This is a genomic window from Pseudomonas sp. PB105 (assembly GCF_009764655.1).
GTDB lineage: Bacteria > Pseudomonadota > Gammaproteobacteria > Pseudomonadales > Pseudomonadaceae > Aquipseudomonas > Aquipseudomonas cyclaminis.
On sequence record NZ_RWIO01000008.1, the window covers coordinates 1 to 45,239 of the forward strand.

The window sequence follows — 45,239 nt, forward strand, 5'->3', positions numbered from 1 at the left end:
GCTGTTGCTGTTGCTGTTGCTGTTGCTGTTGCTGTTGCTGTTGCTGTTGCTGTTGCTGTTGCTGTTGCTGTTGCTGTTGCTGTTGCTGTTGCTGTTGCTGTTGCTGTTGCTGTTGCTGTTGCTGTTGTTGTTGCTGTTGCTGTTGCTGTTGCTGTTGTGGTGAGCGGGCTTGCCCCGCGCTGGGCTGCGAAGCAGCCCTGAAGTCAGGCACCTCGGTGTTTCAGGTAAAATTGTGTCGTCTGGTTTGGGGCTGCTTCGCAGCCCAGCGCGGGGCAAGCCCGCTCACCACAATCCCAATCCCAGCCACAATCCCAACCATAACCACAATCCCAACTGCAGCCACAGGCAAAAGTGCACAGGATCACTCAGGTGTAGATAAACCGGTTCACAACCCCTTCAAGCATCTCCTGCCGCCCACTCACTGCCTGCGGGTTGAGCTCCTGGGCAAATGCATGCTCGGCCAGCGATTGCAGGCTGAACTCACCCGCCAGCACCGCCTGGCCCAGTGGCTGTTGCCAGCCGGCATAGCGCTGGTCCTTGAACTGTTGCAACCGGTCGTTCTGCACCATGGCTGCCGCACGTTCCAGGGCCAGCGCCAATACGTCCATGGCCGCGACGTGGCCGTGGAACAGATCCACGTCATCCAGGCTCTGGCGCCGCACCTTGGAATCAAAGTTATAGCCGCCGTTCTGGAACCCGCCAGCCTTGAGGATTTCATAAGTGGCCAGGGTCATTTCCTCGACGCTGTTGGGGAACTGGTCGGTGTCCCAGCCGTTCTGCGGGTCGCCACGGTTGGCGTCGATGCTGCCGAAGATGCCGAGGGACACGGCCGTGGCAATCTCGTGATGGAAACTGTGCCCGGCCAGGGTCGCGTGGTTGGCCTCGATATTCACCTTGATCTCATGTTCCAGGCCGTACTCATGCAAAAAGCCGAACACCGTGGCGCTGTCGTAATCGTATTGGTGCTTGGTCGGCTCCTGAGGCTTGGGCTCGATCAGCAGGTCGCCCTTGAAGCCGATCTTGTGCTTGTGTTCCACCACCATGCGCATAAAGCGCCCGAGCTGTTCGCGCTCACGCTTGAGGTCGGTATTGAGCAGGGTTTCATAGCCTTCACGGCCGCCCCACAGCACATAGTTGGAACCCTTGAGTCGCAGGGTGGCGTTCATCGCGCTGTACACCTGGGCGGCGGCATAGGCGAACACTTCCGGGTCCGGGTTACTGGCCGCGCCGGCGGCAAAGCGCGGGTTGCTGAAGCAGTTGGCGGTGCCCCACAGCAGTTTGATACCGCTCTGTTCCTGGTGGCGCTCCAGGTGGTCGACCATCTGCGCGAAGTGCTGGCGATATTCCTTGAGCGAACTGCCTTCGGGCGCCACGTCGGTGTCGTGAAAACTGTAGTAGTCGATACCCAGCTTGGAGAAAAACTCAAAGGCCGCATCCGCCTTGCCCATGGCCAGCTCCATCGGCTCGCCGCTGCGCTGCCACGGGCGCTTGAAAGTACCCACGCCGAACATATCCGCACCGGGCCAGACGAACGTGTGCCAATAACAGGCCGCCATGCGCAGGTGTTCACGCATGGGTTTGCCGAGGATCAGCTTGTTGGCGTCGTAGTGGCGAAAGGCGAGGGGGGAGTCGCTGCTGGGGCCTTCGAAGCGAACCTTCTCGACACCGGGGAAGTACAGCATGGCGTTTTCCTTATTGTTCTTGGCGGTGTCTGGATACTAGCAACGGCGGTGGGGCGGTTGATTATGAAAATCACCAAGGCGTAGTGCGATTTTGTGCAGTGAGGGCTAGTCTGTCGAAACAGGCCCCAGGACAAAAACAATGAAAACCCTACCGCCCGTGCACCGCATTGCGCTGTTGTTCAACGGCAGCAAAATCTACGACCGCGGCATCATCGCCGGCATCGGCAATTACCTGAGCAGTACGCGGGTCTCCTGGGACTTGTTCCTGGAAGAAGACTTTCTGTGCCGCCTCAAAGGCATCGAGCGCTTTCAAGGCGATGGGATCATTGCCGACTTCGACGACCCGCTGATCGGCGAGGCGCTGGCTGGCAGCCAGTTGCCGGTGGTGGCGGTGGGCGGTTCCTATGAGGATACGCGCGCCTATCCCCAGGGCATTCCCTATGTGGCCACCGACAATTACGCCTTGATGAAGCTGGCCTACGAGCACCTGATCGAGGCCGGGCTGACGCGCTTTGCCTGTTTCAGCCTGCCTGAAGCCCAGGCCAATCGCTGGGCCCAGGAGCGCGAAAAAGCCTTTCGCCGCCTGATGCTGCGCGATGGTTTGCACGTTGAGGTGTATCGCGGCCTGGGCACCAGCGCGCCGTTGTGGGACAGCGCCGTGGAGCAGCAGATCGCCTGGCTGCACAGCTTGCCCAAGCCCATCGGCATCATCGCCGTCACCGATGCCCGTGCCCGGCAATTGCTGCAAGCCTGCCTCACCGCCGGCATCGCCGTGCCGGAGCAAGTCGCGCTGATCGGCATCGACAACGACCCGCTGACCCGCACCCTCACGCGGGTGCCGCTGAGTTCGGTGGTCCAGGGCACCGAAACCATGGGCCGTACTGCCGCTGCGCTGTTGCACCAGATGCTGCATGGCAAGCCGTGCGTGGGCACGCGGATCCTGGTACCGCCGGAGGCGATCAATGTGCAGGCCTCCAGCTTGCATCAACCCTTGGGTAATCCGTACGTGATGCAGGCGCTGCTGTTTATCCGCCAGTACGCCTGCCAGGGCATCAAGACCGCGCAGGTGGCGGCCTATGTCGGCGTGTCGCGCTCATCCCTGGAAGCGCACTTTCGCAAGGTGCGCGGCTGCAGCGTGCATGACGAGATCCTGCGCTTCAAACTCGCCGCCGCCGCCAAGGGCCTGGAGAGCCACGAACTGGCGATTGCCGATATTGCGGCCAGGTGCGGCTTCAAGTCGGCGCAGTACCTGCATACGGTGTTTCGTCGTGAATTGGGTTGTACGCCGAGGGAGTACCAGCAGGGTGCGGAGTTTGAGTTGCCCGTGCCTGAGTAAGGCCTTACATACACTGCTGGACCCAATGTGGGAGGGGCGGTGCGACGCTTCGACTTGCCCCCTCCCACCTTTTTAACGTGTTCAGGCAGTTGCTTTAGCGGGCTTCAGGCATTCGATGGAGCGATCCACGGTGGTCTTTGCAATTTCCAGCAAATGCCACACGGCCAGAATCTTCGCCCGTTCGGGGCTTGGTAGCAGGTCACCGCAATCCAGCGCCGTGGCGGAAGCGCTGTCGAGCAAGCTGGCGGTGTAAAGCAGGGCATCTTCGAAACTCAGGTCTTCGTTGACCGAGTGGAGGCCTTGAGTGGGCAGGTAGTGGTCGATGGCGCGGTTGAAGGCGGCGCGGTCTTTGGCGGGATCAAAGGGTGGATCGGGGATGACTTTATTCATGGTGTACCTTCGCGTTGGATGCGGGGCCGACACCCTTCGCGACTAAACGAGGGTGGCGGCTGTACGCAGGTTAGTCGACCGGCTCCAACGCGAAAATACCGGCGCACCCGAAGGTGCCCTGCGCACAGCCACCATAAAACTGATGAAGGACCATGCACGCGTTGGAAGATCAGGCGACTAAACCCGATCACTGATTTGGCAGTGACGGACGGCGGACTAGCCAGCGATTCCAACAGGCACAAGGCGGCAGGAATTGTCTAGGAAACGTCCTGCAATTAAAAGCGGCCCGACTTGCTGGCCCTTTACAAACCATGACCAAATGCCACTAACGATACCGCTCACCTATTGAAATGCAGGCGATGTAGAAGGGGCTTGTTGCCGATGCCGGAGCGCGCGGTGCAAGGGCACCGCGCGGACAGAGGGGTTATGGCAGGGCGTAGGCGATCACGTAGTCGCCACGGTCAGTGGATTGGCGTGCACCGCCAGCGGTGATGACTACGTACTGCTTGCCGGTTTTCGGCGACACGTAGGTCATCGGGCCGCCTTGGCTGCCGACGGGCAGGCGGGCCTTCCAGACTTCATCACCATTGCCGCTGTTGAAGGCGCGCAGGTAGAAGTCCTGGGTACCGGCGATAAAGATCAAACCGCCCTGGGTCGACAGGGTGCCGCCGAGGGTCGGCAGGCCGATCTTGATCGGCAGGTGCATGCGGATGCCCAGCGGGCCGGTGTCTTCAACGGTGCCGACCGGTACTTGCCACGCGACTTTCTGGGTCTTCATGTCGATAGCGGTCAGGGTGCCGAACGGCGGCGCCTGGCACGGAATGCCGGCCACCGACAGGAAGCGGTTTTTGTTCACGGCATACGGCGTGCCCTTGAGCGGGACGGCGCCCATGCCGGTGTTCAGCGCTTCGCCACCGGAGGAGGTTTGGGCGTTTTTCTGCGCCGGCACCATCTGGATCCACAGGCCCAGGCGCATGTCGTTGACGAAGATAAAACCGTGCACCGGGTCGGTGGAAATACTGCCCCAGTTCATGCCGCCCAGGGAGCCGGGAAAGCTCAGGGATTTATCGGTGCCTGGCGCGGTGTACAGACCGTCGTAGCGCATGCCTTTGAAGTCGATGCGGCACAGCAACTGGTCGTACGGCGTTGCGCCCCACATGTCCGATTCAGTCAGGGTTTGCGCGCCGATCTGCGGCATGCCCACCGATTTAGGCTGGGTTGGAGAGTAGGGCTCATTGGGGATGTTGGCGGCCTTGACCGGTACGTCTTTGACCTCGGTCAGCGGCTTGCCGGTGGCGCGATCCAGCACGTAGATCTGCCCGGCCTTGGTGCCAATCACCACCGCCGGTACAGCTTTGTCGCTGCCCGGTGGGGTGAAGTCGATCAGGCTTGGCTGCATCGGCAGGTCGAAGTCCCACAGGTCGTTGTGGACGGTCTGGTACACCCATTTTTCCGCACCGCTGGAGGCATCCAGGGCCAGCACCGAAGCGCCGTATTTATGGTTGAGCTGGGTGCGCTCAACGCCGTAGATATCGGTGGACGAACTGCCCATCGGCAGGAAAATCGTGTTCATCAGCGGGTCGTAGGACATCGGCGCCCAGCTGTTTGGCGTGCTGCGCACGTAGGTGCTGTCGCCGGTCGGGGCTTGTTTGTCTTCTGGGTTGCCGGGGTCGAAGGCCCAGCGCATCTGGCCGCTGATTACATCAAAACCACGGATCACGCCGCCTGGCATGTCGGTCTGCACGTTATCCGCCACGCGGCCGCCCACCACAACGGTGGTGCCGGCGATCAATGGGGCGGAGGAGAGCTGGTAGTAGCTGTCCGGGACGTTGCCCAGGCCGGCTTTCAAATCCACCTGGCCGTGGATGCCGAAGTCTTCGCAGAATTTGCCGGTGTCGGCATCGACCGCGATCAGGCGTGCGTCGATGGTGTTGGTCAGCAAACGGCGCTGGCACTGCGCGCCGGGCGCAACCGTGGCGGCGATGATCGGCGAGCTGTTGGGCTGGGTCGGCTGGGCAATCGGCGCGGTGGCGTCGAAATACGCCATGCCACGGCAACGCTGCCACACCGCCGACTTGGCGTTGACTTCGTTCTTCCACAGCTCTTTGCCGGTGTCGGCGTCGAGGGCGATCAGGTTGTTGTGCGGGGTGCAGATGAAGACTTTGTTGCCGATCTGCAGCGGGGTCAGTTGGTCTTCGGCACCGTTGCCGTCGCTGATCGCTACGTCGCCGGTGTGGTAGGTCCAGGCGACTTTGAGCTTGTTGACGTTGTCGCGGTTGATCTGGTCCAGCGCGGCGAAACGGCTGCCGCCTTCGGTGTTGCCGTAGTGCGCCCAATCTTTCTGCGCATCGGTCGGGGCCACGGGCGTGACGCCTGGGCCCGCACCGGTCGGCGCGACGCTGGGATGGGCGACGAACATATTGCCCGCCGCCACCGCCACGCCCACCGCCAACACGGCGGCAACGCCATAGGCACCGCGCGCGGGCCGGCCGGCCAGCAGCGGATACACCAGCGCTACGACCATGCCGATGGCGGCGAACATGAACACGCGCGAGAACAGCGGCCAGAACACCAGGCCCACATCCGCCACGGCCCAGATCGCTGTGCCGACCAGGAATGCGGCGAACAACCACGCGCCCGCCGGGTTACGCCGGGCAATCAACAGGCCGGCAATCGCCATGGCCACGCCGCCGATCAGGAAGTACCAGGAGCCACCCAGACTGACCAGTTTGGCGCCGCCGACGGCGAGGGCAAGGCCGAGCAGGGCGATGACAACGCCCAGGCCCAGGAGTAGGAATCTAGAGACGCCGGTGGCGCGCGATGCTCGTTTCATGTCGAAAGGACTCGAATGTGAGAGGGCAAAGACGCGATTTTAGCAAGATAAGTAACCAGATAGTACATTTTGCAACGCGTCTTAGGCCATAGCGGACGCCCTGGTTGGCACGAAACATTTATTAATACTTAACTCACTATCATGGTTGTACGACGTCATATCAATTGTGTTCGACTACCCAGGCTCTCACAAAAAAAATAACGGAGACTCTCCTATGACCGGTTTTCCTTCTGTCGAAGGCAAGGCTGTGGCCTCTGCGCCCGGCCATGTTGTACGACTTCTCAAGTTGCTTGGCCCCGGCGTCATTGCGGTACTGTCCTGGCTGGGCGCAGGCGATTTGATTACGTCCTCCGTGGCCGGCGCCAACTATGGTTATGCGATGATGTGGGTGCTGGCAGTGTCCCTGCTGCTCAGGTACCTGATCGTCAACATCATTGCGCGGTTTCAGCTGTGCAATAACCAAGGCATGACGATCCTCCAGGGTTACGCTCAGTTGAACCCGTTTTTCGCCTGGTTCCTGCTGGTGTATGCGCTGCTGATGGGGCATTTGATGAATGCCTACATGATCAAGGGCGCGGGGGAAGCCCTGGCCATGTTGTTCAAGACCGACTATGCATTGCTGTGCTCGGTGGCGGTGGTATTGGCCGTATGGCTGCTGGTCGGGCGCAATATCTATTCGATGATCGAAGGTGTGATGAAAGGCCTGCTGGCAATCATGACCCTCGCATTCATTGCGCTGGCGGTGATGTCCGGGCCGGATATGGCGGGCATTGTCAAAGGGACGATTGGTTTCAGCATTCCGCCGGATGAGGGCGTACACGGGGCATTGCTGGTGGCGGTCTCGGTGATCGGCGCGGTGGCGGGCTCGATTGCCAACTTCGTGCACCCCTATGTCATGCGTCAAAAAGGCTGGGTTGGCCCACAGCACAAGCGCATCCAACGCAACGACCTGTTATTTGCCGTGTTCGTCGGCATTGTGATCAACCTGGCGATCTGGATTGTAGGCGCCGAGATCCTGCGGCCCAACGGCATTGAAGTGAAGACCCTGAGCGACCTGGGTAAGGCACTCGAAATCTTCTTCGGCCCTATTGGCTGGTACATCTTCTTTATTGGCGTGTTCGCAACGTTGTTTGCCAGCATCTCCGGTAAAACCACGGCGTTTCCCATGCTGATCACCGATGCCTTCCAGCATGTGCGGCCCGGACGCCGCGAGCGTTACGGCAAAGAATTCCACCATGACCCGCTGCACAAGTGGTTCATGTTGTTCATCCTGGTGACCCCACTGATCTGGTCGCTGCCGGGCATGCCGGACTTTGTCACGCTGACCATCGGCGTCAGCGCGTTGAACATCATTGGCTTGCCGGTGATTTCCCTCGGCTTGCTGATCATGTCCAACCAGAAGTCGCTGTTGAGCAAGGAATACCGCAACAACCTGTTCGAAAATATCGCGCTGCTCTTTGCCACGGGGCTGGCGCTGTGGGTTGCGTTCCAGTTGGGTGTCGAACTGTTCAGCTGATTGCCGGACTTGCAGGCTCCGCATCTGCTTGATGCGAAGCCTGCAAGCAGTCAACGAAACGCCGGCACCACCTGCTCGATAAACAGCGCCAGCGACTTCTTCTTCTCTGCATGAGACAAGCTGTTATCGCACCAGAAGCTGAACTCATCCACGCCCAGTTCCTGGTAGTACTGGATGCGCGGGATGATCTCGGCGGCGGTGCCGATCATCGCGGTCTTGTGCAGGCTTTCCAGTTCGAACTCAGGGCGGGCGGCGAATTTTTCTTCCGGGCTTGGCGCCAGGAAGCCATTCACCGGGACTTCTTTATTGCCGAACCAGGCATCGAAGGTGCGATAGAACTTCGAGATTGCCTTGGCCCCGACTTTCCAACCTTCCGGATCATCGGCCGCGTGCACATGGGTGTGGCGCAGTACCATCAATTGCGGGCGCGGTACGTCGGGGTTGTTGTCGAGGGCCGCCTGGAATTTGTTTTTCAGGTCGAGGACTTCTTCGTCGCCCTTCATCAGCGGCGTCACCATCACATTGCAGCCGTTGGCCACCGCGAAGTTGTGTGAGTCCGGGTCGCGGGCGGCGATCCACATCGGCGGGTTGGGCTGCTGGATCGGCTTGGGCACGCTGGTGGAGGTGGGGAATTTCCAGATCTCGCCGTCGTGGGCGTAGTCGCCTTTCCACAGTGCACGCACCACCGGCACCATTTCACGCAGGGCCTGGCCGCCGCTGGAGGCGGGCATGCCGCCGGCCATGCGGTCAAACTCCACCTGGTACGCGCCGCGAGCCAGGCCGACTTCCATGCGCCCGTTGCTGATCACGTCTAGCAAGGCGCATTCGCCCGCCACCCGCAGCGGGTGCCAGAACGGCGCGATGATGGTGCCGGCGCCCAGATGAATCGTGGTGGTCTTGGCCGCGAGGTAAGCCAGCAGCGGCATCGGGCTTGGCGAAATGGTGTATTCCATGGCGTGGTGTTCGCCAATCCACACGGTGCTGAAACCGCCGGCCTCGGCCATCAGGGTCAGTTCGGTCAAGTCTTCGAACAACTGACGATGGCTGACACTTTCGTCCCAACGTTCCATGTGTACGAACAGCGAAAACTTCATGGTGCTTACCTCTAATCTGTTGTTGTTTTGCGCAAATACCGGGTTTGCTGGGAGGTCAGGCAGGCACGGGCAGGGCGCCCATTTTGCCGTGGCAATAGACCAAGGGCCCGTTGGCCTGTTCCGGCACGATCAGGTTCTTGACCGAGCCGACCATGATCGCGTGGTCGCCGCCTTCATATTCACGCCACAGCTCGCACTCGATCACCGCCGTGGCATTCGCCAGGATCGGGTTGCCCAGCGCGCTGAGCGTCCATTCGATGCCTTGGGCCTTGTCTTTGCCCTTGCGCGCAAACGCATAGGCTTCGCTTTGCTGGCCGCCCGACAGGACGTGGATGGCAAAGCGCTTGTTCTTGATCAGAATGGGGTAGGAGTCGGAGCTGTAATTGGGGCAGAACAGCACCAGGGCCGGTTCCATGGACAAGGAGCTGAAGGCGCTGGCGGTGAGGCCGACGATCTGGCCGTCGTCATCAAGCGTGGTAATCACGGTGACCCCGGACGGAAATGAACCCATCACTTGTTTGTAGATGGCGGCATCGATCATGTGACGGTCCTCTGGCGGTGGAGCGGTTTTTATTAACTTGTAGGTATGATGGTATACCGTAATACACAGCTTGCAAGCGCTTTTTTAAACCCCCGATAAACGTCTTGTTCTGGCGAAATATCCAATGAATGCTGGGGTTCAGGCTGAAATTTAAAGGATTCAAGGCGACAGGGAACCGGATCAGTTGCAGGTACAAACAGCGGATCAGTCTTGTGGAAATGTTGGAATACCATAATATGGTGTTCATCCGAGAGGGCCGAAGAGCTCCCCCCGGTATGGCGTCAAACAACTATAAGATCAGACAAACGCGAGTTCATTTCCATGCCCCAGATGTCCCGGCAAGACCCCCTGATCGAGCATCACACGGTCGATTACGTCCCTCTCGCAGAGCGCCACGGAAAGGCCCGCGACCTGTTCACTTTATGGTTCAGCACCAACATCGCGCCGCTGCCCATCGTCACCGGCGCCATGGTCGCCCAGGTATTCCACCTCAATCTGGCCTGGGGACTGTTGGCAATTGCCCTCGGGCACCTGCTCGGCGGTATCGTGATAGCCCTTGCCTCGGCCCAGGGCCCGCGCATGGGCATTCCGCAGATGGTGCAGAGCCGTGGCCAGTTCGGCCGCTACGGCGCCTTGCTGATTGTGTTCTTCGCCGCACTGATCTACATCGGCTTCTTTATTTCCAACATCGTGCTGGCTGGCAAATCCATCGTCGGCATCGTGCCGTCGGTGCCGGTGCCGGCAAGCATCCTGATCGGCGCCCTCAGCGCCACCGCCATCGGTGTGATCGGCTACCGCTTTATCCACACCTTGAACCGTATCGGCACCTGGGTGATGGGCAGCGCATTGCTCGCCGGGTTTGCCTACATCTTTGCCCATGACCTACCGGCGGATTTCCTGAGCCGTGGCGGCTTCAACGCAGCTGGCTGGTTGGCCACCGTGTCGCTGGGGGTGATCTGGCAGATCAGCTTTTCGCCCTATACCAGCGACTACTCGCGTTACCTGCCGGCGGACATCGGAATTACCCGGCCTTTCATTGCGACCTACCTGGGCGCCACCCTCGGCACGATCCTGTCCTTCGCCTTTGGCCTGGTTGCCGCACTCGCCACGCCCGAGGGCACCGAAGCCATGGTAGCGGTCAAGCAGGCCACCGGTTGGCTGGGGCCGATCCTGATGGTGCTGTTTTTGCTCAATATCATCAGCCACAACGCCTTGAATCTGTACGGCGCGGTGCTGTCGATCGTCACTTCGATCCAGACCTTCGCCAGCCACTGGACTCCCAGTATCAAAGTGCGCGTGGTGCTGTCGGGCGTGATCCTCGCCGGCTGTTGCGTGGTGGCGTTGGGCGCGTCGGCGGATTTCATCTCGCAGTTCATCGGCCTGATCCTCGCGCTGTTGCTGGTACTGGTGCCGTGGGCGTCGATCAACCTGATCGACTTCTACGTCATCAAGCGCGGCGTCTATGACATCGCTTCGATCTTCCAGGCAGATGGCGGCGTGTATGGGCGCTTTAACCTGCATGCGATCGTGGCGTACTTCATCGGCATCATCGTGCAGTTGCCGTTTGCCAATACGTCGCTGTACGTGGGGCCGTGGGCCAACCTGGTGGAAGGCGCGGACCTGTCGTGGCTGGTGGGTTTGGTGGTGACGTGTCCGTTGTATTACTGCCTGGCGACACGTCAACACACCCGCAAGGCCAAGGCGGTCTACCGACTGTCATAACCCTGTGGCGAGGGACGCCAGCGCCGGGATTCTCGTCTGGATGTGGGAGGGGGCTTGCCCCCTCCCACATTTGATTTGCGTTGTTTTTGAGCAGATAGGCAATCGTCATTGGCCCCACAACCGTGACTCAATGCGCGCCAGCGGCCTTGTTCAGGTCGCTTTCGGCCCACTCGGTATACACACACGCATCCGCCGTCGCCCAGCGCACACGCACCGGGTCGCCGGCCTTGAGCGGCATACCCGCAGCCGATAGCGCCTTGACCGTCATCGACGTGCCGCCCAGGGTGCGCACGGTGCAGGTCTGGCTTTCGCCGAGAAACAACACTTCCCCTACGATGGCCGACACTTCATTCCAGCCCGCCGCCAGCAGTTGCTCGGCGGCCTGTTCGACACTCAGCGCCAGGGCTTTTTCCGGGCGTACCATCAGCAGCACGTCCTGTTCGGTGCGCAACCCGGTGGTCAGGCGGATCGACAGGGATTGGCCTTCGAACGACGCCACTGCGTTGCCCTGGGCCTTGAGCTTGAGGAAGTTGGAGTTGCCGAGGAACGACGCCACGAACGCGTTCGGCGGGTTCTGGTACAGGTCGAAGCCGCTGCCCAGGCCGACGATCTTGCCGTGGCTGAAAATCGCGATGCGCTGGGACAGGCGCATGGCTTCTTCCTGGTCGTGGGTCACGTAGACGATGGTGATGCCCAGGCGCCGGTGCAGCTGGCGCAGTTCGTCCTGCAGGTCTTCACGCAGCTTTTTGTCGAGGGCGCCGAGGGGTTCGTCCATCAGCAGGATGCGCGGTTCGTACACCAGGGCGCGGGCGATGGCGACTCGTTGCTGTTGGCCACCGGACAGTTGCGAAGGGCGGCGATGTGCGAACTGCTCAAGCTGCACCAGCTTGAGCATGGCGTCGACACGCTTTTCGCGCTCGGCGCTGGCCAGTTTGCGGATCGCCAGGGGGAAGGCGATGTTGTCGCGCACCGACAAATGCGGGAACAGCGAGTAGCGCTGGAACACCATGCCGATGTCGCGCTTGTGCGGCGGCACGTTGACCAGCGATTGGCCGCTGACCAGGATCTCGCCGCTGCTCGGCGTTTCGAAACCGGCGAGCATCGACAGGGTGGTGCTTTTGCCAGAGCCGCTGGAGCCGAGGAAGGTGAGGAATTCGCCGTCCTGGATGTCCAGCGAGATGTTGTCCACGGCAGCAAATTCGCCGTAGAACTTGTTCAGGTTGCGCAGGCTCACCAGGCTTTGGCCAGGTGTTTGCACGGGGTCTTTGATCACTGCACTCATGTCTTAATCCTCGGCGCTCAAGCGCGGGTTTCGGTGCGCCGGCGGACGGCGGCGGCAATCACCATGACCAGCACCGAGAGGCCGATCAGCAGCGTCGAGGCGACGGCGATCACAGGCGTCAGGTCCTGGCGCAGGGTGGTCCACATTTTTACGGGAAGGGTTTGCAGGGTCGGGCTGGCCATCATCACGCTGAGCACCACTTCGTCCCATGAGACCAGGAACGCGAACAGTGCACCGGCGACCATCCCAGGGCGAATCGCCGGGAACGTCACCTTGAACACGGCCTGCAAGCGCGAGGCGCCGCAGATCACCGCCGCGTCTTCAATCGACTGGTCGAACAGCTTCAGCGAGTTGATGATCGAGATGATGGTAAACGGCAGCGCAACGATCACATGGCTGACCACAAAGGCGAACATCGTGCCGGTGTAGCCCAGCTTGAGGAACAGCGCATACACCGCCACGGCGATAATCACCAGCGGCACGATCATCGGCAGGGTGAACAGGCCGTAAAGCAACTCGCGGCCGGGGAAGCGCCCGCGCACCAGGGCAAACGCGGTGGGCAGGCCCAGGGCGACGGCGAACACCGTGGTCAACACCGCGACCTTGAGGCTGGCCATGGCGGCGTTCATCCAATCGGGGTTGGAAAAGAATTGGCCGTACCATTTGAGCGTCCAGCCGGGCGGCGGGAACACCAGCCATTGCGACGAGCCGAACGACAGCAGCACGATAAACACGATCGGCAGCAGCAGGAACAGGCCGATCAACCCGGTGGTGGTGTAGAGGCCCAAGCGCATCCTGCGGCTCATGGCGTTGGGGGTCAGGAGCATGACGGCTTACCTCGCGTTGCTGGCGCCAACCGGGGATTCCGGCTGAAGCTTCAGGTAGAAGTAGAACAACACCAGCGTGATGAAGATCAGCAACGCGGCGCCGGCACTGGCCAGGCCCCAATTGAGGAACGACTGCACCTGCTGGATGATGAACTCGGGCAGCATCATGTTCTGCGCACCGCCGAGCAGCGCCGGGGTGACGTAGTAACCGAGAGACATCACGAACACCATCAGCCCGCCGGAGAACAACCCCGGCCGGCACAGCGGCAGGAAGACACGGAAGAAGTTGGTCCACGGGCTCGCGCCGCAGATCGAGCCGGCCTGCAGGATCATCGGGTCGATGGCCTGCATGGTCGCCTGCAACGGCAGCACGATGAATGGGATCATGATGTAGCTCATGCCGATCACCACGCCGGTGAGGTTATGCACCATCTCCAATGGCTGATCGATGATGCCCATGGCCATCAACGCCTTGTTGATAACCCCGGAGGCTTGCAGCAACACCAGCCAGGAATAGGTGCGGGCCAGCAGGCTGGTCCACATCGACAGCAGCACAATGCTCAGCATCCAGCGCCCCCAACCACGCGGCACGAGAGTGATTGCCCAGGCCAGCGGAAAGCCCAGTAGCAGGCTGAACAAGGTCACCAGTCCCGCCACCGAAAAGGTATTGAGCAACACCCGGGCATAGGCCGAGTTGGCGAACAGCTGTTCATAGTTGCCCAGGCCCGGCACCGGCTCCAGCACGCCGCGCAGCAGCAGGCCGATCAGCGGCGCGAGGAAGAACAGGCCGAGAAACAGCAGGGCCGGGATCAGGTTGCTCGATCCGCGCCAGCGCTGTGCCAGGGACGGCGAGGGTGTCTTGGCCGGTACCGCACCGGCAGCGCCGAGGGCGCTCCCGGTCGGTGTGGTTGCCGTCATTTTCATTTGACTAGCCATTCATTCCACCGTGTCGCAATGGCCGGGCCGTTCTTGGCCCAGTAGGCGAAATCGAGGGTGATCTGGTCCTTGGCATACGCCGTCGGCAGGTTGGGTGCGAGGACTGAATCCAGGCGCTGCACGCTGTCGATGTTCACCGGCGCATAGGCGGTCAGGTTGGAAAAATCCGCCTGGCCCTTGGCGCTGCTGGCATTGGCCAGGAATTTCATCGCTGCCGCTTTGTTTTTCGAACCTTTAGGCACAACGAGAATGTCGGCCATCACCAGGTTTTGCTTCCAGCTCACGCCGACCGGTGCACCGTCTTCCTGCAGGGCGTGGATACGGCCGTTCCAGAACTGCCCCATGCTGACTTCGCCGGAGGCCAGCAGTTGTTGCGACTGCGCGCCGCCGCCCCACCAGACGATGTCTTTCTTGATGGTGTCGAGTTTCTTGAAGGCGCGGTCCAGGTCCAGAGGGTAGAGCTTGTCGGCGGGTACACCGTCGGCCAGCAGCGCCAGTTCGAGCACGCCAGGGCTTGGCCATTTGTAGAGGGCGCGTTTGCCGGGGTAGGTCTTGGTGTCGAACAGCGCGGTCCAATCCTGGGGTTTGCCCGCGCCGAGCTTGCCTTCGTTGTAGCCAAGCACGAAGGAGAAGAAGAACGAACCGACGCCGTGGTCGGAGACGAAGCGCGGGTCGATCTTGTCGCGCTGGATCACCGAAAAGTCCAGCGGTTCGAGCAGGCCTTCGGCGGCGGCGCGCAAGGCGAAGTCGGCCTCCACATCCACCACGTCCCACTGCACGTTGCCGCTCTCGACCATGGCTTTGAGTTTGCCGTAGTCGGTGGGGCCATCCTGTACGACGGTGATACCGCTGGCCTTGCTGAACGGGTCAGCCCACGCCTGCTTCTGCGCATCCTGGGTGCTACCGCCCCAGCTCACGAAATTGACGCTTTCGGCCGCCAGCGCGACGTGGCTGGTCACGCTCAGTAGTCCCGCAAACAGCGCTGCGGTTGCACCTTTGTTCAACACCATTTTTACGCCCTCATTGTTGTGTTTATGAGCGGGGCTTTGGATGCCCGCCTATCGGGAGCAGTCGGTGTGGATGACGTTATAAAGGTCATCCAACCTATGGAATATCATATTATGGTATTCCAAACTTTGCGCAAGCACTTTGCCATACCGGCTATCTGGCCGGGTCATGAAACGAAGGGAATACTTTCCACTACTTCGAGGTCGTAACCGGTCAAGCCTGCGTATTTCAAAGGTGGGCCCAGGTGGCGCAACTTGCCCACCCCGAGGTCCTGCAAAATTTGCGCTCCGGTGCCGACTTCCGAGTAAATGCGCGACTGCGACCGGCTGAACTGGCGCGGCGCCTGAGTCAGTTGCGGTACGCGTTCCAACAGGGCCTGGGACGACTCATGATTGGCCAGCACCACCACCACGCCGCTGCCTTCGGCCGCTACGCGTTGCAAGGCAGCCCACAGCGTCCAGTTTGACGGGCCGCTGTAGTCGGCACCGACCAGGTCGCGCAGCGGGTCGATCACATGTACGCGCACCAGTGCAGGTGTATCGCGGTGCAACTGGCCCATGACCATCGCCATGTGCACGCCGCCGTCGATACGGTCTTCAAAGGTGATCAAGCGGAAGGTGCCGTGCACCGTGGGCAGGTCGCGCTCACCGATGCGCACCACGGTGCGTTCGGTGCTGAGGCGGTAGTGGATCAGGTCGGCGATGGTGCCGATCTTGATGCCATGTTTGCGTGCGAAGACTTCCAGCTCCGGACGGCGGGCCATGGTGCCGTCGTCGTTCATTACTTCGACGATCACCGAGGCCGGCGCGTGCCCAGCCAGGCGCGCCAGGTCGCAACCGGCTTCGGTATGCCCGGCGCGAGTCAGCACGCCGCCATCCTTGGCGCGCAACGGGAAGATATGCCCCGGCTGCACGATGTCGGTCGGTCCGGCATTGATGTCCACGGCCGCTGCCACGGTGCGTGCGCGGTCGGCGGCGGAGATGCCGGTGGTCACGCCCGTGGCGGCTTCGATGGACACGGTAAACGCGGTGCTGAACACGCTGCCATTGCTCGGCACCATTTGCTCAAGGCCCAGGCGCTGACAGTGCTCGTCGGTGAGTGTCAGGCAGATCAGGCCGCGGGCTTCACGGGCCATGAAGCTGATAGTCTCGGCGGTGCAGCAGGCGGCGGGCAGCAACAGGTCACCCTCGTTTTCCCGGTCTTCGTCGTCCACCAGAAGCACCATCTTGCCTTGGCGGTAGTCTTCGATGATGTCTGCAATGCTGTTGAAGGCCATGTGAAATGCTCGACTTGTTGGTTGTATGTATTATGGTATACCACAAATTCTAAACAAGAGGATGTCACGATGAAGGCCTATTGGATTGCCCATGTGGATGTGTCTGATGCAGAGCAGTACACGCAATACACCCAGCGCGCGCCGGCGGCGTTTGCGAAGTTCGGCGGGCGGTTTCTGGCCAGGGGCGGGCGCAGTGAGGCGCTGGAAGGCGCGCCGGCACGGCAGCGTAATGTGGTGATCGAGTTTGATAGCTACGAGCAGGCGGTGGCGTGTTATGAGTCTGCCGAGTATCAGCAAGCCAAGGCGCACCGTGAGGGGGCGGGGGTGGCGCAGATCATTATTGTGGAAGGCTTGGCACCCTAGTTATCAAGCCAAATAGTGGTCCAAATGTGGGAGGGGGCTTGCCCCCGATAGCAGTGTGTCAGCCACTGAATAAGGTAGCTGAACCACCGCCATCGGGGGGCAAGCCCCCTCCCACATTTTGATTCGTGTTTGGCCTTGAGGTCAGCGAATGAAGTGAATCTTGCCGCTGTCGTCGTTGCCGATATAAATGCCATACACCCCAGCCTGCCTTTCCTCGATATAACGCTCGAGGATCTGCCGGATCGCCGGGTAGTAGATGCTGTCCCAGGGAATGTCCTCGGGTGCGAAGAATTTGTAATCCAGCGTCTCTGGCCCGAACTGCCCGGTGATCTCCAGCGCAATCGCACGGAAGATGATGTACACCTCGCTGATCTTCGGCACGCTGAAGATGGAGTAGGGCGAGACGATCTCGGCGCGTACGCCGCTTTCTTCCCACACCTCGCGCAATGCCGCCTGCTCGGTGGTTTCGCCACCTTCCATGAAGCCTGCGGGCAAGGTCCAGGTGCCGGGGCGCGGGGGAATAGCCCGTTGGCACAGCAGGTACTTGCCGTCCTGCTCGATGATGCAGCCGGCGATGATCTTGGGATTGATGTAATGGATATAGCCGCAGCCCCGGCACATCAGGCGCTCATGGGTATCGCCCGGTGGCAGTTGGTGACCGAGGTCACTGCCGCCGCAGGTCGGGCAAAAGCGCGGGCTGGGCACGGTCAGCGGCCTATGCGCGGTTCTTTGAGCGCGATCGGCAGGGTGATTTCCGGCGTCTTGCCGGTCTCTTCCTGTTTGCGCTTGAGGTAATCCAGAGCCACGGCGGCGGCGGCGCGCACGTGATCGACACACGCTTGGTGGGCCGCGAGCGGGTCGCCGCTCTTGATCGCCTGAACCATGCGTTCCATTTCCTGGTTGCTGGTGCCGCGACGGTTTTCCTGGGACACGGAGGTGGCACGCAGGTAGCTGATGCGGGCCTGCAACTGGCGCAATTGGGTAGCGGCCACGTGGTTGCCGGAGCCTTCGAGCAGCACGTCATAGAAGCCCTGGACCGAGTCGATGACCTGTTGCAGTTCACCGTCCTTGAGGGCCTTGCGGTTTTCTTCCAGGGCTTTTTCCAGGGCCTTGATGTCCTTGGCCTTGGCGCGCAGGGTGAACAGCTGCACGATCAAGCCTTCGAGCACGCAACGCAGTTCATAGATGTCGACGGCGTCGGCCAGGGTGATGATTGCCACTTGCGGGCCCTTGGCATCGGCGAACTCCACCAGGCCTTCGGACTCCAGGTGACGCAAGGCTTCGCGTACCGAGGTACGGCTGACGCCGAGGCGGTCGCACAGGTCGCGCTCCACCAGGCGGTCACCGGGCAGCAACTGGAAGTTCATGATGGCGCTGCGCAGTTTTTCCAACACGATTTCGCGCAGGGTGACCGGGTTGTGATTGACCTTGAAGCTGTCGTCGAGGGGCGCGCGTTTCATGGGGTTAGCTCTGAATGTGGCGGTTGACTGGAGGCCTCGGCCGGCCGGGGGCCGATTGAGGGCCGAAAATCGTGCCCAAGTTTATCATGCTGCGTTCTTTAAGCGACAAACCCTCACGGCCCCCTGGGCGCCTCACGCCAGCGTCGGCAATGGGCCCAGCTTGCCCTTGTGGTAGATCATCGGCGTGACCGGTTCGGCGGGCAGGATCAGGTTCTTCACCGCGCCGACGATGATCGCGTGGTCACCGCCATCGTATTCGCGCCACAACTCGCACTCGATGATCGCCGTGGCCTTGGCCAGCAGCGGGTTGCCCAGTTCGCTCAGGTGCCACTCGATGCCCTTGGCTTTTTCCTTGCCCTTGCTGGCAAAGGCGTAGGCTTCGGCGGTCTGGTCGGCAGACAAAAGGTGGATCGCAAACCGCTTGCTGTCGCGCAGGATCGGGTAGGTGTCCGACGCATAGTTGGGGCAGAACAGCACCAGCGCCGGGTCAATCGACAGCGCGCTGAACGCGCTGGCGGTAATGCCGACGATACCGCCGTCCGGGTCGAGGGTGGTGACCACCGTGACGCCGGAGGGGAAGGAACTCATCACGTCTTTATAAATGCCGGGTTCGATCATGGTCGTGGACTCTTAACGCATCACAAAAGGATCAGGCATGGGCGCCTGGGAGAGGTTGATCCACACCGTCTTCAGCTCGGTGTAGGCCAGTACCGAATCAATGCCGCTTTCGCGCCCGTAGCCGCTGTTCTTGAAACCGCCGATGGGCGCCATCGCCGACACCGCACGGTAGGTGTTGACCCAGATGATCCCCGAACGCACGTCCCGCGCCAGGCGATGGGCGCGGCCCAGGTCACGGGTCCAGATACCGGCGGCGAGGCCGAACTGCGAGTCGTTGGCGATGGCCAGAGCTTCGGCTTCATCCTTGAAACGGATGACTGAGGCCACCGGGCCGAACACTTCTTCCTGCATGATTTTCATCGAATTGCGGTCGCACTCGAACAGCGTCGGCTCGTAGAACCAACCCTCGCCGAGGTTCTGTGGGCGCTTGCCGCCGGTACGCAGGCGCGCGCCTTCGGCGATGGCATCGGCGACGAGGCCTTCGACCACGGCCAGTTGCTGCGCGGTGGCCATGGGGCCCATTTCGCTGGCGTCGTCCTGGGGGTTGCCGATGCGGATGCGCTGGGCGCGTTCCACCAGGCGGTCGACGAATTCGTCGTAGATTTCAGCCTGCACCAGCAGGCGCGAGCCGGACACGCAGCTTTGCCCGGACGCCGCGTAGATGCCAGCAATCGCGCCATTGATGGCGCTGTCCAGATCAGCATCGGCAAAGATGATGTTCGGTGACTTGCCGCCCAATTCCAGGGACAGCTTGGCGAAGTTCTCGGCGCTGCTGCGCACCACATGCCGCGCCGTGGCAGCGCCGCCGGTAAAGGCGATCTTGCGCACCAGCGGATGGCGGGTGAGGGCGGCGCCGGTGCTCGGGCCGTAACCGGTGACCACGTTGACCACACCCGGTGGGATCCCGGCTTCCAGCGCCAGGCGTGCCAGTTCGAGAATGGTCGCCGAGGCATGTTCCGACGGTTTGATCACAATGGTGTTGCCCGCCGCCAGGGCCGGTGCGAGCTTGATCGCGGTGAGGTACAGCGGGCTGTTCCACGGAATGATCGCGGCAACCACGCCCATGGCTTCGTGCACGGTGTAGGCGAACAGGTCGGGTTTATCCAGCGGCAGGGTGCCGCCTTCAAGCTTGTCGGCCAGGCCTGCGGTGTAGTGGAAAAACTCTGGCAGGTAGCTGACCTGGCCACGGGTCTCGCGGATCAGCTTGCCGTTGTCGCGGCTTTCCAGCTGGGCCAGTCGCTCTGTGTTTGCGGCGATCAGGTCACCCAGGCGACGCAGCAGTTTGCCCCGTGCGGTGGCGGTGAGGCCGCGCCAGGCCGGGCTGTCGAAAGCGGTTTGGGCGGCCTGTACGGCGCGCTCCACATCCGCTTCGTCGGCGTCGGGCAATTGCGCCCAAGGCTCGGCCAGCGCCGGATTGAGGCTGTCAAAGGTCTTGCCGGACAGGGCATCGACCCATTCACCGCCGATGCACATCTGGAAGCGTTCAAGCGTCATGCCACGATCCCCTTTATCGGGTGTTGTTGGGAGTGTGCCGTTTCAAGAAACCCCAGCAGCAGCTGGTTGACCAGGCGCGGCGATTCTACCGGCATCATATGCCGTTGCTCGGGCAGTACCGCAACGGTCGCGCCGGGAATGCGCTCGGCCAGTTGCCGGGCCATCTGCGGCGTGGAGCCGGGGTCCAGCTCACCGGTGGCGACCAGGGTCGGCGCCTGGATGCTGCCCAGGTCGTCGGCGCGGTACATGTCCTGGGTCGCAAACAGTTCATAGGTGGTGAGGTAGCCCTGGGGATCGTTGCCCGCCAGGGTTTCGCGCAGCGCAGCAATCTGCGCCGGGTTGGCCGCCTGGTATTCGCGGCTGAACCAGCGCGACAGCGCCGCTTCGGCATTCGCATCCGGGCCATGTTCGGCGGCCTGGGCGGTGCGGGCGATCACGCCTTCGCGCTGTTCGGGGCTGCGGTTGAACACACTGTTGAGCACCACCAGGCCTTGCAGGCGTTGCGGGTAATGCAGCGCAAAGGCACGCGCTACCAGGCCGCCCATGGAAAAGCCGATCACCGTTGCCTTGGGCAGTTGCAGGTGGTCGAGCAGTTCCAGCAACTGGTCGGCATAACCGAGCAGCGGCGTGCCGGCGGCCGGGCGGGGGCTGGCGCCGTGGCCGAGCATGTCGTAGCTGATCACGCGGTAATTCGTGGCCAGGCCAACCACCTGGCCGCCCCACATTTCTTTATTCAGGCCCACGCCGTGGATCAAAACCACAGGCTGGCCTTGGCCGGTCGCCAGGTAACTGGTGCCAGCCGGTGTGTGTTCAGCGGTGAGCCGAATCATGGAGCGCTCCTGCATGCTTTTTGTTGTGGTGGCCGGCCGTGCTTACTGGGCGTTTTCCGCCGCCAGTTCTTCCAGGTCGATGTAGCGATTGCCGATGCGCGGGTGCAGACGGCCGCCGTCGGCGCAACCCAGTACCACGACGATTTCGTCAGCACGCGGTGAGTCTTCGATCTGCATTTCCAGGGTGATGTAGTGCGAACGCAGGCCTTCGTCGTCCTTGTGCATCATTGGCACCTGGATCGAGGTGCCTGGGCCGCCGCGCTTGTTGGTGAAGCTCAGGTAGCTCTTGGCCTTGACCGCTTCACGGTAGTGGTTGCCAAAGCGCAGGGTGTGGATGATCGCGCTGGCGTGTTCGATCTCGCCGTCGGCACCGACCACGGCGGCCTTGCCATAGGCTTCGATCTTTTCAGCGCCGCCGATGATGCTCACCAGGCGCTCGACCATCTGGGCACCGAGGTCGGAGCAGTTGGCGCGGATCTCAGGCTTGAGGTCTTCCACGAAACCGCGACCGAGCCAGGGGTTTTTCAGTACGACGGCAAGGCCGACCATTTTTACCGGAGTGTCGGAGGCTTTGCCGCCCTCGATAAAGGTCTCTTCTACATAGCTGACGATCTTGCGGATTTCGAAACTCATGAGCGGCTCCATCAGGTGTGGGGGAGGATTTCGTATGATGGTATACCATAATACGCAAAGCACAAGTGGCGAAAATGAGGTGAGGCGATAAAGGGCGGGTGTGAGATTTAATCGAGTCGATGTTAAAAAATGTTAGATGGAAAAAATACTTCACATAATCCGTTCATTGGTGGATGATCGATCTCAATTCCAACGCGGCTCGCCGGTGTGGTGTCAGCCGCCGTTTTCCCCTGGAGTACCCATGAATAATAAGAATGTCGGTGTGATCGGTTTGGGCGCGATGGGGCTGGGCATTGCCCGCTCGCTGCTGCGCGCCGGGTTCAATGTGCATGCGTGTGATGTGCGTGAGGCAGTCACCCAACAGTTCGCCGGCGAAGGCGGAGTGGCGTGCACATCGCCCGCACACATGGCGGACACGTGCGATGTGATCATCACGGTGGTGGTCAACGCCGAACAGTCCGAGACCGTGTTGTTTGGTGAAGGCGGTGCCGTGGCGGCGTTGCGGCCAGACAGCCTGTTGATCGGCTGTGCCACCGTGGCGCCGACCTACGCCGTAGAACTGGGCCAGCGCCTGGGCGAACACGGCCTGCTGTACCTGGATGCGCCGATTTCCGGCGGTGCGGCCAAAGCCGCCGCCGGCGAAATGACCATGATGACGTCCGGCCCGCAGGCCGCCTATGCCAAGGCCGAAGCGGTACTCGCGGGCATGGCCGGCAAGGTCTATCGCCTGGGCGATGTCCACGGGCTGGGCTCCAAGGTCAAGATCATCAACCAATTGCTCGCCGGGGTGCACATCGCCGCATCCGCCGAAGCCATGGCCCTGGGCCTGCGCGAAGGGGTCGACGCCGATGCCTTGTATGAGGTGATCACCCACAGCGCCGGCAATTCGTGGATGTTCGAGAACCGCGTGCCGCACATTCTCAAGGCCGACTACACGCCGCTGTCGGCCGTGGACATTTTCGTCAAGGACCTGGGCCTGGTGCTGGATACCGCCCGTGCGAGCAAGTTTCCACTGCCGCTGTCGGCCACGGCGCACCAGATGTTCATGCAGGCCTCCAGCGCCGGTTTCGGCCGCGAGGACGATTCGGCGGTGATCAAGATTTTCCCTGGCATCGATCTGCCGACCGCCAAGCCCGAATCTGTGTGAGGACCGCTCCATGACTAACCCCACCGCACGCCCGTTGCTGGGCTGCATTGCCGACGGTTTCACCGGCGCCACCGACCTTGCCAACATGCTGGTGCGCGGCGGTATGCGTACGGTGCAGAGCATTGGCATTCCCAGCCGCGAAGTCGCCGATGGGCTGGATGCCGATGCCATCGTCATCGCGCTCAAGTCGCGCACCACGCCTGCTGTCGAGGCCGTCGAAGAATCACTGGCCGCGTTGGAGTGGCTGCGCGAGCAGGGCTGTGAGCAGATTTTCTTCAAGTACTGCTCCACCTTCGATTCCACCGCCGCCGGCAATATCGGCCAGGTCAGCGAGGCGTTGCTCAAGGCGCTGGGCAGTGACTTCACGCTGGCCTGCCCGGCCTTCCCGGAAAACGGCCGGACGATTTTCCGTGGCCACTTGTTTGTGCAGGACCAGTTGCTCAGCGAATCGGGCATGCAGCACCACCCGTTGACCCCCATGGGCGACGCGAACCTGGTGCGGGTGCTGCAACAGCAGACGCAATTACCGGTGGGGTTGCTGCGCTACGACGCGGTCGCTGCGGGTGTCGAGGCTACACGCCAGAAGATTGCCGAGCTGCGCGAGCAAGGGGTGGGCATCGCCATCGCTGACGCGCTGTCGGACCAGGATCTCTACACATTGGGCAGTGCCTGCGCCGACTTGCCGTTGCTGACGGGCGGCTCGGGCCTGGCGTTGGGCCTGCCGGGCAATTTTCGACGCGCCGGTAAACTGCGTGATTTGGATGTCAGCGCATTGCCCACGGTCGGCGGCGGCGAAGTGGTGCTGGCAGGCAGTGCGTCGGTAGCGACCCTCGGCCAGGTGGCCGCGTGGTGCGAAGCCGGTCGCCCGGCGTTGCGCATTGACCCCGTCGCCCTGGCCGCGGGTGAGCCTGTGGTCGCACAGGCGCTGGCCTTTGCCCGTGACAGTTCACAAACCGTGTTGATTTACGCCACCAGCACCCCGGCCGAGGTTAAGGCGGTGCAGCAACAACTCGGCGTCGAACGCGCCGGGGCGCTGGTGGAGGAGGCGTTGGGCAAGATTGCTGCCGGCCTGCGCGAGCAAGGTGTGCGGCGCTTCGTGGTGGCGGGCGGCGAGACCTCCGGCGCCGTGGTCAAGGCGCTTGGCGTCAACCTGTTGCAGATCGGTGCGCAGATCGACCCCGGCGTGCCGGCCACGCTCAGCAGCTCCGCCGAACCGCTGGCGCTGGCGCTGAAGTCGGGCAACTTCGGTGGCCGCGACTTCTTTGCCAAAGCCCTCGCGCACCTGGCCGGAGATGCCCAATGAGCGGCATCGACGAGCAGGCCCAGCGCGAAGAAATCTGCGACGTCGGCCGCAGCCTTTATCAGCGCGGCTACACCGTCGGCAGCGCCGGCAATATCAGCGCGCGCCTCGACGATGGTTGGCTGATTACCCCTACCGACGTCTGCCTCGGCCGTCTTGAGCCGGCGGCGATTGCCAAGGTCAACCTGCAAGGCGAGTGGGTGTCCGGGGATAAACCTTCGAAGACCCTGGCCCTGCATCGGCAGGTGTATGACCGCAATCCTTCGGTGGGCGGCGTGGTGCATACCCATTCCACCCATCTGGTGGCGCTGACCCTCGCCGGTGTCTGGCGCGACGACGATATCCTGCCACCGCTCACGCCCTACCAAGTGATGAAGGTCGGGCACATTCCATTGATCGGCTATCAACGCCCTGGCTCGCCCAAGGTCGCCGAGCAAGTGGCGCAACTGGCCAACAGTGTGCGCGGAGTGATGCTCGAACGCCTCGGACCGGTGGTCTGGGAAAGCTCAGTGGCCAGGGCCAGCTATGCCCTGGAAGAGTTGGAAGAAACCGCCAGGCTCTGGTTGATGAGCAACCCTCGGCCCGCGCCGATGGATCAAGCGGCATTGGATGAACTGCGCGAGACGTTCGGCGCGCACTGGTAACCCGTAGACCGACACTGCAAGCCTCCAGCGAGACCCGCCTGCGGATTTCGACGGGGCCGGCTTGCGCCAAAAAACAATAACAACAGGACATTTTCGAATGAGCCCACTGATTTTGATGTTGACTGCCGGCGCGGGTATTGCGCTGCTGCTATTCCTGGTCCTCAAGTACAAATTCCAGCCGTTTGTCGCGCTGATGCTGGTGAGTATCGTGGTGGCGCTGGTGGCCGGGGTGAAACCGGCCGACCTGGTGGCGACCATCGAAGGCGGCATGGGCAAGACCCTCGGTCATATCGCGATCATCATCGCCCTGGGCGCGATGATCGGGCGGATCATCGAGCTTTCCGGTGGCGCCGAGGCCCTGGCCAAGTCGCTGATCGAGCGATTCGGCAACAGCCGCACGCCATTGGCGTTGACCATCGCCGGGTTCATCATCGGCGTGCCGGTGTTCTTTGAGGTCGGGGTGATTATCCTGATGCCGCTGGCCTACGGCGTGGCGCGCCGGGCGCGCAAACCGCTGCTGATGTTCGCCTTGCCGATGTGTGCGGCGCTGCTGACGGTGCATGCATTCCTGCCGCCCCATCCAGGCGCCGTGGCGGCGGCCAGTCAGTTGGGGGCGGATTTGGGTCGGGTGCTGATGTTCGGCCTGCCGATCACTGCATTGCTCTGCTACGTCGGCTATCGCGTGGCGGGGCGCATGACCCGCCGCTTTTACCCGATGACCGACGACATTCGTGCCGAAGTCTATGGCCCCCACGTCACCAATGACGATTTGAAAGCCTGGACCCACGGCAACGACAAAGCGGTGCAGCAGGCTGGCGTTGCCGAGTCCCACATGGGCCTGGAAGAGTCCACCAGCGCCATCGTCGCCAAGTTGCCAGCGGCCCCGGCGCCGGGTTTCGGCCTGATCGTGAGCCTGATTCTGCTGCCGATCGTCCTGATCCTGTTGGGCACCCTGGCCACCTCGCTGCTGCCGGTTGAATCGGTGCTGCGTGGGGTGATGACCGTGCTTGGTGCGCCGTTGGTGGCGCTGTTGATTGATACCTTGCTGTGCGCCTGGCTGCTGGGCTCTCGTCGGGGCTGGAGCCGCACCCAGGTCTCGGACGTGATCGGCTCGGCGCTGCCGGGCGTGGCCATGGTGATCCTGATCGCCGGTGCCGGCGGGGTGTTCGGCAAAGTGCTGGTGGACACCGGGATCGGCGCCGTGGTCTCCGACATGCTGCGCACCACCGGCCTGCCGGTGCTGGCCCTGGGCTTTTTGCTGACCATGCTGCTGCGGGCGGTGCAAGGTTCCACCACCGTTGCCCTGGTGACCACGGCCGGTATCATCAGCCCGCTGATCGCCACCCTCAACCTCACGCCCAACCACCTGGCGCTGCTGTGCCTGGCGATGGGTGGTGGCGGGCTGGCCATGTCCCATATCAACGATGCCGGCTACTGGATCTTCACCAAGCTTGCCGGGCTTAATGTGGCCGACGGGTTGCGCACATGGACGGTGATCACGACGTTGCTCGGCACCTTGGGTTTCCTGATTACCCTGCTGATCTGGCCTTTTGTCTGACTCCTGGGAGTTTTTATGCCTCGTTTTGCCGCCAACCTGAGCATGCTGTATCCGCAACACGACTTTCTTGAGCGCTTCGCCGCGGCCAAGGCCGATGGTTTTGATGCGGTGGAATACCTGTTCCCCTACGACTACGACGCGCAGGTGCTCAGGCAGCGCCTGAGCGATAACGGACTGGAACAGGCCTTGTTCAACGCGCCACCGGGCGACTGGGCCGCAGGGGAGCGGGGCATTGCCAGCCTGCCGGGGCGCGAAGCCGAGTTTCGCAGCGGCTTCGACCGCGCCCTGGCGTACGCCGACGTGCTCGGTAACAGCCGCGTGCATGTCATGGCGGGGTTGCTGCCGTCGGAAAACCTGCGCCAGCGCCATCACGCCGTGTACCTGGAAAACCTTGCCTACGCCAGCGCCGCGGCGGCGCAGGTTGGCGTAACGGTATTGCTGGAGCCGATCAACACCCGCGACATGCCGGGGTTCTTCCTCAACCGCCAGGACCAGGCCCACGCCATCTGCCGGGAAGTCGGTGCGAGCAACCTCAAGGTGCAGTTCGACTGCTACCACTGCCAGATCGTCGAAGGTGATATAGCCACCAAACTGCGCCGCGACTTCGCCGGCATTGGCCATATCCAGATTGCCGGCGTGCCGTACCGCCACGAGCCGGACCTGGGCGAGCTGAACTACCCGTACTTGTTCGACCTGATGGACCAGTTGGGTTACGACGGCTGGGTCGGTTGCGAATACCGGCCAAAGGGCGACACCTCGGCAGGCTTGCAATGGTTGCGGGACTGGAAAACTGCTCAATAGTCGACGAGCCTTTCTGCCTGCCAACAGCGCTCAAATGTGGGAGGGGGCTAGGGCATCACTCCGGCAACGGATCACCCGGCAGCATCAGTTCAATCCCGCGCTTGCGGATGCCGTCTGCCGCAGCCGGGGCCAGGTCGTCGTCGCTGATGATTACGTCGAACGGTTCCAGCCCGGCGATGCGGTACATGCTGAACGTGCCGTACTTGGAACTGCTCGCCACCAGCACCACCTGAGCCGCTGACTGCATTGCCACTTGCTTGACCTCGACCTTCAGCGCCGAGGGGGTGGTGATGCCTCGGTGCAGGTCCCACGAACTGGTGGACACAAACGCGATATCCGTCACCACCTGGCGCAACGTCGCCACGGCCAGCCCACCGACGGAGGAGTGGTTATCGTGGTCCAGTTGGCCGCCAGTGTGGATCACGGTCACCTGTGTCGCATCCATCAGCGCCTGCACGATTCCGAAGTCGTTGGTCACCACCGTCATGCCCGACAGCGCCTTGATATACGGCACAATTTCCAGGGTGCTGGTGCCGGCGTCCAGGTACACGGTCATGTCCGCGTGCAGCAACCGCGCCGCCGACCTTGCCATCGCCTGCTTTTGCGGTAATTCCACCACGGCTTTGGATTGATGGCTTGGTTCGCTGTGCAACTGGCTGGCGATCCTGACCCCGCCGGTAACGGAATACGCCCGACCTTCCTGCTCCAACAGCGCGATGTCACGGCGCACGGTCATGTGCGAGCAGTCGAACATTTCCATCAACTGGTGCACGCTCATGACCTGATGCTTGCGCAATTGCCGCAGGATTTGCTCGCGGCGCTGCTCGGGAATCATCGGTGGGCTGCTGTCGGGGGCAGTGTCCTTGGGGGTGGGCATTGAGGCTCCGGAGTGGCTGGGCAAAGGGCGGGTAATACGTGGCTATAGTAGCCAATACACGCCCACCCAAGCGACCCCGGGCTGAGAAAGCTTAAAACTTGAAGCGCCCCACAAGGCCTTTGAGCTGACCGGAAATATCCGTCAAACGACCTGACCCGGTCTGCGCCGAATGGGCGAAGCCTTCAACCAACTGCGCATCGGCATGGATCTGCGCGATGTGTCGGTTGATCTCTTCGGCCACCTGGTGCTGTTCTTCGGCGGCCGTGGCGATCTGGGTGTTCTGGTCGCGGATCGAGTCCACCGAGCCACGGATCTTGTCGAAGCTGTCGCGGGCTTGCTGGATGCGTTCCACGCTGGTGTGGGACACCAGCAGGCTGCCTTGCATCTGCTGCGTGACTTCCTGGGTGCGGCGGGCGAGGTTGCCCAGCAGGCTGTCGATTTCGCCGGTGGAGTCAGCCGTGCGACGCGCCAGGGCGCGGACTTCGTCGGCAACCACGGCGAAGCCACGGCCCTGGTCACCGGCACGTGCGGCTTCAATTGCGGCGTTGAGTGCCAGCAGGTTGGTCTGCTCGGCAATCGAACGGATGGTGTCGAGGATGGTGTTGATGTTCTGGCTGTCCTGCTCCAGCAACTGCATGGTCTGGGTCGACTTCTGCAGGTCTTCGCTGAGCTTGAGCACGCTGCCGGTGGCTTCGCCGATGTGTTGCTGGCCGGTGTGCACATCGCGGTAGCCTTCGTCGGCACTGGTGGCTGCGGCGCTGCAAGAGCGTGCAACTTCGTTGGCGGTGGCGACCATTTCGTTGAACGCAGTGCTCACCAGTTCCACGGCTTCACGCTGGCGACCGGCGGCCTGGTTCATGTTGTTGGCCACTTCACTGGTGTCGGCGGCGGCGGTTTGCAAGTCGGATGACGCGTTACCGATGCGCTGCACCAGTTGCGCAATCATGCTCAGGAACTGGTTGAACCAGCCCGCCAGGCTGGCGGTTTCGTCCTTGCCCTGCACTTTGAGTTGGCGCGTGAGGTCGCCTTCCCCCTCAGCGATTTCTTGCAGGCCGTCGGCCACGCCACGGATCGGACGCACGATGACGCTGGCGAAACTGGCGCCGACAATCGCAAAGACCACCGCCAGCGCGGCGGCAATTGCGGCGATCAGCCAAGTCAGGCTGGTGGCGCCGGCCATCACTTCGTCGCGCTTGATCAGGCCGATAAAGCGCCAGCCCAGGTCTTTGGAACTGACCACGTTGGCCATGTAGGCCACGCCGTCGATGTCGATCTGGGTCACGCCGTCGCCGCGCTTGGACAGTTCCGCGTAGTTGGGGCCGAGGTCCGCCAGGGGCTTGAAGTTGTGCTTGGCATCGCTGGGGTCCACCAGCACGTTGCCGTTGGCTTCCACCAGCATCAGGTAGCCGCTGTCGCCCAGCTTGATGTTGCGCACCAGTTCGGTGAGCTGCTTGAGCGACACGTCCAGACCGACCACACCGAGGATATTGCCGGTGGCGTCAGCGACGGTGTGCACGGTGCCGATCAGCACTACGTCATCCGGTGCCCAGTAGTAGGCGCCGGTGCGCACGGTAGCGCCAGGCGCGGCGATGGCCGCTTTGTACCAAGGGCGCACGCGGGGGTCGTAGTTGTTCAGTTTGGTGTCGTCCGGCCAACTGGCGTAGCCGCCGTCGCTCAGTCCCAGGGACAGGTAAGCGGTGCTCGGATGGCTTTTGGCGAACTGGTCGAAGATATCCAGCAGTGCTTTATTCGTGGGTGTGAGGGGGATTTGCGCGGCGTCGGCGCCGGCGTAGCTCTTGAGGTCCTTGGCCGCGATAACACGCGGGTCCTTGGCCACAAAGTCGACGTTCTGGCTGATGCCGTCGAAAAACTGCTTCATGCCATTGTCGATCTGGCGGATCTCGCGCCCGCTGCTGTCGAGGAAATTGGCCTGGGCCCCCTCGCGCAGGTTCAACACTACCAACACGGCGACCAGGATGACGGGGACGCACGCGATAGCTGCGAACGCCCAGGTCAGCTTCTGCTTGATATTCATGACTTCACCTGCGGAGTATTTATAGTTTTGGCAAGGCAGTGGGTAGCGCTGAACGTCGCATGTGTTGTTATGAGGGGGTGTGGCCCATGCGTACCTCCGGTTTATCGACCGCGAAGTCACGCACTTTAGGGCCGCAGTGGTGATCAGCCGATTTGGTCGTCGGCCAGGGCGTCGCGTCGCATCGATTGCAGGTTCTTTTCGATGGTTTCGCAGATAGCTTCCATCTGGATCTGGTGTTCGCTGGAGCGGAACGGGCTTTGCAAATCGGTGCCGATGCGTTCGATGGCCAGCAGCATAAAGCCCACCACCGTGGACGCCAGCGGGGTGAACCAGCCCAGGGATTCGACCAGGCCCACCGGTACGATCAGGCAGAACAACGAGATAAACAGCCGTGGAAAATACACGTAAGGGTAGGGCAGTGGCGTGTTGGCGATACGCTCCATGCCGCCCTGGGCGTTGGACAGGTCTACCAGGGTTGACTCCAGCCGGGCCAGGCGAATGCTGTCCAGGTGCCCGGCCTTGTATTCCCGGGCCAGGATGGCCGCCGAGCCGGTGAGGATATCGTTGGCAAAGTTATTGGTGGCGCCGTTGCGGGCAAATTCCTCGGTGGGGATGAACGCGCGGACTTCATCCGGGCACGGCTCGCCTTTGAGATGCGCGGCCAGGCAGTTGACGTAGGCCACATGGCGGCGCAGCAGGGTGGATTTGACCGGATTCACGTCGCTGCCGGGGTCGTCCAGCAGGGTCAGCACTTGGCGCGCAAAGCTGCGCGAGTTATTGACCATCGCGCCCCACAGCGTGCGGGCCTCCCACCAGCGGTTGTAGGCGCTGCTGTTGCGAAAGCTGATCAGCACAATCAGCGCCGAACCCAGCAGCGTAAGGGGCATCAGCGGCAGGTTGATCTTGGCATTGAGAAACAGCATGAAATCCACCGTGACGGCGATATCCCACAGCAACAGCCAGAACAGCGACCAGCCTACGTAGCCCATGGTCTTGATGATCAGGCGGTACTTTTTGATGATGGCGGCTTTCAAACGACAACCTCGCGGTGAGCGGTAAGCAACAGTGCCTTAGCTCGGACGCCGGGTTGGGGGGAAGGTTCGCTGGGCAACTGAAACGCTTAAGCCACTTCGGGATGTTGGAACAATTTTGGTAGCGACGATGTCCTTTTACTTAATCGCGATAGATTGCGTTCAAGGCAAAACGCCATTACCGGTACTGCATTGAGATCATAATCCAAGTTGTTTGATCAGGGCTCTTTCTCATGTGTGGCAGTTCGTTGAAGTTGGCGATGGAACATACGGCGCAAGCATTGGAGCGTCATGTGAAATTTGAAGCGTGCGTGCGTAATCATTACAAGATGTTGCTGGAGCCCTATTCAAAAAGAGCGTTTTTCTACAAGACAGCACTTAAGTTCAACCGTTTGATGGTGTCCTACACATTATTGAGCACCTATTTCTCCAAACCCGTGCCATTACTGTCGGAAGTAAAAGAATTCTGCGTGGCGCGCAGGTTCTGTTCGAAAAACAGCCTGGAATCCATATTCCTGCTGTTCAGGGCGCTGGGGTTCATGAAGGTGGCCGGGCATCCGGATGACAGCCGCTTGCGCGTGTTCAGGCCATCTTCCCAGGCGTGTGGGGAAATCCGGTTGATGCTGGCGTCCGTGGTGGAGCCGTTGGAGATGATGTGCGCCGACGAAGCTGTTTTGCGGAACTTGAGCGCGTTGGATGATCGTGCGTATCTCTCCCGTTATTTCAAAGGTTATTCGACGTTGCTCAATGAAAATTTGACGATTGATCTGTTACTGCCTGACTGTTATTGGCTGGTAAACCGCGATGCAGGACATATGTTGATGCTCGCAATTTATAACGACGCGTGTTCGCTGGATAACCAGGGCGCAAGTTTCAGGTCGTCGTCTTATCTTTCAATCGCCGAGCAGTTGTCGGTGTCTAAAACCCACGTTATTCGTCTGGTTCAAGAAGGTGCTGACCGGGGGTATTTCAAAATCCATTCCAAGACCATGCTTGAGGTACTGCCACCGTTTATTTATCTGGTAAGACGCTTTATGGCGTATTCGTTTGCAACTTGCTTGTTGAGTCTGCAAGCGAGTCAGGCCGACAGTCAGTAGGCTGCTTATTCGCAAGGAGTGAAGGGGTGCCAGCTATTTTGAAACTCAGGCCACGGATGCAAAGGCTATTGTCACCCGCGATCGCACAGGCCGAGCTTATCGGGATTATTGCGTGGGTTGGAGTGCTGATGGCTGATCACGCTAAGCTGCTGGGCGTGCAGGCCGTCATTGTCACCCTCTGTCTGATCGTTGTGTATCGGCTTCACCGACGCGTCACTCACTATTATTTGTGGCGGGCGCTGGGGGTGGTCTACATGGCGCTGTTGACGGCCGGGTTTACCTACGTTGTTCGCACCGACCTGCAGTTGCAGGTGTTTGCCTTGCCGCTGGCAGTGATCTTGGTGGCGTGCAGTGCAATTCTGTTTATCGCGGTCCAGGACTTTCTGGTGTGTGCGATCGTGGTGTGGTTAATGGCCTGGCCCCATATTCCGGTAGGTATTTACCAAGGCGTCGATATTTACTTGTTTATCTTTTGCGCGGCGTCCGTTTCGATTGGCTGCGTTCTTAATGTGTCCTACCTGAAAAACCTGCGCTCGGTGTTGCTGGTCGAGAGTGAGTTTCGGGTACTGGCTGAAACAGACTACCTGACCTCCATCCTGAATCGACGCGCCTTTATGGAGAGCTTCGCCGCGTTGCTTGCGGCAGGCGAGAGCGGCTATTTCATGATGTTGGACATTGACAGTTTCAAGTTGAAGAACGACCAGTTCGGTCACGATGTCGGCGACACCATCCTCTGCGCCATGGCCGGTTGCCTCAAATCGACGCCGGGCAGTCATAGCTTCGGCAGGATCGGCGGCGAGGAGTTCGGCGTGCTATTGGTGGGCGATGACCCTTCAGTCGCCAGTGATTTCGCGCTCCGCCTGTTGCAGTCGATCCGCTGCAGTGTGGCCCCACCTCACCACTACACCTGCAGCGCGGGCATGGCGCGCTTTTCGGCGGGGGCCGATATGTCGGCGGTACTTAAATGTGCCGACCGCAACCTGTATGCCTCCAAGCACAACGGCAAAGACCGCGTGTACCTGGACGGTGAGGCAATCAGCCTCAGCGCTGGCTGAGAACGCTGGCCAGCAATCCTGGAAACCGGCTTTCCAGCTCTTCAGCGCGCAACGAGTTCAGATGGGTCGTGCCCACGCTGCGGGTGTGCACCAGGCCCGCATCGCGCAGTACCCGGAAGTGGTGGGACATGCTCGACTTGGGGCGCCCACCGTCCAGTTCGCCACAGGTTGCCTCTGGCACGCCCGCCAGGTAGCGGACAATTTCCAGGCGCACCGGATCACTCAAGGCGTACAGCAGACGCTCTAAGGTCAGGTCTTGAAGGGTAGGGTGTTTGAAGGCTCGCATGGGGACGGATGATAACAGGGGGGTATCGCTGAATACCATTGTTCGATTACCATCGAACTATCGAATCACTCACTTGCTGCTGGAGTTTTCCATGTCCGCTCTGTTCGAACCGTTCAAACTCAAAGACGTGACCCTGCGTAACCGCATCGCCATCCCACCGATGTGCCAATACATGGCCGACGACGGCATCGTCAACGATTGGCATCACGTGCATCTGGCCGGCATGGCCCGTGGCGGCGCCGGTTTGCTGGTGGTCGAGGCCACTGCCGTTGCGCCGGAAGGCCGAATCACACCAGGCTGCGCCGGTATCTGGAGCGATGCCCACGCCCAGGCGTTCGTGCCGATGGTCCAGGCCATCAAGGCCGCAGGCTCGGTGCCCGGCATCCAGATTGCCCACGCAGGCCGTAAAGCCAGCGCCAACCGTCCGTGGGAAGGGGATGACCATATTTCGTCCGCCGACGACCGCAGCTGGGAAACCATCGCGCCCTCGGCCATCGCTTTTGGTGCGAACCTGCCCAACGTACCGCGTGCCATGACCCTGGAAGACATCGCTCGGGTTAAACAGGACTTCGTCGACGCCGCCCGCCGTGCCCGTGACGCCGGTTTCGAGTGGATCGAACTGCACTTCGCCCACGGTTACCTGGCCCAGAGCTTCTTCTCCGAGCATTCCAACCAGCGCACTGACGCCTACGGTGGCAGCTTCGACAACCGCAGCCGCTTCCTCCTGGAAACCCTGGCCGCCGTACGCGAAGTCTGGCCGGAAAACCTGCCATTGACCGCGCGTTTCGGCGTGATCGAATACGACGGCCGTGACGAGCAGACCCTCACCGAATCCATCGAACTGGCACGTAAGTTCAAGGCCGGTGGCCTGGACCTGCTGAGCGTCAGCGTCGGTTTCACCATTCCCGACACCAATATCCCGTGGGGCCCGGCCTTTATGGGCCCGATTGCCGAACGCGTGCGGCGTGAAGCCGGTATTCCGGTGACGTCGGCGTGGGGGTTTGGTACGCCGCAACTGGCAGAAGGCGCGTTGCAGGCGGGGCATCTGGACTTGGTCTCGGTGGGTCGTGCGCACCTGGCCGACCCGCATTGGGCGTACTTTGCGGCCAAGGAGCTGGGCGTGGACAAGTCCTCCTGGACCTTGCCGGCGCCTTACGCGCATTGGTTGGAGCGGTATCGCTGAGGCGAGCCACGCAGTGTAGGGAGCCACTCAATCGAGTGGCTTTTCTTTATCTTGATTTTGATACAAAGCAGATACGCAAAAAATAACTAATGAGAATAGATATCAAACAAGAATGCGATGGTATAGCATGCCCCGCGAATTCTTGGCAGGTTTGCCGTCCCATCTGGCTCATTCACTAGGTCCAACATCCATGCGTCGTACCCTGATTTCAATCTGCGTGTTGCAGGCGTTTTCCCCCTTCACCTGGGCGGATGTCGCGCCTACCGAGCAAACCAGCCTGGAGTTGCAAGCGACCAATGTGACCGGTACGGCCGACTATGAAACCGCTCAGGGACCGGTCAAGGGCTACCATGCCACACGCTCAGCCAGTGCGACGCGTACCGACACCTCGATTCATGAAACCCCGCAGTCCATCAGCGTGGTGTCCAAGGATGTAGTCGAGGATATCGGCGCTACCCGCCTGCAAGACGCCCTCGACTATGCCGGCGGCGTCGGCCGTGCCAACAATTTTGGCGGCCAGGGCCTGACCACCTTCACCGTGCGCGGCTTCACCACCGGCGAGTTCTACCGCAACGGTTTCCCGATCAACCGTGGCTACCCGAACATGCCGGACGCCAACACCATCGAACGCCTCGAAGTACTGCGCGGCCCAGCGACCATGCTCTACGGCCGTGGCGACCCAGGCGGCACCTTCAACGTGGTGTCCAAGCAACCGCTGCCCGAGCGTACCGTGACCCTCGGCAGCCAGTTGAATGACCAAGGCATGAAACGCGGCACCCTGGACGCCTCCGGCCCGCTGGATGAAGAAGGTCGCCTGGCCTATCGCCTGAACGTGGTGGGCGAGGGCGGCGACACCTTCCGTGACCATGTGGAAACCGAACGCTACGGCGTGACGCCGGTGATCACCTGGCAAGCTACCGATGAGACGAAGGTGATCTTTGAAGGTGACTTCATGCGTAACAATCATCCGTTGGATCGTGGTTTGACGCGTTACCCCACCCAAAAAGGTAATGCATCGCGCGATACTTTCTGGGGTGATAAAGACGTCGGCAAATTGCACAACGACAACAGCATGGCGCAGTTGCGTTTCGAGCATCTGCTCAATGAAAACTGGACGCTGGGCGGTGGGTTCCAGTGGCTGGACGGCACCTTGCAGGGCAATGCGATTGAAGCCAACGGCCTGAGCGCCGATGGCCGCACGCTGCAGCGCAACTTCAACTACCGCAAGCTGGAATGGACCGACAAGGACTACCAGCTCAACCTCACCGGGCATTTCTCCATGGGTGGTTTCGATCACACTTTGCTGACCGGTATCGAGTATGAAGATTACGACTACAAGTCGATCATTCAGCGTTCCAGCGCTGCTGCGGGTACTTACCCGATTGACATCTTCGATCCCGTCTACGGCCAGCCGCGCCCAACGTTGACGCGCACACCGACCCACGACAAAGAAAACCTCAAGACCTATGCGGCCTTCGTGCAGGACCAAGTGGCGCTGACCGAGCGCTTGAAAGTGTTGGCGGGTGCGCGGTTTGAGCGGTTTGAACATGATTACGAAAGCTATGTGACCGGCGTTAAACCTTGGCAAGCCGCCGATAACGCCGTCACCCCACGCGTGGGCGTGATCTACGACCTTACTGATACTGTCGCGGTCTATGCCGACGCCGCACGTTCCTTCAAGCCGAACACCGGCGCTGCTCGCCAAGGTGGCGGGTTCGAGCCGGAGAAAGGCAAGTCCTATGAAATGGGCGTCAAGTGGGAAGCGTTGGATCGTCAGCTGAGCGTCGATGCGGCGATCTATCAGATCGAGAAGAAAAACGTACTGACCACCGACCCAGTGGACAACACCTTCAGCGTTGCAGCCGGCCAAGTCCGCAGCCGAGGCTTCGACCTCAACGTCGCCGGCAACCTCACCCCTGAATGGCGCGTGATCGGCGGCTACGCCTACGTGGATGCCGAAGTCACCAAGGACAACACCATTCGTTCCGGCACACGCCTGCTGAACATCCCCCGCAACAGCTTCAGCCTGCTCAACGTGTATGAGTTCCAGGACGGCGCCCTCAAAGGCCTGGGCCTGGGCGCTGGCGGCAAATACGTCGACCAGCGTGCTGGCCAGACCGCCAACACGGCGTTCTCCATGGGCGCCTACACCGTCGTCGACCTGCTGAGCTACTACAAGCTCAACGACAAGGTGCGGCTGAACCTGGACGTGAAGAACCTGTTCAACCGCGAGTATGAAGAGGGCGCGTTCGGCAACATCTACGCCTACCCAGGCGCCCCGCGCACAGTCCAGGTCGGCATCGCCTACACCCTCTAACGGCCTGTACAGCTCCAATGTGGGAGGGGGGCTTGCCCCCGATAGCGGTGGATCAGTCACAGCAATATTGACTGATCTATTGCCATCGGGGGCAAGCCCCCTCCCACATTTGCTTTCACCAGGCTCTAGAGCGGCGTGAGCACATTCATCACCGTATCCAACGCCACCCGCGTGTCATCCAGCTGCACCAGCGACGCATGCCGTGCGCCCAGCGCGTCACGGTTCTGGATCGCGGTGAGGATCGCCTTGTGCCGGGGCAGGCTCAGGCCCTGGATGTCCGGGCGGCGGTTGGTGATATTGATCGACTCGCGCAACGGCAACGACAGCATGTTGCACATATACGCCAGCAGGTCGTTGCGCGTGGCGTCGGCAATGGCGCGGTGGAAGTCCAGGTCGGCCTGCAACAGGTCCTCGTGGGTCTTCGCGGTTTCCATGCCGGTGTAGGCTTTTTCGATAGTGGCGATGTCTTCATCGGTCGCCGTCGAGGCGGCCATGGCGGCGATTTCCGGTTCGAGGATGCGCCGCACCCCGGCCAGGGTATTGAAGAATTCACTGTGGGGCGTGGACTGCATCAACCATGACAACACATCCGGGTCCAGCAGGTGCCACTTCAGCCGAGGCCTCACCACCGCGCCCACCCGTGGCTTGGAATACACCAGGCCCTTGGCGCTGAGCACCCGGGTTGCCTCGCGCAGCACCGAGCGACTGACCTTGTACTCCTCGCAGAGCGTGGCCTCCATGGGCAGTCTTTCTTCGGGCTTGAAGCGGCCGGAAACGATGTGCATGCCCAAGTCCTGAACGATCTGGGCATGCATGCTCTTGCGCGGCTTGGGCGGCTGGTGATCCATAACGACGGGGAGGCTCTGGCTTAAAGACGCGGCATCATAGCATCCCAATTAGTGGGAATGACGGGGGACTTCCGCCCCACGGCAACCCACCAGAAAGTCAAAGTCGCAGCCCTGGTCCGCCTGCAACACATGGTCGATGTACAGCTGGCGGTAGCCGCCGACGATCAGGTTTTGCGGTGGCTTGAGGTCGGCCATGCGCGCCGCCAGCTCTGCGTCGGGGATGTCCAGGTGCAAACGGCCGTTGGCGCAGTCCAGTTCGATCCAGTCACCTTCCTTCACCGTGGCCAACGGCCCGCCCGCGGCCGCTTCCGGCGCGACGTGCAACACCACCGTGCCATACGCCGTGCCGCTCATGCGCGCATCGGAAATACGCACCATATCGGTCACACCCTGGGCCAGCAGCTTGGCCGGCAAGCCCATGTTGCCGACTTCGGCCATGCCCGGATAACCCTTGGGCCCGCAGTTTTTCATGACCAGGATCGAGTTGGCGTCCACATCCAGCTCGGGGTCGTTGATGCGCGCCTTGTACATGTCGAAGTTCTCGAACACCACCGCACGGCCGCGATGCTGCATCAGCTCCGGGCTGGCGGCCGATGGCTTGAGTACCGCCCCCAATGGCGCCAGGTTGCCGCGCAGCACGCAGATGCCGCCGTCGGCGCGGATCGGGTTGTCCAGTGTGCGGATCACTTCGTCCTGGCCGTAGATCGGCGAGTCCTTGGTGTTTTCGCCGAGCGACTTGCCGTTGACGGTCAACGCGTTCGGGTGCGGGATCAGGTTGGCTTCGCCCAGGCGACGCAGTACGGCGGGCAGGCCACCGGCATAGTAGAACTCTTCCATCAGGAAGCGGCCCGACGGCTGCAGGTCGACGATGGTCGGCATGCCACGGCCCATGCGGGTCCAGTCGTCCAGGTCGAGCTCGACGCCGATGCGCCCGGCGATGGCTTTGAGGTGGATCACGGCGTTGGTCGAGCCGCCGATGGCGGCGTTCACGCGGATCGCGTTTTCAAAGGCCTCTTTAGTGAGGATCTTCGACAGCTTCAAGTCTTCGCGCACCATCTCTACGGCGCGCATGCCGGACATATGGGCCAGCACATAACGCCGCGCATCCACCGCCGGAATCGCTGCGTTGTGCGGCAGCGAGGTACCCAATGCCTCGGCCATGCAGGCCATGGTCGACGCGGTGCCCATGGTGTTGCAGGTGCCCGCCGAACGCGACATGCCGCCCTCGGCAGCAAGGAAGTCATCCAGGGTAATGGTGCCGGCCTTCACTTGTTCACTGAGCTGCCACACCACGGTGCCCGAGCCGATGTCCTGGCCCTTGTGCTTACCATTGAGCATCGGCCCGCCGGTGACCACGATGGCCGGCACGTCGCAACTGGCGGCGCCCATCAGCAGGGCGGGGGTGGTCTTGTCGCAGCCGGTCAGCAGCACCACGCCGTCGATGGGGTTGCCGCGAATGGCTTCCTCCACGTCCATGCTCGCCAGGTTGCGCGTCAGCATGGCAGTGGGGCGCAGGTTGGATTCGCCGTTGGAGAACACCGGGAACTCCACCGGGAAGCCGCCGGCCTCGATCACGCCGCGTTTGACGTGCTCGGCGATCTGGCGAAAGTGCGCGTTGCACGGGGTCAGCTCCGACCAGGTGTTGCAGATACCGATGATCGGCTTGCCATGGAACTGATGGTCGGCAATGCCCTGGTTCTTCATCCAGCTGCGGTACATGAAGCCGTTCTTGTCGGCGGTACCAAACCACTGGGCGGAGCGTAGGCCGGGCTTTTTATCAGACATGATCGATTCTCTTATTGTATGACTATATGTTCTCTCTGCGGCTAAACATAAGCGCAAAATGTTCGCTTTGGAAGAGTTGTTTTGCAAATAGTCCTACTATATAGTCTGGCTTAACTGAGGTATGACCCTGGCGGATGTTCCGCGAGAGGCATCCCCGATTCCTATAAGAACAACAATCGGAGATCGACCCCATGAGCGAGGAATTGCGGCTTATCCGGCGCATCACGCTGAAACTGATTCCCTTCCTGATCCTGCTCTACCTGATCGCCTACGTGGACCGCTCCGCCGTGGGCTTTGCCAAGTTGCACATGGGCGCCGACGTCGGTATCGGTGATGCAGCCTATGGCCTGGGCGCGGGGTTGTTCTTCATCGGCTACTTCCTGTTCGAGATCCCCAGCAACCTGATGCTCGACCGCTTCGGCGCGCGGCGCTGGTTCGCACGGATCATGATCACCTGGGGCGCCATCACCATTGGCATGGCGTTCGTGCAGGGGCCGCACAGCTTCTATGTGATGCGCTTTCTGCTCGGTGCGGCCGAAGCCGGGTTCTTCCCAGGCGTGCTGTACTACATCACCCAGTGGTTCCCGGTGCGCCATCGCGGCAAGATCCTCGGGCTGTTCATCCTGTCCCAACCCATCGCGATGATGATCACCGGCCCGGTGTCCGGCGGCTTGCTGGGCATGGACGGCATCCTCGGCCTGCACGGCTGGCAGTGGTTGTTTATCGTGATCGGCACCCCGGCGATCCTGCTGACCTGGCCGGTGCTGCGTTACCTGCCGGATGGTCCCAGGCAGGTCAAGTGGATGACCGACGCCGAAAAAACCTGGTTGACCGACGAACTCAACAAAGACCTGCAAGCCTACGGCCAGACCCGCCATGGCAATCCCTTGCATGCGCTCAAGGACAAACGCGTGTTGCTGCTGGCGCTGTTCTATCTGCCGGTGACCCTGAGCATCTACGGCCTGGGCCTGTGGCTGCCGACGCTGATCAAACAGTTCGGCGGCAGTGACCTCACCACCGGCTTCATCTCGGCCGTGCCGTACATCTTCGGCATCATTGGCCTGCTGATCATCCCGCGCAGTTCCGACCGCTTGAATGACCGCTACGGCCACCTCGCCGTGCTCTATGTGCTGGGCGCCATCGGCCTGTTCTGCAGCGCCTGGCTGAGTGTGCCGGTGCTGCAAATGGCGGCGCTGTGCCTGGCGGCATTTGCGATGTTCTCGTGCACGGCGGTGTTCTGGACCTTGCCGGGGCGCTTCTTCGCCGGCGCCAGTGCGGCGGCTGGCATCGCGTTGATCAACTCGGTGGGCAACCTCGGCGGCTATATCGGCCCGTTCGTGATCGGCGCACTCAAGGAATACACCGGCAACCTGGCCTCGGGCTTGTACTTCCTGTCCGGGGTGATGCTGTTCGGGCTGCTGCTGACCGGCGTGGTCTATCGCCTGCTGGAGCGCAAGCATGTGCTGCCCGCCGACCAGTTCGCCGCCAGCGCCCGTGGCGCCACACGTACTTAATCTAGGAGAACCTTCATGCGTTTAGTGCAGTTCGAACTCAATAATGGCGAGCGCCGCGTTGGCGTGGTGGAAGGCAAGCAACTGCGTGAAGTGCGCAGCGCCCACAGCGTGCGCGAACTGGCGCTGGCCGCCATCGAAGCGGGCGTCAAGCTGCAGCAGCAGGTCGACAGCCTCGGCCTGGGCGACAGCCACGACTACGCCGCCTTGCTGGCCGAACAAAAAATCCTGCCGCCCCTGGACCACCCCGATCCGGCCCACATGCTGATCAGTGGCACCGGCCTGACCCACCTGGGCAGCGCCGCGGCGCGGGACAAAATGCACCAGGGCGGTGACGACAGCGCCTTGACCGACACCATGCGCATCTTCAAATGGGGCGTGGAGGGTGGCAAACCCGCCGCCGGCCAGGCGGGTGTGCAGCCTGAATGGTTCTACAAAGGCGACGGTAGCATCGTGGTGCGCCCAGGCCAGGCCTTCCCGGTGCCGCCATTTGCCGAAGATGCCGGTGAGGAGCCGGAAATCGGCGGCCTCTACGTGATCGGCCACGACGGCAAGCCCTATCGCCTGGGCTTCGCGGTGGGCAATGAGTTCTCCGACCACGTAATGGAGCGCAAGAACTACCTGTATCTGGCCCATTCCAAACTGCGCAGTTGCAGCTACGGCCCTGAGCTGCGCGTCGGCGAACTGCCCCAGCACCTGGCCGGCACCAGCCGCATCCTGCGTAACGGTGAGGAAATCTGGCGGAACGAATTCCTCAGTGGCGAGGCCAATATGTGCCACAGCCTGGAAAACCTCGAATACCACCACTTCAAGTACAGCCAGTTCCTCAAGCCGGGCGACGTGCACATTCACTTCTTCGGCACCGCCACCTTGTCATTCGCCGACGGTATACGTATCCAACCGGGGGATGTGTTCGAGATCAGCCAGGCTGAGTTCGGCGCGCCGTTGATCAACAGTGTCGGCAGCGTCGATGCGGTGTTCGAACCCGGCAATGTCATCACCCTTTAAGGAGCGCAACATGACCCAGTTTCTCGGCCACAACTTCATCGGCGGCCAGCGTAGCGCCAACGGCAGCGTTACGCTGCAAAGCGTCGACGCCAGCACCGGCGAAGCCTTGCCCCAGGCGTTCTACCAGGCCACCGCACAGGAAGTCGACGCCGCCGCCCAGGCCGCCGCGCAGGCTTACCCGGCGTACCGTGCATTGAGCGCCGCACGTCGCGCACAATTTCTGGATGCGATCGCTGACGAGCTGGACGCGCTGAGCGATAACTTCGTTGAGCTGGTCTGCCGTGAAACCGCATTGCCTGCGGCCCGCATCAAGGGCGAGCGCGGACGTACCAGCGGCCAGATGCGCCTGTTCGCAACCGTGTTGCGTCGCGGCGATTTCTACGGTGCGCGCATCGACAAAGCCCTGCCGGATCGCCAACCACTGCCGCGTCCGGACCTGCGTCAATACCGCATCGGCCTCGGCCCGGTAGCGGTGTTTGGCGCGAGCAATTTCCCCTTGGCATTCTCCACGGCAGGCGGTGACACCGCCGCCGCGCTGGCCGCCGGCTGCCCGGTGGTGTTCAAGGCGCACAGCGGGCACATGGCGACGGCTGAACAGGTCGCCAATGCAATCATCCGCGCCGCTGAAGCGACCGAGATGCCGGCCGGTGTGTTCAACATGATCTTTGGCGGTGGCGTCGGCGAGGCGCTGGTCAAGCACCCGGCGATCCAGGCTGTGGGCTTCACCGGCTCCCTCAAAGGTGGCCGCGCCCTTTGCGATATGGCCGCGGCGCGTCCGCAACCGATCCCGGTGTTTGCCGAGATGTCGAGCATCAACCCGGTGATCGTGTTGCCCCAGGCTCTGCAGGTGCGGACCGAAACCATCGCCCGTGACCTCACCGCGTCGGTGGTGCAGGGCTGTGGCCAGTTCTGCACCAACCCTGGCCTGGTGATCGGCATTGCCTCGCCGGCATTCACTGCGTTCACCCAGCAGGTGGCGCACTTGATCGGCGAGCAACCGGCGCAAACCATGCTCAACGCCGGTACCTTGAGCAGCTACGGCAAGGGCCTGGAAAAACTCCTCTCGCACCCTGGCATTCAACATCTGGCGGGCAGCACCCAGGCGGGCAATCAGGCGCAGCCGCAGCTGTTCAAGGCCGATGTGCGCCTGTTGCTCGATGGCGATGACGTGCTGCAAGAAGAAGTTTTCGGCCCCACCACGGTGTTTATCGAAGTGGCGGACCAGGCCCAACTCAGCGCCGCGCTGCATGGCCTGCATGGTCAACTCACCGCCACGATCATTGGCGAGCCGGCGGACTTTCAGCAGTTCGCCGAACTCACGCCGCTGCTGGAACAGAAAGTCGGGCGCATCCTGCTCAACGGCTACCCGACCGGCGTGGAAGTCTGCGATTCGATGGTGCATGGCGGCCCGTACCCGGCCACGTCCGATGCCCGTGGCACCTCGGTAGGCACCTTGGCCATCGATCGTTTCCTGCGTCCGGTGTGCTTCCAGAACTACCCTGATAGCCTGCTGCCCGATGCGTTGAAAAACGCTAACCCGTTGCGTATCCAGCGCCTGGTGGATGGCACGCCATCGCGCGATTCGCTGTAAGGAACCCGGAGGTTTCATGTCGTGTAAGGCCGTCACTGCACACCGTGCGCAATTGGGCGAAGGCCCGTTCTGGGACGCGCCCACCCAGGCGCTGTATTGGGTCAATATCGCCGGCAAACAGGCCTTGCGCCTGATGGACGGGCAGTTGCAGATCTGGCAATTGCCCGAGCACGTCTCGGCCTTTATCCCGTGTGAAAGCGGCGATGCCTTGGTGACCTTGAGCAGCGGTGTCTACCGCCTGGACCTGGTCACCGAAGCCCTGACCCTGCTGTGCGTGGCCGACCCGCAACCGGGCAACCGTGGCAATGAAGCGCGCTGCGATGCCCAGGGGCGGCTGTGGCTGGGCACCATGCAGAACAACATCGGCGAACACGGCGAAGACCTGCCGATCACACGGCGTTCCGGTGGCCTGTTTCGCATCGACGCCGATGGGCAGGTCAAGCCGTTGCTGAGCGGCCTGGGCATTCCCAACACCTTGCTCTGGAACGAGGAGGGCAGCCGGGTGCACTTTGGCGACAGCATGGATGGAACGTTGTACCAGTATGCGATCCAGCCCGACGGCCAACTCGAACCGGCACAGGTCTGGTTCGGCCCGCACACACGGGGCGGTCCGGATGGCTCGGCGATGGATGCCGAAGGCTATGTCTGGAATGCCCGTTGGGACGGCAGTTGTCTGTTGCGTCTGACGCCCGATGGCGAGGTGGATCGCATCATTGAATTGCCCGTCAGCCGGCCCACCAGTTGCGTATTCGGTGGGCCCGACCTCACCACGCTGTACATCACCAGTGCCGCCAGTCCATTGGATCACCCCCTGGACGGTGCGGTGCTGGCTATTGAAGTGGATATTCCTGGCAAACCTTGCCATCGCTTTGCCGGTTAAACCCCAAGACTCAAAAACAACAACAAGAGGTGTCGTTCATGAAAAAAGTCCTACGCGTCCTTGCCGCCGCCGTTGCGTTAAGCAGCCTCAGCAGCATCGCCTCAGCCGAAGAAGTAAAGATCGGCTTCCTGGTCAAACAAGCCGAAGAACCCTGGTTCCAGACCGAATGGGCCTTCGCCGAAAAAGCCGGTAAGGAACACGGTTTTACCGTGATCAAGATCGCCGTGCCCGATGGCGAAAAAACCCTCTCTGCCATCGACAGCCTGGCTGCCAACGGCGCCAAGGGCTTTGTGATCTGCCCGCCGGACGTGTCCCTCGGCCCGGCCATCGTGGCCAAGGCCAAGCTCAATGGCTTGAAAGTCATGGCCGTGGATGACCGCTTTGTCGACGCCAAGGGCAATTTCATGGAGGACGTGCCGTACCTGGGCATGGCCGCGTTTGAAG

General features: G+C 61.6%; 39 protein-coding genes and 2 pseudogenes. 18 read left to right on the forward strand and 23 right to left on the reverse strand.

Annotation, left to right across the window (positions count from 1 at the left end):
- Positions 1-365: 365 nt before the first annotated feature.
- A complete protein-coding gene (gene xylA, locus EJD88_RS01325; RefSeq protein ID WP_158876332.1) occupies positions 366-1,682 on the reverse strand; it encodes a xylose isomerase in 1,317 nt (438 codons plus the stop codon).
- Positions 1,683-1,821: 139 nt separating this feature from the next.
- Here xylA and EJD88_RS01330 point away from each other — a divergent pair, with 139 nt between their 5' ends.
- Positions 1,822-3,018, forward strand: coding sequence for a XylR family transcriptional regulator (locus EJD88_RS01330; protein ID WP_158876334.1), 1,197 nt, complete (start codon positions 1,822-1,824; stop codon positions 3,016-3,018).
- An 81-nt stretch (positions 3,019-3,099) separates the two neighbouring features.
- Here EJD88_RS01330 and EJD88_RS01335 read toward each other — a convergent pair whose 3' ends face one another.
- Positions 3,100-3,408 (reverse strand): DUF6124 family protein, encoded by a 309-nt coding sequence (locus EJD88_RS01335; RefSeq protein ID WP_112194721.1) that lies wholly within the window; start codon positions 3,406-3,408, stop codon positions 3,100-3,102.
- Between the two features lie 424 nt (positions 3,409-3,832).
- On the reverse strand, positions 3,833-6,241 hold the full coding sequence (locus EJD88_RS01340) for a glucose/quinate/shikimate family membrane-bound PQQ-dependent dehydrogenase (RefSeq protein WP_158876336.1): 2,409 nt from the start codon (positions 6,239-6,241) through the stop codon (positions 3,833-3,835).
- 214 nt (positions 6,242-6,455) lie between these two features.
- On the opposite strand from EJD88_RS01340, the gene EJD88_RS01345 reads away from it, so the two are divergent.
- A complete protein-coding gene (locus EJD88_RS01345; protein WP_099584562.1) occupies positions 6,456-7,757 on the forward strand; it encodes an Nramp family divalent metal transporter in 1,302 nt (433 codons plus the stop codon).
- Positions 7,758-7,807: 50 nt separating this feature from the next.
- Here EJD88_RS01345 and EJD88_RS01350 read toward each other — a convergent pair whose 3' ends face one another.
- Positions 7,808-8,851, reverse strand: coding sequence for an LLM class flavin-dependent oxidoreductase (locus EJD88_RS01350; RefSeq protein WP_099584563.1), 1,044 nt, complete (start codon positions 8,849-8,851; stop codon positions 7,808-7,810).
- A 55-nt stretch (positions 8,852-8,906) separates the two neighbouring features.
- Positions 8,907-9,392 (reverse strand): flavin reductase family protein, encoded by a 486-nt coding sequence (locus tag EJD88_RS01355; protein WP_112194727.1) that lies wholly within the window; start codon positions 9,390-9,392, stop codon positions 8,907-8,909.
- Positions 9,393-9,713: 321 nt separating this feature from the next.
- On the opposite strand from EJD88_RS01355, the gene EJD88_RS01360 reads away from it, so the two are divergent.
- Positions 9,714-11,114 carry a cytosine permease gene (locus EJD88_RS01360; RefSeq protein ID WP_099584599.1) on the forward strand — a complete coding sequence of 467 codons (1,401 nt, stop codon included), beginning with the start codon at positions 9,714-9,716 and terminating at the stop codon, positions 11,112-11,114.
- A 127-nt stretch (positions 11,115-11,241) separates the two neighbouring features.
- On the opposite strand, the gene EJD88_RS01365 is transcribed toward EJD88_RS01360, so the two are convergent.
- From EJD88_RS01365 to ribBA, 5 genes are all read right to left on the reverse strand, one after another.
- Positions 11,242-12,396: an ABC transporter ATP-binding protein gene (locus tag EJD88_RS01365; protein WP_158876338.1), complete on the reverse strand. Its 1,155-nt coding sequence runs from the start codon at positions 12,394-12,396 to the stop codon at positions 11,242-11,244.
- Between the two features lie 17 nt (positions 12,397-12,413).
- Positions 12,414-13,223 carry an ABC transporter permease gene (locus tag EJD88_RS01370; RefSeq protein ID WP_112194730.1) on the reverse strand — a complete coding sequence of 270 codons (810 nt, stop codon included), beginning with the start codon at positions 13,221-13,223 and terminating at the stop codon, positions 12,414-12,416.
- Positions 13,224-13,229: 6 nt separating this feature from the next.
- Positions 13,230-14,147: an ABC transporter permease gene (locus EJD88_RS01375; RefSeq protein ID WP_099584566.1), complete on the reverse strand. Its 918-nt coding sequence runs from the start codon at positions 14,145-14,147 to the stop codon at positions 13,230-13,232.
- On the reverse strand, positions 14,144-15,169 hold the full coding sequence (locus EJD88_RS01380; protein ID WP_112194732.1) for an ABC transporter substrate-binding protein: 1,026 nt from the start codon (positions 15,167-15,169) through the stop codon (positions 14,144-14,146). The genes EJD88_RS01375 and EJD88_RS01380 overlap by 4 nt, the downstream gene beginning before the upstream one ends.
- 164 nt (positions 15,170-15,333) lie before the next feature.
- Positions 15,334-16,443 (reverse strand): bifunctional 3,4-dihydroxy-2-butanone-4-phosphate synthase/GTP cyclohydrolase II, encoded by a 1,110-nt coding sequence (gene ribBA, locus EJD88_RS01385; protein WP_158876340.1) that lies wholly within the window; start codon positions 16,441-16,443, stop codon positions 15,334-15,336.
- A 69-nt stretch (positions 16,444-16,512) separates the two neighbouring features.
- On the opposite strand from ribBA, the gene EJD88_RS01390 reads away from it, so the two are divergent.
- A complete protein-coding gene (locus tag EJD88_RS01390; protein ID WP_158876342.1) occupies positions 16,513-16,806 on the forward strand; it encodes a DUF1330 domain-containing protein in 294 nt (97 codons plus the stop codon).
- Positions 16,807-16,947: 141 nt separating this feature from the next.
- On the opposite strand, the gene EJD88_RS01395 is transcribed toward EJD88_RS01390, so the two are convergent.
- The 6 genes from EJD88_RS01395 to EJD88_RS01420 all read right to left on the reverse strand — a co-directional run bounded on the left by EJD88_RS01395 (position 16,948) and on the right by EJD88_RS01420 (position 21,841).
- Positions 16,948-17,511: an NUDIX hydrolase gene (locus tag EJD88_RS01395; protein WP_099584570.1), complete on the reverse strand. Its 564-nt coding sequence runs from the start codon at positions 17,509-17,511 to the stop codon at positions 16,948-16,950.
- Between the two features lie 2 nt (positions 17,512-17,513).
- A complete protein-coding gene (locus tag EJD88_RS01400; protein WP_099584571.1) occupies positions 17,514-18,266 on the reverse strand; it encodes a GntR family transcriptional regulator in 753 nt (250 codons plus the stop codon).
- Positions 18,267-18,398: 132 nt separating this feature from the next.
- Positions 18,399-18,884, reverse strand: coding sequence for a flavin reductase family protein (locus EJD88_RS01405; RefSeq protein WP_099584572.1), 486 nt, complete (start codon positions 18,882-18,884; stop codon positions 18,399-18,401).
- Positions 18,885-18,896: 12 nt separating this feature from the next.
- A complete protein-coding gene (locus EJD88_RS01410; RefSeq protein ID WP_158876344.1) occupies positions 18,897-20,378 on the reverse strand; it encodes an aldehyde dehydrogenase in 1,482 nt (493 codons plus the stop codon).
- On the reverse strand, positions 20,375-21,208 hold the full coding sequence (locus EJD88_RS01415; RefSeq protein WP_112194743.1) for an alpha/beta fold hydrolase: 834 nt from the start codon (positions 21,206-21,208) through the stop codon (positions 20,375-20,377). The genes EJD88_RS01410 and EJD88_RS01415 overlap by 4 nt, the downstream gene beginning before the upstream one ends.
- Positions 21,209-21,250: 42 nt before the next feature.
- Positions 21,251-21,841: an amino acid synthesis family protein gene (locus tag EJD88_RS01420; protein WP_158876346.1), complete on the reverse strand. Its 591-nt coding sequence runs from the start codon at positions 21,839-21,841 to the stop codon at positions 21,251-21,253.
- Positions 21,842-21,977: 136 nt separating this feature from the next.
- Here EJD88_RS01420 and ltnD point away from each other — a divergent pair, with 136 nt between their 5' ends.
- The 5 genes from ltnD to otnI all read left to right on the forward strand — a co-directional run bounded on the left by ltnD (position 21,978) and on the right by otnI (position 27,291).
- Positions 21,978-22,988 carry an L-threonate dehydrogenase gene (ltnD, locus tag EJD88_RS01425; protein WP_158876348.1) on the forward strand — a complete coding sequence of 337 codons (1,011 nt, stop codon included), beginning with the start codon at positions 21,978-21,980 and terminating at the stop codon, positions 22,986-22,988.
- Between the two features lie 10 nt (positions 22,989-22,998).
- Entirely contained in the window at positions 22,999-24,291 is a 1,293-nt protein-coding gene (gene otnK / locus EJD88_RS01430) for a 3-oxo-tetronate kinase (protein ID WP_158876350.1), read from the forward strand.
- Complete coding sequence (locus EJD88_RS01435; protein ID WP_099584578.1) at positions 24,288-24,932, forward strand: aldolase; 645 nt, start codon at positions 24,288-24,290, stop codon at positions 24,930-24,932. The genes otnK and EJD88_RS01435 overlap by 4 nt, the downstream gene beginning before the upstream one ends.
- Before the next feature lie 97 nt (positions 24,933-25,029).
- Complete coding sequence (locus EJD88_RS01440) at positions 25,030-26,490, forward strand: SLC13 family permease (protein ID WP_099584579.1); 1,461 nt, start codon at positions 25,030-25,032, stop codon at positions 26,488-26,490.
- Between the two features lie 15 nt (positions 26,491-26,505).
- Complete coding sequence (otnI, locus tag EJD88_RS01445) at positions 26,506-27,291, forward strand: 2-oxo-tetronate isomerase (RefSeq protein ID WP_158876352.1); 786 nt, start codon at positions 26,506-26,508, stop codon at positions 27,289-27,291.
- 55 nt (positions 27,292-27,346) lie between these two features.
- On the opposite strand, the gene EJD88_RS01450 is transcribed toward otnI, so the two are convergent.
- The 4 genes and pseudogenes from EJD88_RS01450 to EJD88_RS01460 form a co-directional block, all read right to left on the reverse strand.
- Positions 27,347-28,168 (reverse strand): DeoR/GlpR family DNA-binding transcription regulator, encoded by an 822-nt coding sequence (locus EJD88_RS01450; protein WP_158876354.1) that lies wholly within the window; start codon positions 28,166-28,168, stop codon positions 27,347-27,349.
- Between the two features lie 91 nt (positions 28,169-28,259).
- Positions 28,260-28,796, reverse strand: a pseudogene (locus EJD88_RS27435) (methyl-accepting chemotaxis protein); the annotation flags it as partial.
- 327 nt (positions 28,797-29,123) lie between these two features.
- Positions 29,124-30,203: pseudogene (locus EJD88_RS27440) on the reverse strand (cache domain-containing protein); the annotation flags it as partial.
- A 143-nt stretch (positions 30,204-30,346) separates the two neighbouring features.
- On the reverse strand, positions 30,347-31,237 hold the full coding sequence (locus EJD88_RS01460) for a bestrophin family protein (protein ID WP_122308005.1): 891 nt from the start codon (positions 31,235-31,237) through the stop codon (positions 30,347-30,349).
- Positions 31,238-31,494: 257 nt separating this feature from the next.
- On the opposite strand from EJD88_RS01460, the gene EJD88_RS01465 reads away from it, so the two are divergent.
- The gene (locus tag EJD88_RS01465) at positions 31,495-32,331 is read left to right on the forward strand and encodes a hypothetical protein (protein ID WP_158876356.1); all 837 of its coding nucleotides are present in this window, start codon (positions 31,495-31,497) and stop codon (positions 32,329-32,331) included.
- A gap of 26 nt (positions 32,332-32,357) precedes the next feature.
- The gene (locus EJD88_RS01470) at positions 32,358-33,386 is read left to right on the forward strand and encodes a GGDEF domain-containing protein (RefSeq protein WP_177411525.1); all 1,029 of its coding nucleotides are present in this window, start codon (positions 32,358-32,360) and stop codon (positions 33,384-33,386) included.
- On the opposite strand, the gene EJD88_RS01475 is transcribed toward EJD88_RS01470, so the two are convergent.
- Complete coding sequence (locus tag EJD88_RS01475; protein ID WP_099584600.1) at positions 33,373-33,672, reverse strand: helix-turn-helix transcriptional regulator; 300 nt, start codon at positions 33,670-33,672, stop codon at positions 33,373-33,375. The two genes, EJD88_RS01470 and EJD88_RS01475, sit on opposite strands and share 14 nt — an antisense overlap.
- A gap of 91 nt (positions 33,673-33,763) precedes the next feature.
- On the opposite strand from EJD88_RS01475, the gene EJD88_RS01480 reads away from it, so the two are divergent.
- Positions 33,764-34,855 (forward strand): NADH:flavin oxidoreductase/NADH oxidase, encoded by a 1,092-nt coding sequence (locus EJD88_RS01480; protein ID WP_158876358.1) that lies wholly within the window; start codon positions 33,764-33,766, stop codon positions 34,853-34,855.
- Positions 34,856-35,045: 190 nt separating this feature from the next.
- On the forward strand, positions 35,046-37,172 hold the full coding sequence (locus tag EJD88_RS01485; protein ID WP_158876360.1) for a TonB-dependent siderophore receptor: 2,127 nt from the start codon (positions 35,046-35,048) through the stop codon (positions 37,170-37,172).
- A gap of 125 nt (positions 37,173-37,297) precedes the next feature.
- Here the strand turns inward: EJD88_RS01485 and EJD88_RS01490 are convergent, their stop codons facing one another.
- Together EJD88_RS01490 and EJD88_RS01495 are read right to left on the reverse strand one after the other, a co-directional pair.
- Positions 37,298-38,020, reverse strand: coding sequence for a FadR/GntR family transcriptional regulator (locus EJD88_RS01490; protein WP_158876362.1), 723 nt, complete (start codon positions 38,018-38,020; stop codon positions 37,298-37,300).
- 48 nt (positions 38,021-38,068) lie between these two features.
- Positions 38,069-39,805 carry an IlvD/Edd family dehydratase gene (locus tag EJD88_RS01495; protein WP_099584589.1) on the reverse strand — a complete coding sequence of 579 codons (1,737 nt, stop codon included), beginning with the start codon at positions 39,803-39,805 and terminating at the stop codon, positions 38,069-38,071.
- Positions 39,806-39,996: 191 nt separating this feature from the next.
- Between EJD88_RS01495 and EJD88_RS01500 the strand changes: the two genes are divergently transcribed.
- The 5 genes from EJD88_RS01500 to EJD88_RS01520 all read left to right on the forward strand — a co-directional run.
- A complete protein-coding gene (locus EJD88_RS01500) occupies positions 39,997-41,319 on the forward strand; it encodes an MFS transporter (RefSeq protein WP_158876364.1) in 1,323 nt (440 codons plus the stop codon).
- Between the two features lie 15 nt (positions 41,320-41,334).
- Complete coding sequence (gene araD1, locus EJD88_RS01505; RefSeq protein ID WP_158876366.1) at positions 41,335-42,324, forward strand: AraD1 family protein; 990 nt, start codon at positions 41,335-41,337, stop codon at positions 42,322-42,324.
- A gap of 10 nt (positions 42,325-42,334) precedes the next feature.
- The gene (locus EJD88_RS01510; protein WP_158876368.1) at positions 42,335-43,915 is read left to right on the forward strand and encodes an aldehyde dehydrogenase (NADP(+)); all 1,581 of its coding nucleotides are present in this window, start codon (positions 42,335-42,337) and stop codon (positions 43,913-43,915) included.
- A gap of 16 nt (positions 43,916-43,931) precedes the next feature.
- The gene (locus tag EJD88_RS01515) at positions 43,932-44,795 is read left to right on the forward strand and encodes an SMP-30/gluconolactonase/LRE family protein (RefSeq protein WP_158876370.1); all 864 of its coding nucleotides are present in this window, start codon (positions 43,932-43,934) and stop codon (positions 44,793-44,795) included.
- Between the two features lie 38 nt (positions 44,796-44,833).
- Positions 44,834-45,239: substrate-binding domain-containing protein (locus tag EJD88_RS01520; protein ID WP_158876372.1), on the forward strand; the 406-nt coding region annotated here is incomplete at its 3' end.

What these genes read in the sequence shown, in the direction of transcription:
- xylA (WP_158876332.1), bottom strand. Translation starts at nt 1,682, where the DNA reads ATGCTGTACTTCCCCGGTGTCGAGAAGGTTCGCTTCGAAGGCCCCAGC.
- EJD88_RS01330 (WP_158876334.1), top strand. Translation starts at nt 1,822, where the DNA reads ATGAAAACCCTACCGCCCGTGCACCGCATTGCGCTGTTGTTCAACGGC.
- EJD88_RS01335 (WP_112194721.1), bottom strand. Translation starts at nt 3,408, where the DNA reads ATGAATAAAGTCATCCCCGATCCACCCTTTGATCCCGCCAAAGACCGC.
- EJD88_RS01340 (WP_158876336.1), bottom strand. Translation starts at nt 6,241, where the DNA reads ATGAAACGAGCATCGCGCGCCACCGGCGTCTCTAGATTCCTACTCCTG.
- EJD88_RS01345 (WP_099584562.1), top strand. Translation starts at nt 6,456, where the DNA reads ATGACCGGTTTTCCTTCTGTCGAAGGCAAGGCTGTGGCCTCTGCGCCC.
- EJD88_RS01350 (WP_099584563.1), bottom strand. Translation starts at nt 8,851, where the DNA reads ATGAAGTTTTCGCTGTTCGTACACATGGAACGTTGGGACGAAAGTGTC.
- EJD88_RS01355 (WP_112194727.1), bottom strand. Translation starts at nt 9,392, where the DNA reads ATGATCGATGCCGCCATCTACAAACAAGTGATGGGTTCATTTCCGTCC.
- EJD88_RS01360 (WP_099584599.1), top strand. Translation starts at nt 9,714, where the DNA reads ATGCCCCAGATGTCCCGGCAAGACCCCCTGATCGAGCATCACACGGTC.
- EJD88_RS01365 (WP_158876338.1), bottom strand. Translation starts at nt 12,396, where the DNA reads ATGAGTGCAGTGATCAAAGACCCCGTGCAAACACCTGGCCAAAGCCTG.
- EJD88_RS01370 (WP_112194730.1), bottom strand. Translation starts at nt 13,223, where the DNA reads ATGCTCCTGACCCCCAACGCCATGAGCCGCAGGATGCGCTTGGGCCTC.
- EJD88_RS01375 (WP_099584566.1), bottom strand. Translation starts at nt 14,147, where the DNA reads ATGAAAATGACGGCAACCACACCGACCGGGAGCGCCCTCGGCGCTGCC.
- EJD88_RS01380 (WP_112194732.1), bottom strand. Translation starts at nt 15,169, where the DNA reads ATGGTGTTGAACAAAGGTGCAACCGCAGCGCTGTTTGCGGGACTACTG.
- ribBA (WP_158876340.1), bottom strand. Translation starts at nt 16,443, where the DNA reads ATGGCCTTCAACAGCATTGCAGACATCATCGAAGACTACCGCCAAGGC.
- EJD88_RS01390 (WP_158876342.1), top strand. Translation starts at nt 16,513, where the DNA reads ATGAAGGCCTATTGGATTGCCCATGTGGATGTGTCTGATGCAGAGCAG.
- EJD88_RS01400 (WP_099584571.1), bottom strand. Translation starts at nt 18,266, where the DNA reads ATGAAACGCGCGCCCCTCGACGACAGCTTCAAGGTCAATCACAACCCG.
- EJD88_RS01405 (WP_099584572.1), bottom strand. Translation starts at nt 18,884, where the DNA reads ATGATCGAACCCGGCATTTATAAAGACGTGATGAGTTCCTTCCCCTCC.
- EJD88_RS01410 (WP_158876344.1), bottom strand. Translation starts at nt 20,378, where the DNA reads ATGACGCTTGAACGCTTCCAGATGTGCATCGGCGGTGAATGGGTCGAT.
- EJD88_RS01415 (WP_112194743.1), bottom strand. Translation starts at nt 21,208, where the DNA reads ATGATTCGGCTCACCGCTGAACACACACCGGCTGGCACCAGTTACCTG.
- EJD88_RS01420 (WP_158876346.1), bottom strand. Translation starts at nt 21,841, where the DNA reads ATGAGTTTCGAAATCCGCAAGATCGTCAGCTATGTAGAAGAGACCTTT.
- ltnD (WP_158876348.1), top strand. Translation starts at nt 21,978, where the DNA reads ATGGAAAAAATACTTCACATAATCCGTTCATTGGTGGATGATCGATCT.
- otnK (WP_158876350.1), top strand. Translation starts at nt 22,999, where the DNA reads ATGACTAACCCCACCGCACGCCCGTTGCTGGGCTGCATTGCCGACGGT.
- EJD88_RS01435 (WP_099584578.1), top strand. Translation starts at nt 24,288, where the DNA reads ATGAGCGGCATCGACGAGCAGGCCCAGCGCGAAGAAATCTGCGACGTC.
- EJD88_RS01440 (WP_099584579.1), top strand. Translation starts at nt 25,030, where the DNA reads ATGAGCCCACTGATTTTGATGTTGACTGCCGGCGCGGGTATTGCGCTG.
- otnI (WP_158876352.1), top strand. Translation starts at nt 26,506, where the DNA reads ATGCCTCGTTTTGCCGCCAACCTGAGCATGCTGTATCCGCAACACGAC.
- EJD88_RS01450 (WP_158876354.1), bottom strand. Translation starts at nt 28,168, where the DNA reads ATGCCCACCCCCAAGGACACTGCCCCCGACAGCAGCCCACCGATGATT.
- EJD88_RS01465 (WP_158876356.1), top strand. Translation starts at nt 31,495, where the DNA reads ATGGAACATACGGCGCAAGCATTGGAGCGTCATGTGAAATTTGAAGCG.
- EJD88_RS01475 (WP_099584600.1), bottom strand. Translation starts at nt 33,672, where the DNA reads ATGCGAGCCTTCAAACACCCTACCCTTCAAGACCTGACCTTAGAGCGT.
- EJD88_RS01480 (WP_158876358.1), top strand. Translation starts at nt 33,764, where the DNA reads ATGTCCGCTCTGTTCGAACCGTTCAAACTCAAAGACGTGACCCTGCGT.
- EJD88_RS01485 (WP_158876360.1), top strand. Translation starts at nt 35,046, where the DNA reads ATGCGTCGTACCCTGATTTCAATCTGCGTGTTGCAGGCGTTTTCCCCC.
- EJD88_RS01490 (WP_158876362.1), bottom strand. Translation starts at nt 38,020, where the DNA reads ATGGATCACCAGCCGCCCAAGCCGCGCAAGAGCATGCATGCCCAGATC.
- EJD88_RS01495 (WP_099584589.1), bottom strand. Translation starts at nt 39,805, where the DNA reads ATGTCTGATAAAAAGCCCGGCCTACGCTCCGCCCAGTGGTTTGGTACC.
- EJD88_RS01500 (WP_158876364.1), top strand. Translation starts at nt 39,997, where the DNA reads ATGAGCGAGGAATTGCGGCTTATCCGGCGCATCACGCTGAAACTGATT.
- araD1 (WP_158876366.1), top strand. Translation starts at nt 41,335, where the DNA reads ATGCGTTTAGTGCAGTTCGAACTCAATAATGGCGAGCGCCGCGTTGGC.
- EJD88_RS01510 (WP_158876368.1), top strand. Translation starts at nt 42,335, where the DNA reads ATGACCCAGTTTCTCGGCCACAACTTCATCGGCGGCCAGCGTAGCGCC.
- EJD88_RS01515 (WP_158876370.1), top strand. Translation starts at nt 43,932, where the DNA reads ATGTCGTGTAAGGCCGTCACTGCACACCGTGCGCAATTGGGCGAAGGC.